This window comes from Bacillus sp. RC252, assembly GCF_044909215.1.
Classification (GTDB): domain Bacteria; phylum Bacillota; class Bacilli; order Bacillales; family Bacillaceae_G; genus Bacillus_A; species Bacillus_A mycoides.
Window position 1 is genome coordinate 57,672 of sequence record NZ_JBIYDV010000004.1, and the last position, 56,591, is coordinate 114,262.

General features: G+C 34.8%; 66 protein-coding genes and 1 pseudogene (1 of these 67 only partly in view). 49 read left to right on the top strand and 18 right to left on the bottom strand.

Annotated features, from left to right (window positions below):
- Positions 1–79 precede the first annotated feature (79 nt).
- Complete coding sequence (locus tag ABH960_RS07160; RefSeq protein ID WP_002128564.1) at positions 80–835, top strand: sulfite exporter TauE/SafE family protein; 756 nt, start codon at positions 80–82, stop codon at positions 833–835.
- Positions 836–1,155: 320 nt separating this feature from the next.
- Here the strand turns inward: ABH960_RS07160 and ABH960_RS07165 are convergent, their stop codons facing one another.
- Positions 1,156–1,356 (bottom strand): DUF3903 domain-containing protein, encoded by a 201-nt coding sequence (locus ABH960_RS07165; RefSeq protein WP_113936933.1) that lies wholly within the window; start codon positions 1,354–1,356, stop codon positions 1,156–1,158.
- Between the two features lie 141 nt (positions 1,357–1,497).
- Here ABH960_RS07165 and ABH960_RS07170 point away from each other — a divergent pair, with 141 nt between their 5' ends.
- Positions 1,498–1,911: an NUDIX hydrolase gene (locus ABH960_RS07170; protein WP_242248016.1), complete on the top strand. Its 414-nt coding sequence runs from the start codon at positions 1,498–1,500 to the stop codon at positions 1,909–1,911.
- 12 nt (positions 1,912–1,923) lie between these two features.
- Here the strand turns inward: ABH960_RS07170 and ABH960_RS07175 are convergent, their stop codons facing one another.
- Together ABH960_RS07175 and ABH960_RS07180 are read right to left on the bottom strand one after the other, a co-directional pair.
- Positions 1,924–2,601 carry an LrgB family protein gene (locus ABH960_RS07175; protein WP_404443929.1) on the bottom strand — a complete coding sequence of 226 codons (678 nt, stop codon included), beginning with the start codon at positions 2,599–2,601 and terminating at the stop codon, positions 1,924–1,926.
- Complete coding sequence (locus ABH960_RS07180; protein ID WP_000872360.1) at positions 2,598–2,963, bottom strand: CidA/LrgA family holin-like protein; 366 nt, start codon at positions 2,961–2,963, stop codon at positions 2,598–2,600. The genes ABH960_RS07175 and ABH960_RS07180 overlap by 4 nt, the downstream gene beginning before the upstream one ends.
- A gap of 150 nt (positions 2,964–3,113) precedes the next feature.
- On the opposite strand from ABH960_RS07180, the gene alsR reads away from it, so the two are divergent.
- Positions 3,114–4,022 (top strand): acetoin biosynthesis transcriptional regulator AlsR, encoded by a 909-nt coding sequence (gene alsR / locus ABH960_RS07185; protein WP_002066566.1) that lies wholly within the window; start codon positions 3,114–3,116, stop codon positions 4,020–4,022.
- A gap of 92 nt (positions 4,023–4,114) precedes the next feature.
- Here the strand turns inward: alsR and ABH960_RS07190 are convergent, their stop codons facing one another.
- Positions 4,115–4,714, bottom strand: a complete 600-nt coding sequence (locus ABH960_RS07190; RefSeq protein ID WP_404443932.1) for a histidine kinase — start codon at positions 4,712–4,714, stop codon at positions 4,115–4,117.
- A gap of 176 nt (positions 4,715–4,890) precedes the next feature.
- Between ABH960_RS07190 and ABH960_RS07195 the strand changes: the two genes are divergently transcribed.
- From ABH960_RS07195 to ABH960_RS07205, 3 genes are all read left to right on the top strand, one after another.
- A complete protein-coding gene (locus tag ABH960_RS07195) occupies positions 4,891–5,466 on the top strand; it encodes an FtsX-like permease family protein (protein WP_404443934.1) in 576 nt (191 codons plus the stop codon).
- 94 nt (positions 5,467–5,560) lie between these two features.
- Positions 5,561–6,472, top strand: coding sequence for an ABC transporter ATP-binding protein (locus ABH960_RS07200; protein ID WP_002014392.1), 912 nt, complete (start codon positions 5,561–5,563; stop codon positions 6,470–6,472).
- The gene (locus tag ABH960_RS07205) at positions 6,465–7,412 is read left to right on the top strand and encodes an ABC transporter permease (RefSeq protein ID WP_201064784.1); all 948 of its coding nucleotides are present in this window, start codon (positions 6,465–6,467) and stop codon (positions 7,410–7,412) included. Before ABH960_RS07200 ends, ABH960_RS07205 begins: the two co-directional genes overlap by 8 nt.
- A 21-nt stretch (positions 7,413–7,433) precedes the next feature.
- Here ABH960_RS07205 and ABH960_RS07210 read toward each other — a convergent pair whose 3' ends face one another.
- Together ABH960_RS07210 and ABH960_RS07215 are read right to left on the bottom strand one after the other, a co-directional pair.
- Entirely contained in the window at positions 7,434–8,594 is a 1,161-nt protein-coding gene (locus tag ABH960_RS07210; RefSeq protein ID WP_002014221.1) for a M20 peptidase aminoacylase family protein, read from the bottom strand.
- An 88-nt stretch (positions 8,595–8,682) separates the two neighbouring features.
- Complete coding sequence (locus tag ABH960_RS07215) at positions 8,683–9,591, bottom strand: EamA family transporter (protein ID WP_002033502.1); 909 nt, start codon at positions 9,589–9,591, stop codon at positions 8,683–8,685.
- A gap of 487 nt (positions 9,592–10,078) precedes the next feature.
- Here ABH960_RS07215 and ccdA point away from each other — a divergent pair, with 487 nt between their 5' ends.
- Positions 10,079–10,786: a cytochrome c-type biogenesis protein CcdA gene (ccdA, locus tag ABH960_RS07220; RefSeq protein WP_404443938.1), complete on the top strand. Its 708-nt coding sequence runs from the start codon at positions 10,079–10,081 to the stop codon at positions 10,784–10,786.
- 90 nt (positions 10,787–10,876) lie between these two features.
- Positions 10,877–11,383 carry a CcdC family protein gene (locus ABH960_RS07225; RefSeq protein WP_002014224.1) on the top strand — a complete coding sequence of 169 codons (507 nt, stop codon included), beginning with the start codon at positions 10,877–10,879 and terminating at the stop codon, positions 11,381–11,383.
- Positions 11,384–11,938: 555 nt separating this feature from the next.
- On the opposite strand, the gene ABH960_RS07230 is transcribed toward ABH960_RS07225, so the two are convergent.
- Positions 11,939–12,370, bottom strand: a complete 432-nt coding sequence (locus ABH960_RS07230) for a DUF2621 domain-containing protein (protein WP_404443941.1) — start codon at positions 12,368–12,370, stop codon at positions 11,939–11,941.
- Between the two features lie 103 nt (positions 12,371–12,473).
- Complete coding sequence (locus ABH960_RS07235; RefSeq protein ID WP_002014228.1) at positions 12,474–12,770, bottom strand: hypothetical protein; 297 nt, start codon at positions 12,768–12,770, stop codon at positions 12,474–12,476.
- A gap of 254 nt (positions 12,771–13,024) precedes the next feature.
- Here ABH960_RS07235 and ABH960_RS07240 point away from each other — a divergent pair, with 254 nt between their 5' ends.
- Entirely contained in the window at positions 13,025–13,600 is a 576-nt protein-coding gene (locus ABH960_RS07240; RefSeq protein WP_002137753.1) for an AAA family ATPase, read from the top strand.
- Positions 13,597–14,169, top strand: coding sequence for a DJ-1/PfpI family protein (locus ABH960_RS07245; RefSeq protein WP_002137752.1), 573 nt, complete (start codon positions 13,597–13,599; stop codon positions 14,167–14,169). Before ABH960_RS07240 ends, ABH960_RS07245 begins: the two co-directional genes overlap by 4 nt.
- Positions 14,170–14,182: 13 nt before the next feature.
- Here the strand turns inward: ABH960_RS07245 and ABH960_RS07250 are convergent, their stop codons facing one another.
- On the bottom strand, positions 14,183–15,130 hold the full coding sequence (locus ABH960_RS07250; RefSeq protein WP_404443945.1) for a class I SAM-dependent methyltransferase: 948 nt from the start codon (positions 15,128–15,130) through the stop codon (positions 14,183–14,185).
- Positions 15,131–15,332: 202 nt separating this feature from the next.
- Here ABH960_RS07250 and hutP point away from each other — a divergent pair, with 202 nt between their 5' ends.
- The 11 genes from hutP to ABH960_RS07305 all read left to right on the top strand — a co-directional run bounded on the left by hutP (position 15,333) and on the right by ABH960_RS07305 (position 28,433).
- Complete coding sequence (hutP, locus tag ABH960_RS07255; RefSeq protein WP_000926519.1) at positions 15,333–15,773, top strand: histidine utilization transcription antiterminator HutP; 441 nt, start codon at positions 15,333–15,335, stop codon at positions 15,771–15,773.
- Positions 15,774–15,875: 102 nt separating this feature from the next.
- The gene (gene hutH, locus ABH960_RS07260; protein ID WP_063219752.1) at positions 15,876–17,393 is read left to right on the top strand and encodes a histidine ammonia-lyase; all 1,518 of its coding nucleotides are present in this window, start codon (positions 15,876–15,878) and stop codon (positions 17,391–17,393) included.
- Between the two features lie 23 nt (positions 17,394–17,416).
- Entirely contained in the window at positions 17,417–19,075 is a 1,659-nt protein-coding gene (gene hutU / locus ABH960_RS07265; protein WP_404443950.1) for a urocanate hydratase, read from the top strand.
- A gap of 12 nt (positions 19,076–19,087) precedes the next feature.
- Positions 19,088–20,359, top strand: a complete 1,272-nt coding sequence (hutI, locus tag ABH960_RS07270; RefSeq protein WP_000887529.1) for an imidazolonepropionase — start codon at positions 19,088–19,090, stop codon at positions 20,357–20,359.
- Positions 20,338–21,309, top strand: coding sequence for a formimidoylglutamase (gene hutG / locus ABH960_RS07275; protein ID WP_404443953.1), 972 nt, complete (start codon positions 20,338–20,340; stop codon positions 21,307–21,309). The genes hutI and hutG overlap by 22 nt, the downstream gene beginning before the upstream one ends.
- A 291-nt stretch (positions 21,310–21,600) precedes the next feature.
- The gene (locus ABH960_RS07280; RefSeq protein ID WP_170935206.1) at positions 21,601–22,062 is read left to right on the top strand and encodes a CarD family transcriptional regulator; all 462 of its coding nucleotides are present in this window, start codon (positions 21,601–21,603) and stop codon (positions 22,060–22,062) included.
- Positions 22,063–22,663: 601 nt separating this feature from the next.
- Positions 22,664–23,791 carry an alkene reductase gene (locus tag ABH960_RS07285; protein WP_404443956.1) on the top strand — a complete coding sequence of 376 codons (1,128 nt, stop codon included), beginning with the start codon at positions 22,664–22,666 and terminating at the stop codon, positions 23,789–23,791.
- 71 nt (positions 23,792–23,862) lie between these two features.
- On the top strand, positions 23,863–25,437 hold the full coding sequence (locus ABH960_RS07290; RefSeq protein WP_002185146.1) for an FMN-binding glutamate synthase family protein: 1,575 nt from the start codon (positions 23,863–23,865) through the stop codon (positions 25,435–25,437).
- Positions 25,438–25,920: 483 nt separating this feature from the next.
- Positions 25,921–26,859, top strand: a complete 939-nt coding sequence (locus ABH960_RS07295; protein WP_404443959.1) for a ring-cleaving dioxygenase — start codon at positions 25,921–25,923, stop codon at positions 26,857–26,859.
- Between the two features lie 27 nt (positions 26,860–26,886).
- Positions 26,887–27,501 (top strand): alpha/beta hydrolase, encoded by a 615-nt coding sequence (locus ABH960_RS07300; RefSeq protein WP_404444321.1) that lies wholly within the window; start codon positions 26,887–26,889, stop codon positions 27,499–27,501.
- Between the two features lie 137 nt (positions 27,502–27,638).
- Positions 27,639–28,433: a phosphotransferase gene (locus tag ABH960_RS07305; protein WP_219303316.1), complete on the top strand. Its 795-nt coding sequence runs from the start codon at positions 27,639–27,641 to the stop codon at positions 28,431–28,433.
- A gap of 114 nt (positions 28,434–28,547) precedes the next feature.
- Here the strand turns inward: ABH960_RS07305 and ABH960_RS07310 are convergent, their stop codons facing one another.
- Positions 28,548–30,080, bottom strand: a complete 1,533-nt coding sequence (locus ABH960_RS07310; RefSeq protein ID WP_098167683.1) for a BA3702 family sensor histidine kinase — start codon at positions 30,078–30,080, stop codon at positions 28,548–28,550.
- Between the two features lie 236 nt (positions 30,081–30,316).
- On the opposite strand from ABH960_RS07310, the gene ABH960_RS07315 reads away from it, so the two are divergent.
- Positions 30,317–30,688, top strand: coding sequence for a VOC family protein (locus ABH960_RS07315; protein ID WP_002087825.1), 372 nt, complete (start codon positions 30,317–30,319; stop codon positions 30,686–30,688).
- Between the two features lie 20 nt (positions 30,689–30,708).
- On the opposite strand, the gene ABH960_RS07320 is transcribed toward ABH960_RS07315, so the two are convergent.
- On the bottom strand, positions 30,709–31,518 hold the full coding sequence (locus ABH960_RS07320) for a YitT family protein (protein WP_000251329.1): 810 nt from the start codon (positions 31,516–31,518) through the stop codon (positions 30,709–30,711).
- A 143-nt stretch (positions 31,519–31,661) separates the two neighbouring features.
- On the opposite strand from ABH960_RS07320, the gene ABH960_RS07325 reads away from it, so the two are divergent.
- The 12 genes from ABH960_RS07325 (at position 31,662) to ABH960_RS07380 (ending at position 39,926) form a co-directional block, all read left to right on the top strand.
- Positions 31,662–32,465 carry a protein phosphatase 2C domain-containing protein gene (locus ABH960_RS07325; RefSeq protein WP_404443964.1) on the top strand — a complete coding sequence of 268 codons (804 nt, stop codon included), beginning with the start codon at positions 31,662–31,664 and terminating at the stop codon, positions 32,463–32,465.
- Positions 32,466–32,480: 15 nt separating this feature from the next.
- Entirely contained in the window at positions 32,481–32,933 is a 453-nt protein-coding gene (locus ABH960_RS07330; RefSeq protein WP_404443967.1) for a peptidoglycan recognition protein family protein, read from the top strand.
- 17 nt (positions 32,934–32,950) lie between these two features.
- Positions 32,951–33,202, top strand: a complete 252-nt coding sequence (locus tag ABH960_RS07335) for a DUF2164 domain-containing protein (RefSeq protein ID WP_002033529.1) — start codon at positions 32,951–32,953, stop codon at positions 33,200–33,202.
- 139 nt (positions 33,203–33,341) lie between these two features.
- Positions 33,342–33,644: an urease subunit gamma gene (locus tag ABH960_RS07340; RefSeq protein ID WP_001241327.1), complete on the top strand. Its 303-nt coding sequence runs from the start codon at positions 33,342–33,344 to the stop codon at positions 33,642–33,644.
- A 14-nt stretch (positions 33,645–33,658) separates the two neighbouring features.
- Positions 33,659–33,988, top strand: coding sequence for an urease subunit beta (locus ABH960_RS07345; RefSeq protein ID WP_098167684.1), 330 nt, complete (start codon positions 33,659–33,661; stop codon positions 33,986–33,988).
- 1 nt (position 33,989) lies between these two features.
- Positions 33,990–35,702, top strand: coding sequence for an urease subunit alpha (gene ureC, locus ABH960_RS07350; RefSeq protein ID WP_002128526.1), 1,713 nt, complete (start codon positions 33,990–33,992; stop codon positions 35,700–35,702).
- An 18-nt stretch (positions 35,703–35,720) separates the two neighbouring features.
- Positions 35,721–36,176 carry an urease accessory protein UreE gene (locus ABH960_RS07355; protein ID WP_000582803.1) on the top strand — a complete coding sequence of 152 codons (456 nt, stop codon included), beginning with the start codon at positions 35,721–35,723 and terminating at the stop codon, positions 36,174–36,176.
- The gene (locus tag ABH960_RS07360) at positions 36,154–36,852 is read left to right on the top strand and encodes an urease accessory protein UreF (protein WP_404443973.1); all 699 of its coding nucleotides are present in this window, start codon (positions 36,154–36,156) and stop codon (positions 36,850–36,852) included. Before ABH960_RS07355 ends, ABH960_RS07360 begins: the two co-directional genes overlap by 23 nt.
- 14 nt (positions 36,853–36,866) lie before the next feature.
- The gene (ureG, locus tag ABH960_RS07365) at positions 36,867–37,484 is read left to right on the top strand and encodes an urease accessory protein UreG (protein ID WP_000594929.1); all 618 of its coding nucleotides are present in this window, start codon (positions 36,867–36,869) and stop codon (positions 37,482–37,484) included.
- Complete coding sequence (locus ABH960_RS07370; protein WP_404444324.1) at positions 37,481–38,302, top strand: urease accessory protein UreD; 822 nt, start codon at positions 37,481–37,483, stop codon at positions 38,300–38,302. Before ureG ends, ABH960_RS07370 begins: the two co-directional genes overlap by 4 nt.
- A gap of 18 nt (positions 38,303–38,320) precedes the next feature.
- Complete coding sequence (locus ABH960_RS07375; RefSeq protein WP_113936088.1) at positions 38,321–38,953, top strand: AmiS/UreI family transporter; 633 nt, start codon at positions 38,321–38,323, stop codon at positions 38,951–38,953.
- A complete protein-coding gene (locus tag ABH960_RS07380) occupies positions 38,940–39,926 on the top strand; it encodes a HoxN/HupN/NixA family nickel/cobalt transporter (RefSeq protein WP_002128522.1) in 987 nt (328 codons plus the stop codon). The genes ABH960_RS07375 and ABH960_RS07380 overlap by 14 nt, the downstream gene beginning before the upstream one ends.
- Positions 39,927–40,013: 87 nt before the next feature.
- Here the strand turns inward: ABH960_RS07380 and ABH960_RS07385 are convergent, their stop codons facing one another.
- A complete protein-coding gene (locus tag ABH960_RS07385) occupies positions 40,014–40,217 on the bottom strand; it encodes a CsbD family protein (RefSeq protein WP_002137730.1) in 204 nt (67 codons plus the stop codon).
- Positions 40,218–40,388: 171 nt separating this feature from the next.
- On the bottom strand, positions 40,389–41,201 hold the full coding sequence (locus tag ABH960_RS07390) for a GNAT family N-acetyltransferase (RefSeq protein WP_404443978.1): 813 nt from the start codon (positions 41,199–41,201) through the stop codon (positions 40,389–40,391).
- Positions 41,202–41,353: 152 nt separating this feature from the next.
- On the opposite strand from ABH960_RS07390, the gene ABH960_RS07395 reads away from it, so the two are divergent.
- The 9 genes and pseudogenes from ABH960_RS07395 to ABH960_RS07435 all read left to right on the top strand — a co-directional run bounded on the left by ABH960_RS07395 (position 41,354) and on the right by ABH960_RS07435 (position 49,796).
- Entirely contained in the window at positions 41,354–41,557 is a 204-nt protein-coding gene (locus ABH960_RS07395; RefSeq protein WP_002146302.1) for a hypothetical protein, read from the top strand.
- Positions 41,554–42,114: pseudogene (locus ABH960_RS07400) on the top strand (GNAT family N-acetyltransferase). Before ABH960_RS07395 ends, ABH960_RS07400 begins: the two are co-directional and overlap by 4 nt.
- 264 nt (positions 42,115–42,378) lie before the next feature.
- Positions 42,379–43,167, top strand: coding sequence for a helix-turn-helix domain-containing protein (locus ABH960_RS07405; RefSeq protein WP_002146304.1), 789 nt, complete (start codon positions 42,379–42,381; stop codon positions 43,165–43,167).
- A 58-nt stretch (positions 43,168–43,225) separates the two neighbouring features.
- On the top strand, positions 43,226–44,077 hold the full coding sequence (locus tag ABH960_RS07410; RefSeq protein ID WP_098167687.1) for an ABC transporter ATP-binding protein: 852 nt from the start codon (positions 43,226–43,228) through the stop codon (positions 44,075–44,077).
- A complete protein-coding gene (locus ABH960_RS07415) occupies positions 44,078–44,728 on the top strand; it encodes an ABC-2 transporter permease (RefSeq protein WP_002146309.1) in 651 nt (216 codons plus the stop codon).
- 136 nt (positions 44,729–44,864) lie between these two features.
- Positions 44,865–46,478, top strand: coding sequence for a long-chain fatty acid--CoA ligase (locus ABH960_RS07420; RefSeq protein ID WP_404443983.1), 1,614 nt, complete (start codon positions 44,865–44,867; stop codon positions 46,476–46,478).
- Positions 46,479–46,601: 123 nt separating this feature from the next.
- Entirely contained in the window at positions 46,602–47,177 is a 576-nt protein-coding gene (locus tag ABH960_RS07425; protein ID WP_404443986.1) for a biotin transporter BioY, read from the top strand.
- 65 nt (positions 47,178–47,242) lie between these two features.
- Positions 47,243–48,706 (top strand): acyl-CoA synthetase, encoded by a 1,464-nt coding sequence (locus ABH960_RS07430; RefSeq protein ID WP_404443989.1) that lies wholly within the window; start codon positions 47,243–47,245, stop codon positions 48,704–48,706.
- Complete coding sequence (locus tag ABH960_RS07435) at positions 48,699–49,796, top strand: acetyl-CoA C-acyltransferase (RefSeq protein ID WP_404443992.1); 1,098 nt, start codon at positions 48,699–48,701, stop codon at positions 49,794–49,796. Before ABH960_RS07430 ends, ABH960_RS07435 begins: the two co-directional genes overlap by 8 nt.
- A gap of 8 nt (positions 49,797–49,804) precedes the next feature.
- On the opposite strand, the gene ABH960_RS07440 is transcribed toward ABH960_RS07435, so the two are convergent.
- The gene (locus ABH960_RS07440; RefSeq protein WP_404443995.1) at positions 49,805–50,386 is read right to left on the bottom strand and encodes a DUF6434 domain-containing protein; all 582 of its coding nucleotides are present in this window, start codon (positions 50,384–50,386) and stop codon (positions 49,805–49,807) included.
- A gap of 104 nt (positions 50,387–50,490) precedes the next feature.
- Between ABH960_RS07440 and ABH960_RS07445 the strand changes: the two genes are divergently transcribed.
- Positions 50,491–50,934: an NUDIX hydrolase gene (locus ABH960_RS07445; protein WP_404443998.1), complete on the top strand. Its 444-nt coding sequence runs from the start codon at positions 50,491–50,493 to the stop codon at positions 50,932–50,934.
- Between the two features lie 193 nt (positions 50,935–51,127).
- Here ABH960_RS07445 and ABH960_RS07450 read toward each other — a convergent pair whose 3' ends face one another.
- Positions 51,128–52,330, bottom strand: coding sequence for an alanyl-tRNA editing protein (locus tag ABH960_RS07450; protein WP_404444001.1), 1,203 nt, complete (start codon positions 52,328–52,330; stop codon positions 51,128–51,130).
- Between the two features lie 132 nt (positions 52,331–52,462).
- Here ABH960_RS07450 and ABH960_RS07455 point away from each other — a divergent pair, with 132 nt between their 5' ends.
- Positions 52,463–52,855 (top strand): hypothetical protein, encoded by a 393-nt coding sequence (locus tag ABH960_RS07455; RefSeq protein ID WP_002137716.1) that lies wholly within the window; start codon positions 52,463–52,465, stop codon positions 52,853–52,855.
- 84 nt (positions 52,856–52,939) lie between these two features.
- Positions 52,940–54,178, top strand: coding sequence for an MDR family MFS transporter (locus ABH960_RS07460; RefSeq protein ID WP_404444004.1), 1,239 nt, complete (start codon positions 52,940–52,942; stop codon positions 54,176–54,178).
- A gap of 58 nt (positions 54,179–54,236) precedes the next feature.
- On the opposite strand, the gene ABH960_RS07465 is transcribed toward ABH960_RS07460, so the two are convergent.
- On the bottom strand, positions 54,237–54,617 hold the full coding sequence (locus ABH960_RS07465) for an Hsp20/alpha crystallin family protein (protein ID WP_002014278.1): 381 nt from the start codon (positions 54,615–54,617) through the stop codon (positions 54,237–54,239).
- Positions 54,618–54,742: 125 nt separating this feature from the next.
- On the bottom strand, positions 54,743–54,886 hold the full coding sequence (locus tag ABH960_RS07470) for a small acid-soluble spore protein P (RefSeq protein ID WP_002014281.1): 144 nt from the start codon (positions 54,884–54,886) through the stop codon (positions 54,743–54,745).
- A gap of 121 nt (positions 54,887–55,007) precedes the next feature.
- On the opposite strand from ABH960_RS07470, the gene ABH960_RS07475 reads away from it, so the two are divergent.
- Together ABH960_RS07475 and pdaB are read left to right on the top strand one after the other, a co-directional pair.
- Positions 55,008–55,271, top strand: coding sequence for a hypothetical protein (locus ABH960_RS07475; protein ID WP_002014282.1), 264 nt, complete (start codon positions 55,008–55,010; stop codon positions 55,269–55,271).
- 45 nt (positions 55,272–55,316) lie between these two features.
- Positions 55,317–56,042, top strand: coding sequence for a polysaccharide deacetylase family sporulation protein PdaB (gene pdaB / locus ABH960_RS07480; RefSeq protein ID WP_002066634.1), 726 nt, complete (start codon positions 55,317–55,319; stop codon positions 56,040–56,042).
- Between the two features lie 37 nt (positions 56,043–56,079).
- Here the strand turns inward: pdaB and sspO are convergent, their stop codons facing one another.
- On the bottom strand, positions 56,080–56,229 hold the full coding sequence (sspO, locus tag ABH960_RS07485; protein ID WP_000518057.1) for an acid-soluble spore protein SspO: 150 nt from the start codon (positions 56,227–56,229) through the stop codon (positions 56,080–56,082).
- A gap of 279 nt (positions 56,230–56,508) precedes the next feature.
- Here sspO and acnA point away from each other — a divergent pair, with 279 nt between their 5' ends.
- Positions 56,509–56,591 carry the beginning of an aconitate hydratase AcnA gene (gene acnA, locus ABH960_RS07490; RefSeq protein ID WP_002014285.1) on the top strand. Its footprint extends 2,641 nt past the window's final position, so the window shows 83 of its 2,724 coding nt (coding positions 1–83); the start codon lies at positions 56,509–56,511; its stop codon lies off the right edge, out of view.

Sequence of the window (56,591 nt, forward strand, 5' to 3'; positions counted from 1 at the left end):
AGAGCATCCGCTTAGGGTGCTTTTTGTTTGTATAGAAGTGTGTATATGATAGATAATTGGGATATTGGAGGGGAATTATGTGGCAATTATTATAACAATGTTATTAATGGGAGTTTTATTAGGATTTGTCGGAGCAGGGGGAGCAGGATTTATCATCGCGATACTCACTCTAGTATTCCATATCCCTATTCATGTTGCTCTTGCAACATCTTTAACTGCGATGGCATTTACGACATTATCTGGAGTAGTAAGTCATTACCGAGAAGGGAATGTTGTGCTTGTAATAGGCGGAGTTGTTGGGGGATTTGGCGCGTTTGGATCCTATATTGGTTCAAAGTTTGGTTCGTTAATACCAGCACATCTGTTGCATTGGTTTACAGCTGGTATGTTATTTTTATCGGCAATTTTTATGTTTATTCGGTTGATTATGTTTCAAAAAAGATCACAGTCATCTTTAAAAGGGCATAAAGAACTTTCGAAAGATAACGTGATTAAATGTATATTCCTCGGATTGGTGACTGGAATTTTAGCAGGTGCATTTGGTATTGGCTCAGCACCTTTTATCCAACTCGGATTAATGGTTCTATTAGGTTTAACAATCCGTCAATCTGTAGGGACGACAATGCTCGTTATATTACCAATCGCAATTGGAGGTGGGTTTGGATATAGTTCGGAAGGGTATTTAGATTATGTATTATTAGTACAAGTTTTAATCGGGACAATGTTAGGAGCATATATAGGAGCTAAGTTTACAAATTATGCACCTCGCATGCTTCTAAGGTTTTCGATGATTATGACACCAATATTAGCTGGATGTATGTTGTTAGTAGATTAAAGAGAATATATAGAAAACTATTAATATATTTTACGAATGAATTATATAAGTAATTCATATTTCCCATATAAAAGGATTTGCTTTAATATAATGAGTGTAAAGTTCGAGTATTCGAAGTATTACTTGAATTATATCCCTATCCCTTTTCTAAAAATGCGAACAAGTTTTGCCCTATTCTATTCAATAGTTTATTGTATAGAAATATATTGTTCGATGACCATTATGGAACGCACATAATGGGTAAATCCCGATCCTTAAAGAGGATGCCCCTAATCTTCATGTGAAAATATGATCGGATAAGAAAGCTGGCCAATTTATGGTCAGCTTTCTTTTTGTTCAATGAGTAAGACTTCTTTAATTTCTGTTTGCAATAATAAAGTTTTTCCGAAGCGACGTTTACATTCAGCTCGTACTTTTTGAATGGCTAGTAGCTGAGAAGTAGCAGGCACTGTGACAATGGCTTGCCGAGGTTTTCGGTTTTCTTCACAAAAAACACATTCCACAACATATTTAGAAATCATAATTTCATCCTTCCGGTTTGAATTTCTAAGAAGGGACTGCTCATGAAGTTGATGTAAACTTTCGGCATCTTTTTACTTATTTCCTCTTTTTTCAAAGGGGAAATAAAAAAGAAGACGAATTTTAGTAGGGGAGGGATGTATATGGAGAGATGGATAGGTACGGCAGCTATTTGTATGAATGAAAGAAATGAAATTTTAATGGTATTGCAAGGAAAAGAAGGGGAAGAAAAAAGGTGGTCTGTCCCAAGTGGAGGACTTGAAAAGGGAGAAACACTAGAAGAATGTTGTATCAGGGAAGTTTGGGAGGAAACAGGCTACAATGTGGAGGTTGTAAATAAAATATACGAAAAAGAAGGTATTACATACGGGATTCCGGTGTATGTTCATTATTACTTTGTTAAAAAAATAGGCGGTAATATGAAAATCCAAGATCCGGATGAGTTAATACATGAGATTGATTGGAAAGGGATACATGAAGTTGGAAAATTAGCATTAGCTTTTCCGGAGGATTACGAGCTAATATACCGATATATAAATAAAAAAGCAAGTGTGTAAATACTTGCTTTTTTAGTGTATCCAAGATAAGAAAAGTGGAACGATAACTAAACTAGCTCCAGCTGTTAAAAGCATTGATAAACTTGCAATTGTACCTTCTACAGGACCGATTTCAAATGCTTTTGATGTTCCAGTCCCATTCGCGCTAGTACCTAGCATTATACCTTTTGCGAGCGCTGTTTTAATACGGCATATGCGTATGAGTGTAGGACCGAATAAAGCTCCAGTTAAGGCAGTTAATACAACGAAAACTGCTGTTAATTGTGACATGCCGCCAATCATTTCTGAAATAGCCATTGCAATAGGTGTTGTTACAATGTGCGGTGCTAAACTGTGTTCTATTGTAGAGTCAATTTGAAAAAAATTAGCTAGTAGTGCGGAAGTAATAACAGATAGAAAAGAACCGACAATGACATTAATTAAAATAGCAGTGCCGTGTTTTTTTAATAGATCAAAATGTTTATAGATTGGCCATGCGAAAGCAACTGTTGCAGGTTTTAATAATTCTGTTAGCCAATGACTACCAGATTCGTAGATTTCGTATGGTGTATCTAATCCAAGTAATAAAGCGATTAAAATGATTGGGCATACAAGAAGGGGAGAAAGCAAACTCCAATTCCAGCGTTGATACATTTTTTTAGATACCCAATATGTGAATAGTGTTAATAGTAAACAAAGAAAGCCGATCATTGTGTTGATCCTTTCCGCTTTAATAGCAATTCTGTTAAAAGTCCTGTTACGAGAGTGACACAAAGTGTACTAATCACGATAATTAAAATGAGATCGATTCCATACTGTGATAATGTATCTTTGTAACGAATGACAGCGACTGCAGAAGGGATGAAAAATAAAATAAGTTCTTTTAATAAAAAGTCTGCACCGTCTTGTATCCATTCTTTTTTCACTATATTAAATTTTAATGAGATTAACAATAAAAAAATACCGATTATACTTCCTGGAACTGGGAGGTGTGCCTGTTTTGCAATCCATTCACCTGTCCAAGCGAAACAAAATAATAATAAAATTTGTCCGCTTAACTTCCACCATTTCATACAGTAACCACCTCTTTGTTTTTTACATAAAAATTGTAAAAAGAATTAACAATTTCTACTATACGTTCATTCGAAATATTTGTCTAATATATAAATTATATGTTATTAATATATTAGATGTATTAATCGAAAGTGAAAAGGGTGTCCAAAATGGAATTACGGCATTTGCAGTATTTTGTTGTAGTGGCAGAGGAATTACACTTTGGACGAGCAGCTGCTCGTTTACAAATGACACAACCACCGCTTAGTCAACAAATTCAGCAATTAGAAAAAGAAATGGGAGTTATGTTATTTTCAAGAACGAAGAGAAAGGTTGAATTAACAGAAGCAGGAGAAATGTTTTTAAAAGAAGTAAAAAAAGCGTTTGAACAAATTGAAAAAGCAGTAGAAGTTGCACAAAGTGCTCAAAGGGGAGAAGTTGGATCACTTTCAATTGGTTTTGTAGGTGCGGCGATATATGATATTTTACCGTCAATCGTCAGAGAGTATAGAAAGAAATTTCCGAGAGTGTCTGTAGCATTACATGAATTGTCCACACCGGATCAGGTGCATGCACTTCATGATAATCGAATTGATATTGGATTTTTACGTCCGCCAATTCCAACGCAATTACTTGAGTTAGAACCAATTCAAAAACTTTCATGTACGTTATGTTTACCGAAGGCACATCCTCTTGCTGAAAAGGACGAAATACATATCGAAGATTTAAGGGATGAACCGTTCGTATTTATTACGAGACCAGTATGGCCAGCGTTATATGATACAATTTTATCGCTTTGCCGTGATGTAGGTTTTAGTCCGCACATTGTACAAGAAGCAACGGAGTATCAAACTGTTATGGGGCTTGTAGCGGCAGGTATTGGAATTACGGTAATACCTGTATCCGCAAATAAATTGTATAAAACAGAAGTTGTATATAAAGAGTTATGTGATTCTAATTTTGTTGCAGAAATGTCAGTGGCTTATAAAAAAATGAATAACAATCCAGAGTTGTTAGAGTTTTTGAAAATTGCAAGAGAGAAAAAACGAATAGAAATAGGAGATGAGAAGGACGAGTAGTAATCGTGACGAAAAAGCGATTTAATTTATATATATAAAAGTACACCTTATTAAACAATAAAGCGGAAATGCATTTGAGTTGCCTTTCCACTTTATTGTTCTTTTTTTAGCTCGATACTAAATAGATAAACGTGTTCGTTTTCTTTTAAGAGTAACTCAATGCTTGGTTCTTCATCAATTGTAGGGACGATTACAGTATCTTTACTTGTTTTTATTACAGCAGCTAAAATTGTTTTTTGATTGTATTTTACGTTTTTAGTAGATTGAATTGTAGTAGTTACAGAACTATTTACGTTTGGAGGAGCCTCTTCCGAAACAAGTGTTGAACCACCTTCGATATTAATATACCATTGACCTTTTTCTAGTACATCTTTATCAAATTGGAAATGTGGTGCTATGAAAGAAAGCCTTATTTTCTTTTCTAAAAAATGTGATGAGGCTATGTTAGCAATCTCTTTCATTTTTGTACCATTTTGATAATATTCAATCACAGCGTTTAGTTCATCTTTATTGTTTTTGATTGTAACATCATAAAACATTCTATTTCCTTCACCTATAGGAGTCATTTGTAAAATATCAGATTGCTCTTTTGTTAATTTATAAGGTTTAACAGTGGCACCTTCATTGTTTTTTAGTGGGCTACAACTAGTGAGAAGTAGTAAGGATAAGGTAAATAGCAATTTTATACGCATATAATGCTCCTTTCTTTTTTTACAATCATATTATAAATATCCTTTAATTACCATTTTGTGTTCTAGGACTAAAGGCTTAGTAAAGATTCCGATTGAAGTGCGATGTTTAAAATGTCATATTTTTATACACTAGTAGTATAGAATGCGTATGTTATGAAGCAAGGTAGGGGGAAATTATGTCTTTATTTCGGTTAGCGAGAAAAAATATACAAACATTTGCTGCCCAAAGGTTAAAACAATTTATGTGGATTGCTATGAATACAATGCTTTGTTTTTTTATGATATCATTCCGATTTAATGAAGCTGTAATAAGTAAAGCGGAATATACACCTATGTTTGTAAAGTGGTTTTATGCTATGTTTCTATTTATAGTTTTTGTGTGTATTTTCATTACATATAAAATGACAGCTTCTCTTTTACAGATAAGAAAAGAGGAGTTTACATCGAATGAAGTGATGCATATGACAGGAAAAGAAATGTTATGTTTATTATGTCAGGAGCAATTATTAACTTACGGAGGAGCTTTTGTTTTCGGATTAATTCATGGTATGTTATTTTTGAAATTATTTATTATTATTTTTATGAAAGCAGTAGGAATCCAAGGGATAACCAATGCACCGATTACGATGTATGCGGTAGTGATAACAGCAGTTGTTATGATAACCGTCATTATAATATCAATGTGGCAATGTTGTAGGTTTACACAAAGGTTAAAGGGTGAAAAGTCATATGAAACGAGGAGAAAGGCATGAGAAATCATGGCTTTTTCTTCATTTTACACATGTTATTAATCATGATACAGTGGGAAGAACTGAAAAAAAGAGTTAAGAAGAAAGGTTGTATGGAATGATAAATGAGCAAGCGATCGTAAAAGTTGATCGATTAACAAAGCGAATTGGTTCAAAGACGTTAGTAGAAAATATTAGTTTTGAAGTGAAAAAAGGTGAAGTAGTTGGCTTATTAGGACCAAATGGTGCTGGAAAAACGACATTAATGCGAATGATGGTCGGAATGATCCGTATGACAGAAGGGGAAGTATGGATTGATGGTCAATCTGTAAAACAGCAATTTGAAAAAACTGCTGCGAAAATTGGTGCTGTAATTGAGACACCAGAATTTTATCCTTTCTTAAGCGGCTATGAAAATTTAACATATTTCGGACGAATGAATGGGAATGTGACTGAAGAGCGTATCGATGAAGTAGTGCAATTGTTAGGAATGGGACAAGTAATTGACCGTAAAGTAAAAGCATATTCACTCGGTATGAGACAGCGTTTAGGAATTGCTCAGGCACTTATACATAATCCAGATGTATTAATACTAGACGAACCGACGAACGGATTAGATCCTAGTGGTATACATGAAATGCGGATGTACATAAAGAAAATTGCGCATGAACAAGGAAAAGCTGTTCTTGTTTCTAGTCACTTACTCTCAGAAGTTGAATTAATGTGTGACAGGGTTATTATTATTCAGCATGGAGAATATGTCGCAACACAAAATATTCAAAGTGATAAAAAGGAAGAAACAGAAGAAATACATATACGTGTAGATGATGCGAATAAAGCGGCAGAGGTTTTAGAATACGATGTTTTAGTAAAAGAAAACGAATTAATTATAAACGTGAAAGATGAAGAAGTTCCAAATATTCTTCGTACATTGATGGAGAAAAACATTCAAGTTTATCGTGTATATGAAGAAAGAAAAACGCTAGAAGAGCAGTTTTTAGAATTAACAGGAGGAAAAGATATTGTTTAATTTAGTTTATAACGAGCTGTATAAAATATTTAAGCGAAAGCGAACGATTATTCCTTTTGCAGTTATTGCGGTATTAATTATTGGATTAGGATGGGTTACGGTAAAATATTTAGAGCCAGAAACAAAAGGGTGGAAAGCGGATTATACAGAACGCACTGTAGAAATTGAGAAAAAGCTCGGCATGAAAAAAGCGGATATTTTAACAGAAAAGTCAGGAGACGAGCTTGTAAAGGAATACCAGCTTAAAATGAAGCATTTAGATACGAATACAGCGCCAGCAAGTAGTTCTCCGCTTTCATTTATGAGAGATACAGGTTTTATCGTATTTCCAATTTTACTTCCGTTTATTCTCGTATATGCGAGTACGATTTTTGCGAATGAATATAGCTGGGGAACATATAAATTTTTAACAATTCGTCCAGCGAGCCGATTTAAAATTTTAACATCTAAGTTTTTGGCAATCGTTATATTTGCGGCATTATTATTTATATTTAATATGATTTTTTCCGTATTATGCGGGTTGATTATTTATAAATTCCAACAACCAGCTTGGGCTGAATTTGTCGTTCAAAATGGAAATATAATAAAACAAAATATTTTCGTAGAAGCAAGTAAATATTATATTTTATCTTGGTTACCAACTCTTGTGTATGCTGCATTTGCCTTTATGATTTCCGTTTTAACGAGATCGAGCGGAGGTGCAATCGGGATTTCTTTATTTCTTGCATTATCAGGGGGAATAGCGCTAATTCCGGCAGCAAGATATGAATGGGCGAAATATTTATTACCAGCGAATACAGATTTATATGGGCTTTTAAAGGGTGGAAGCTTTATTGATGGAGTAACATTCCCATTTGCTTCTTGTATGCTTCTTCTATACTTAGCTGTATTTTTAGGGGTTTCCTATACTGTATTTATAAAACGAGATTTAACAGCATAAGCAAAAGCCGTTAAGGGTAACTTAACGGCTTTTTGTTTGTAATAATTGATGAATAGCTTCTTCGGCTAATAGTGCGAAATACTCTGCGCTAATAGGCAATGCTTTTTCATCTACTGTAAAAGCTGGATGATGCCATTCATGTGTACCACTTGTTCCCATAAAGACGAATGAGCCTGGTATTTCTTGTTGGTAAAAAGAAAAGTCTTCTCCTGCCATTGATGGTGTAGGAGAGATAACGTTTAGATTCATTTTCTCTGCAATATGAATAGAAAAATCAGTGAGTACTTTATCGTTTTGAACAGCAGGAGGACCTGGGTAAAATCGAAATTCTGTTTTTACACCTAGTGCATCAGAAACGCCTTTAATGATACGTTTCATTAATGCCGGAATCTTTTCACGTGTTTCAGCTTGGAATGTACGGACAGTTCCTTCTAATATTGCTTTTTCGGGAATAACGTTCCACGTATTCCCTGAATGAATGTTTGTTACACTTACGACAGCGTTATGAGAAGAACTAATATTTCGGCTTACAATCGTTTGAAGTGCCATAACGATTTGAGATGATGCAACGATAGGATCGACGCCGGCATCAGGCACAGCTGCATGTGTACCAACACCATGGATTTCAATTTCAAATCGATCAACTCCGGCCATTAGTGGCCCATCTTTAATACCGATTGTACCTACTGGTAAATCAGGTTTATTATGCATACCGAAAATAGCTTGCACGCCACGTAAATGCCCAGCTTCAATAACTTTGCAAGCACCATTACTACTTTCTTCAGCTGGCTGGAATATAAGGCGGACAGTTCCATTAAGAGAAGCTTCTTTTTCTTTTAATAAGTAAGCCGCACCCAATACAGCAGCTGTATGAAAATCATGCCCACAAGCATGCATTTTACCTTGTATTTTTGAAGTGTATGGAAGGTCTGTTTCTTCCTGAATAGGAAGGGCATCGATATCAGCACGAAGCGCTACAACCGGTCCTTTTTTATTACCAGAAATTTCAGCGATAACTCCTGTTTCTAAATTGGAATCAATAATAGTGATATTGGCCTCGTCTAACCAATTTTTTATCGCTTTTGTCGTTTCAAATTCTTCGTATGATAGTTCTGGATTTTCATGTAAATACCGACGAATGGAAATAAGTTTTTCTGTTAATTGATCAGGAATAGATGCCACTTATTATGCCCTCTTTCTTAAGTGAAGTATTTGTATTAATTATACAATAATAAAAGAGAGGATTCTCAAATGAAAATCCTCTCTCGTTTTATGCTGCAACTTTTTTATGAGTATGCTGTTTTTTATAACGTCCACGCATTGCGTATGCAATTTGCGGAATTGCGATACCGATTAAAATAAGTGATACACCGATCCATTGTGACGATAGTACAGCTTCTTTTAAAACGAATACAGACATAATTGTTGTAACTGGCAGTTCTGCTGCACCAAGAATAGTTGCTAAGCCAGAACCGATTTTTGGAATGCCAATTGTAAAGGCAATGGACGGAATAACGATACTAAATATTCCTAATCCTAAGCCGTATTTCCAAAGGCCTTGAGAGATCGCCCCGTTAAAAATAAATGTTGGCGGGAATACGATCATGACTAAAGTTAAAGCGCCAGCCATTAAAAGGACACCGCGTGTTAATGAAGGTACTTCAACGGCAACTTTCCCACTTACGAAAATGTATGTTGCAAATGTAACAGCAGATAATAAACCTAAAATGATTCCAGTCGTATCGAAATCACCAGCTGATGTTTCTAATAACCCACTTGATAAAAATGTACCTGCAAGTAAGAAGATTACTGAAATAACTTTTTCTCTGGAAGGTAATGTTTTTGTTGCGACTGCTTCAATGATAATCCCAACCCAAACGAACTGGAATAAAAGTATAATTGCAATAGAAGCTGGTACAGTTTTTAAAGAAGCGTAATAAAAAATTCCAGTAAAACTTGCAGACGTTCCTGCGACGAATAAAATTAACATTTGTTTTAGTGGAACACGATGTCTAGAAAATAGAAGTGTAATAGCAAGTAAAATAATCCAACCGAACAAATACTGGCTACCAATTACCTCTCCAAGTGAAAACCCTTCTGCATATGCAAGTTTAACAAAAATAGCTAAAACCCCATAACTACACGCTCCTAATAAAACTAAAAGAGAATAACGAAGCATGAAAAATTCCTCCCATCTATATGAACTTGTTCCGTAACGGACATATATAACTAGATGGAAGTATACAAAATTAAAAATGAAGGGTCAAATGAAAGAAAAGTGCAAAATTTTATAGAATAATAATAAAAGTATGATATTTATGCATAATCTTGAAATTAATAATAATTAAAGTATTGTAAAATCAGCTTTATGTTGTATAAAGAAAGCATTTGAAAAAAAATTTTAAGGCCAATAGGTGTGAAGTCAATTGTAATGTGCTAATCATTTGAGAAACTGTGGAACCTTTGTTATGTTAGTAACAATTAGAAAGAGTTTCATAATTCAATTGAGATTTTTCTATATAATAGAAGGGAATGAAAACGTTTTATTAGAAAGTGTGTGAAAGGGTAGTTTTTCTTATTGTCATGTTGGAAAAGTGAATTCATGAAATGTCCATAGTATTTTCAATTGTTTTTGCTACAATATTGAAGAGGAGAGGAGTGGAATAATGCAAGATATTAGTATTTTTTTAGCGTTTGGAGCTGGGTTCTTATCGTTTATATCCCCATGTTGCTTACCGCTTTATCCGGCATTTTTATCATACATAACAGGTATGTCGGTTTCTGAATTGAAAGAAGAAAATGCAATGCTTCGCAAAAGAAGTATGATACATACAGCGTTTTTCTTACTTGGTTTTTCAATTATTTTTATTGCAATTGGATTTGGTACAAGTTTTATTGGAGGCATCTTTACAAATTATAAAGATTTAATTAGACAGTTAGGTGGTATATTTATCATCGTGTTCGGTCTTGTTATTGTCGGTGTGTTTAAACCGAAGTTTTTAATGCAAGACCGTAAATTTACGTTTAAAAATCGTCCGAGTGGTTATTTTGGTTCAGTTTTAATTGGATTGGCATTTGCTGCTGGATGGACACCTTGTACTGGGCCTATATTAGTGTCTGTAATTGGATTAGCTGCAACAAATCCAGAATCGGCAATGATTTATATGATTGCTTACATACTTGGATTTGCTATCCCGTTTTTCGTACTTTCATTCTTTATTACGAAAATGTCTTGGATTAAAAGAAATAGTATGAAATTCATGAAGATTGGAGGATACGTTATGATTGTCATGGGTATCTTCCTATATTTTAACTGGATGACGAAAATTATCGTATATTTCTCAAGTTTATTTGGTGGTTTTACCGGTTTTTAGTATTATTCTGTGAAAATGTTGGAAATACTAACGGAAAAGCATATAATAAAATTATATTTTGCATATAGCCACAAAAAAGGATGAGAAAATATGAACATAGTTCTGTTATCAAGTATCGTTGCTGTTTGTATGGCTGTCGGTGCGATGTTTATTCGTTTAAAAGCAGCTAAGAAACCTGCAACATTGAAAAAAATTATACTTCCCCCATTTTTTATGAGCACGGGAGCGTTGATGTTTGTTTTTCCTGAATTTCGATTAACTCCAGCAGAAATGTTAGAAGCAATTGGCGTCGGTTTGTTTTTCTCTATTTTTCTTATTAAAACATCTAAATTTGAAATTAGAGGACAAGAGATTTATTTGAAGCGTTCAAAAGCATTTGTTTTTATACTAATTGGATTACTTGTCGTGCGGATTGTATTTAAAACATACTTAAGCCAGTCTCTTGATTTAGGACAACTTAGTGGCATGTTCTTCTTACTTGCGTTTGCAATGATCGTTTCATGGAGAATTGCAATGTACCGTTCCTTTACGAAATTACAGAAGGAAATGGAAAAAGAAGATGGTTTTTATAATGAAAAAGATATGAAGTTAACGTAAAGAGTGTTATATGTATAAAGAAACAACGTCTGATTAGACGTTGTTTTTTGTTAATCACTGAAAGGTAACTTCCTCAATTCTAGTTGTGATGTATAAATTGTCGACCATCGAAGAAGCAATTTAAGTTTGACGTTACGAATGGACCGATATAAGGAATACTATTTGGTTTGAAGTTTTATCATCGGTAATTGGTGGCTAAGTTAGATTAGGTTGGATCGTATAGGAGACGTTCCTTCATTAACAATTACTCCACTTGATGGTACTGATACAACATGAAAGTGGAGTAATTGTTAATGACGAAATTTCGCTTAGCTTAAGTGTCTTGAGCCGAATCTAATATTGCAAATATAAATGCAACAGGATCAATTGCTGCGAATACAACATATACCTCTGTAAATATTACAGGTACTGGTGATACGATTTATACGAGTGCTGTAGGGTTACAGATAGATTTAGCGAAAGCGAGATTAATTGCTACAAAATCAGTAACTGTAAGTTGAGCTTATAAAAAAGATTGCTATAAAATAGCAATCTTTTTTATAAGGAATAATGGGCTTACTTTGCAAGTAAAGTTTTATAGTTAGAATAATCAATCTCTTTTTCTTGTAGTTTCTTAATTAAAAATTTATGATCGCGCTTCGGTGTGGCAACGATATATCCTTGTATGATTAAATCTTGTGTAATTTTTGGAGCGTTTTCCTTTATTGCAAGTTCCCCAATTTTACCGGCAATTTTTGATTTGGCAACATCACGAAATAGTTCAGGAACGGGACTTACTAGTTCTTCTAACAATTTTTTTTGTTCGTCAGCCCATAAATGTCTCGTTTTATTTATGTAATGCTCTTCCCAATCTAAAATGGACATACCGTCTTCTTTCGGTAATCGTTTTAAAAATTTTCTGAACATAAAGTATCCACCGATAGACATAAGTCCTAATAAAATAACAGTCCATAATACAATAAACCAACTGAACCATCCTTCGAGCAAGTGTATCCCCCCTTAATGATTGCGGTTTTCTTTTATTCATATTATAAACAGTGAGATTCATAGAAAGCAAGAACGCTTGGTCAATTTGACCAAGCGTTGTAGTTTAAACGAAGTATAGTTGTTCAACACATAAAATATCATTGTCATTTTCTACATATTCAATGATGAGTGTGCCAACTTTACGATCTTTATCTTCAGTTGTGAAAATAGAGTAAGAAGTAAAACGTGCTGTTGATAGGCCGCTTATATGTGTAGGTAAAGGAATGTAGTCGTTATCGCGGAAGAATTCCATTAGTTCAATATCTTCAAATTCTTTTCGGTCAACTTGTTTGTTTGTATAGCGGCGTTGAAGTTGTTTTAAAGATGCATTCCAAGAAATTGCTTTTGTGTCGTATACCATTGTTCTATCTCCTTACTGTATGTAATTATTAAGAACATACGTTCTAATCTAGTATACTCTTTTTATAAGAAAAGGGAAAGCAAAAAATAATGTAAGCTTGGATTTCCAAGCTTACATTATTGATGCGTCCGTCATAATCTCTATTTTTTATTATAAGTTAGATAAGAATAAGAAACAAGATGATATATATCTTGTTGATAGTTTTCAAAATTCTGTTTATTATTTATGTATTACAGTACAAGGGAATGAGAGAGATGACATACGTAATTTCACTCCAAGGACCGATGGCAAGTGGAAAAACAACATTGGCCAAAAGCTTAGAGCGATGTGGGCTTTCAGTTATATATGAAAACCCTTATCCAATTGTAGAAAAGCGGAAAGAATTAAATTTGGATATTTACACAAAAGAGGGGTTTATTACAAATCAAAAAATGTTTATTGAAGCAAAAATAAAAGAGTTTCAAAATGTGAAATCAGTCATGATTTTTGACCGCGGACCAGAAGATATTGAATTTTATACACTCTTTTATCCGAAGATGATAGGGAAAGAGTGGGATATAGAAACAGAATTAAAAGATGAATTGTATAAATTAAGAGAATGCCGTTCGGATGCAATTTTTTATTTAGATGTTTCGAAAGAGAGTTTGTATGATAGGAGAAATAATGATAGGACAAGAAATCGAAGTACATTTGAGGAACAATTTAAATTAGTAGAAGTTGAAAAAGAATGGTATAAACAATTTCCCGTAACTTATGTGGACACTAATATATTATCAGTGGACGAATTAGAGGCATATTTTATAGGGTGGCTAAGGGAGAAAAGGCTATGAAAAAAATATTATTATTCGTATACCCGACATTTGCAGAGTTTGAAATAACGGTAGCAACAGCATTGCTGAAAAAGAAATATGAAATCATTACAGCGGGTTTAACAAAAGAAATGATTATAAGTGAAACAGGCTTACAAGTACAGCCGCATATAGAATTAAGTGAAGTGCGTGTAGAAGAATATGAGGGGATTATCATTCCGGGCGGAGATGAAATACATATGAAAGAGGCGAAACCGCTTTTTTCAGTTATTCGTCAATTTTCTGAGCAAGGAAAATTAGTGGCAGCGATTTGTGCTGGACCGTATGCGTTAGCAAGAGCAGGTTTATTTAAAGAAATCTCTTATACAGTGACTATAGATTATCAAAAATTAGATTGTTTTCCAGTAGAAAATTTTGTGTATACAGAAGTTGTACAGCACGCAAATATTATTACAGCACAAGGACATGCATTTGTGCCATTTGGACTAGCGATTGCCTCCTATTTTGGAGTAGTGAATGAACATAATACAAATTTTTATAGTGGAAAGGGCAATATAATGATGGAGAATCTTTTACCGGAAAACGTGTAAAAGCTAGCGAATGCTAGCTCTTTTCTTTTTTACATCGATAAATCACTAACGTTTTCGGATCGCGCCATATACCGTTGTGAAGTGATAAATCATTTTCTATTTCTTCTTTTAGCCATTCCTTCATTTCGGTGTGAAGGGACATATTATCAGGTATATTCAGCGACGGGAACATGCTAGAAATATAGTTAACGATTGGAGTGGCATGATGAAAAACGAGTGCATTATGAATAATTGTTTCTTCAACAGTTGAAAAAATAGATTGTAGTATCTCTTTACCATTTTCTAAACAAAATGGAGCTACAGCTGGTGATGTTTTCGGTAAGTCAAATGCGTCTAGCATACTGTTACACATTTCAACTATACGAGGCATTGAAACTTTAGAATTTGTTGTAGCTAAAAGGGCGCCACCGGGACAAATTACTTTATGGAATCCTTGAATTGTTTTTTCGACATCTTTCATGTGGTATAACATATGCCTTGCGATTATCAGGTCATAACAATTAGCTTCGAAAGGAAGTTTACTAGCATCACCGAGTTTCCATTCAATCGTATTATTCGTTATAGCGGCTTCAGAAATCATGGTTTTCGATTGATCAAAGCCGGTTAACTGGCCTTTATGACCATTAGTTTGCAAAAGGGAAAGAAATTTTCCGTTAGCACACCCGACCTCTAATATTTTTTCTTCCCCTTGGAGTTGTAAATGTTCAATGACGACTTCATCTACATTCACTTGTTTTTCTTCGTAATGTTTATGCGTATCGATACGTGTTTGTAAATGGTCACTAACGTTGTATTGACGTTTTACATCATTCATTTTTTCACATTCCACCTTTATGCAAAATTGCTGAATCGCATGTGTTAATACGTCTGTTTTATTTAAACCTTCGTAATGGAGTACGTCTTCAAACCTTGTAAGTAATTTTTCTTCAATTCGAAAATGAATATCTTTTCGCTTCGCCACTGAAATTTCGCCCCTTTGTATCTGTTAGTGAGACTATAGCACGTCTGAAAAAAATCTGTAAATAAATTGTGTACACAAGTACAAGTATGAGAGGGATAAAAAATTGCTTGAATAATATTTTAAACTATTGACGATTTAACCGTTTTCATATATTCTTAAATTAAGTAATATTCAAATAATTCAAAAGAAATGAGAGAGTCACATGCTTCTTCAAGGAACACATCGAATTGGTCGTATGGCCATGCTGTTGGCACTTGCGGATGAGAATGAAAGTCCCGTATTATCTATTCCGAAAGGTTGGAAATATTGTACTGGGAAAGTTGGTTCTATGAATTCGCAAAAAGTAGTAGCAGCAATGGAAACAGCGGCTAAGAGCAACCGAGTTATTGAAACAGATGTTTACAGAGAAACACATGCACTTTATCATGCAATTATGGAAGCTTTGTACGGAGTGACGAGAGGTCAAATTCAGTTAGCAGACGTTCTTCGTACAGTAGGACTTCGCTTTGCGATTGTGCGCGGTACACCATACGACGGAAAAAAAGAAGGCGAATGGGTTGCTGTTGCGCTTTATGGAACGATTGGTGCACCTGTAAAAGGATCTGAGCATGAGGCGATTGGTTTAGGAATTAATCACATATGATTTGCCCATAGTCTATTAGTTAGAAGGGGGCCTTATTTTTTAGGACAGGAGTCTGTCTTAAAAAGATAAGGTCCCCTTTTGCCTTTATAAGGAGGAAAAAGAATGATTACGCTAACAGGACACACATTGACAGTTGAAGAAATGAAGAGGTTGTTACTTGAAGGTGAAGGTGTAACAGCTTGTCCAAATAGTATGCAACAGGTAGCAGAGTGCCGCGAAGTAGTTGAGAAAATCGTAGAGGACGGAAAAGTCGTTTACGGTATTACAACTGGATTTGGAAAGTTTAGTGATGTGCTTATTCAAAAAGATGATGTAAAAGCACTTCAGCACAACTTAATTCAGTCACATGCGTGCGGAATAGGCGATCCATTCCCTGAAGAAGTATCACGCGGTATGTTGATTTTACGAGCTAATACGATGTTAAAAGGAGTATCGGGTGTTAGACCACTTGTTGTAAACATGCTTCTTGAGTTTGTAAATCGTAAAATTCATCCAGTCGTTCCGCAACAAGGATCACTTGGTGCGAGTGGCGATTTAGCACCTTTATCTCATCTTGCTCTCGTTTTATTAGGTGAAGGTGAAGTGTTCTACAAAGGAAAACGAGTTCATGCGATGGTTGCTCTTACAGAAGAAGGACTTGAACCTATTGAACTTGAAGCAAAAGAAGGTCTTGCGTTAATCAATGGTACGCAGGCAATGACAGCGCAAGGGGTTCTTTCTTATATAGAAGCTGAAGCAAGTGCTTATCAATCAGAATTAATTGCATCGATGACAATGGAAGGATTACGCGGCATTATTGATGCATTCGATGAAAATGTTCATAAAGCGCGTGGTTATAAAGAGCAAGTCGAAGTGGCAAGCAGAATTCGTGATATTCTTCATGATAGTAAACTTGTGACAAAACAAGGAGAACTTCGTGTACAAGATGCATATTCACTTCGTTGTATCCCGCAAGTTCACGGTGCTTCTTGGCAAGTTTTAAATTATGTGAAAGAAAAATTAGAAATTGAAATGAATGCAGCAACAGATAATCCACTTATTTTTGATGGCGGTGAAAAAGTAATCTCTGGTGGTAATTTCCACGGACAACCAATTGCATTTGCAATGGACTTCTTAAAAGTAGGGATGGCGGAGCTTGCAAATATTTCAGAGCGCCGTATTGAACGCCTAGTAAATCCGCAATTAAATGACTTACCACCATTTTTAAGTCCAGAACCAGGACTTCAATCAGGTGCCATGATTATGCAATATGCAGCGGCTTCACTCGTTTCAGAAAATAAAACGTTAGCTCATCCAGCGAGTGTAGATTCAATTCCGTCTTCAGCTAACCAAGAAGATCACGTAAGTATGGGAACAATCGCTTCACGTCATGCGCATCAAATTATTCAAAATGCAAGACGCGTTCTTGCAATTGAGATGATCTGTGCGATGCAAGCAGCAGAATATCGCGGAATTGAAAACATGAGTACAGTTACAAAAACGTTCTATCATCAAGGTCGTCAGCAAGTGCCATCTATTACAAATGACCGTATATTCTCAACGGATATTGAAAATATCGCGCATTGGTTAAAAACGAATTATTCAATAAAGGAAAGATTGGATGTAAATGCAGCACTATAAAACGAGAAAAGGGAGAGATTGAAATGGAAAAAGTACAACAAACAATTCGTGCGGCAAGAGGTACTGAGTTACAAACGAAAGGATGGGTTCAAGAAGCTGCACTTCGAATGTTAATGAACAATTTAGACCCTGAAGTAGCTGAAAAACCAGAAGAATTAGTTGTATACGGCGGAATTGGCCGTGCAGCTCGTAACTGGGAAAGCTACCATGCAATTGTTGATTCATTAAAAACGTTAGAAAACGATGAAACGTTACTTGTTCAATCAGGAAAACCAGTTGCAATTTTTAAATCACATGAAGATGCGCCTCGCGTTCTTTTAGCGAACTCAAACTTAGTACCGAAGTGGGCGAACTGGGATCACTTCCGTGAATTAGAGAAAAAAGGTCTTATGATGTACGGACAAATGACAGCGGGTAGCTGGATTTACATTGGGACACAAGGGATTTTACAAGGAACATATGAAACATTTGGTGAAGCGGCACGTCAACATTTCGAGGGTTCATTAAAAGGTACTGTAACGATTACTGCTGGTTTAGGTGGCATGGGTGGCGCACAACCGCTTGCTGTAACGATGAACGGCGGTGTTGTAATTGCTATTGATGTAGATAAGCGTAGTATCGATCGTCGTATTGAAAAGAGATATTGTGATAAGTATACAGAATCATTAGAAGAAGCGTTAACTATTGCAAACGAATATAAAGAGAAGAAAGAGCCTATTTCAATTGGATTATTAGGTAATGCAGCAGAAATTTTACCTGAGTTAGTAAACCGTAATATTATCCCTGACTTAGTTACGGATCAAACTTCTGCCCATGATCCATTAAACGGTTATATTCCAGTAGGTTACACAGTAGAAGAAGCAGCGAAGCTTCGTGAAGAAGATCCAGAACGTTACGTACAATTATCAAAAGAAAGTATGAAAAAACATGTAGAAGCAATGCTTGCAATGCAAGAAAAAGGCGCGATTACATTTGATTACGGAAATAACATTCGCCAAGTTGCTTTCGATGAAGGATTAAAAAATGCTTTCGATTTCCCGGGATTCGTTCCAGCATTTATCCGTCCATTATTCTGTGAAGGAAAAGGACCATTCCGCTGGGTAGCACTTTCTGGTGATCCAGAAGATATTTATAAAACAGACGAAGTTATTTTACGCGAGTTCGCGGATAATGAGCATTTATGTAATTGGATTCGTATGGCACGTCAGCAAGTTGAGTTCCAAGGTCTTCCATCACGTATTTGTTGGCTTGGTTATGGCGAGCGTGCAAAATTTGGCCGCATTATTAATGAAATGGTGGCTAATGGTGAATTATCAGCACCAATCGTTATCGGCCGTGACCATTTAGATTGTGGATCAGTAGCATCTCCAAACCGTGAAACAGAATCTATGAAAGACGGTAGTGATGCAGTAGCAGACTGGCCAATTTTAAATGCATTAATTAACAGTGTAAACGGTGCAAGCTGGGTGTCTGTTCATCACGGTGGAGGCGTTGGTATGGGTTATTCACTTCACGCTGGAATGGTTATCGTTGCAGATGGAACAGAAGCAGCGGCAAAACGTATTGAACGCGTATTAACTTCTGACCCTGGTATGGGTGTTGTTCGTCACGTTGATGCTGGCTATGACTTAGCGGTTCAAACTGCGAAAGAAAAAGGCGTTAACATCCCAATGATGAAATAAGGAGGCAGAAACATGCTGGACACTTTACTAATAAATATCGGTCAATTACTAACAATGGATCAAGAAGATGGCTTGTTAAGACGGGAAGCGATGAATACGCTTCCTGTTATTGAAAATGGTGCGGTTGGAATTGAAAATGGTGTAATTACTTTTGTTGGAACAGCGGAAGAAGCTAAAGGATTACAAGCGAAAGAGGTTATTGATTGCGGCGGGAAAATGGTGTCTCCTGGTCTTGTTGATCCGCATACTCATCTTGTATTTGGTGGATCTCGTGAAAATGAAATCGCGCTAAAACTACAAGGAGTTCCGTACTTGGAAATTTTAGAACAAGGTGGAGGTATTCTTTCAACTGTAAATGCAACGAAACAAGCGTCGAAAGAAGAACTTGTTCAAAAAGCTAAATTCCATTTAGACCGTATGCTATCTTTCGGAGTTACAACTGTAGAAGCGAAGAGTGGTTACGGATTGGATGATGAGACAGAATGGAAACAATTAGAGGCAACTGCACAATTACAAAAAGAGCATCCAATTGATTTAGTTTCAACATTTTTAGGTGCTCATGCAGTTCCGAAAGAGTATAAAGGAAGATCGAAAGAATTTTTACAATGGATGCTAGATCTATTACCAGAAATGAAAGAGAAGCAATTAGCTGAGTTCGTTGATATTTTCTGTGAAACAGGTGTGTTCTCTGTAGAAGAATCAAAAGAATTTTTATTAAAAGCGAAAGAGCTTGGCTTTGATGTGAAAATTCATGCAGATGAAATCGACCCTCTTGGTGGTGCGGAAGCAGCGGCTGAAATTGGTGCAGCATCAGCGGACCATTTAGTTGGCGCTTCTGACAAAGGAATTGAAATGCTTGCGAATTCTAATACAGTAGCAACTTTATTACCAGGAACAACTTTCTATTTAAATAAAGAAAGCTTCGCACGCGGCCGCAAAATGATTGATGAAGGTGTTGCAGTTGCTTTAGCTACAGATTTTAACCCAGGTAGCTGTCCAACTGAAAACATTCAGCTTATTATGAGCATTGCGATGCTGAAACTGAAAATGACACCAGAAGAAGTTTGGAATGCGGTAACAGTGAACTCATCTTATGCCATTAATCGAGGCGATGTAGCTGGGAAAATTAGAGTTGGTCGTAAGGCGGATTTAGTTTTATGGGATGCTTATAATTACGCTTACGTACCGTACCATTACGGCGTAAGTCATGTAAATACAGTATGGAAGAATGGGAATATCGCATATACAAGAGGTGAACAATCGTGGAGCACGGCCACTATTTAAAGAAAAATGCAAAGTTTATCGATCGGGAAGTGACGAAATGGAGCGAAATGATTAAAGATTGGGAGGAAGGCGTAGAAATATTCGGTGCTGCCTTAATTGGAGCACCCCTTTCTAAACCATCTATTAGTCATTCAGGAGCATGTTTTGCACCAAAAACAATTCGTTCAATGTTGGATGCATATAGCACGTACGCAATTACAGAAGAACACGATATGAAAGAAAGTGTTCTTCATGATTGTGGTGATATTACGATGCATGTGACAGATATAAAAGAGAGTCATAACCGAATTGCGAAAACAGTTGGTCACTTGACGAAAGTAAATCCGAAAATGATACCAATCGTTCTTGGTGGTGACCACTCGATTAGTTTTCCGAGTATAACTGGTTTTGCAAATAGTAAAGGGAAGGTGGGTATTATTCAATTTGATGCCCATCATGATTTACGTAATTTAGATGATGGTGGTCCATCAAATGGTACACCGTTCCGTAGTTTGCTAGAAAATGATGTGATTACAGGAAAACAACTCGTTCAAATTGGGATTCGTAATTTTTCAAATGCACGAGCGTACCATGAATATGCAAAAGAGCATGGCGTGACAGTGTATACAATGAAAGATGTAAGAGAGCGAAAAATAAAAGATCTTATTTCAGAAAGTATTGAAGTATTAAGAAAACAAGATGTGACTTCTATTTATATTTCTCTTGATATGGACGTACTAGACCAAGCGTTTGCGCCAGGCTGTCCAGCAATTGGCCCTGGTGGGATGGATAGTACAACTTTACTTGATGCAATTGAATTCCTTGGTAAAGAGCCACTCGTTCGAGGGATGGATATAGTAGAAATTGATCCAACTCTTGATTTTAGGGATATGACGAGTAGAGTAGCTGCGCAAGTGATTATGAGTTTTCTTTTAGCGCGAGAAACGATTAGTAAACAGGTTAGTATATAAGCGAAGGATCGTGTGTGAAGTTTTGAAGCAACCGTTTTTGTCATTATATAAAAATACATCGCTACTTATATGTAGTGATGTGTTTTTTTGTTTTACAAGGTATATAAAATTGGAGAAAATGGGTGTAGAAATGTAACAAAATCGCGGGTTTTTTAGTGTTTCTGTACAGCTTGAATTTTTATGTGTAAATAAATTGACATAGAAAATAATTTTGTGATATTATAAAAATTTTGCTAAAAAAATAAATGTGTGTTAAGATTGAGAAGGTTACCATATATGGAGGTGGATTATTTGTTTCAAATTGGCGATAACATCGTTTATCCAATGCACGGAGCAGGTATAATTAAAGCCATAGAAGAAAAGGAAATCTCAGGAGAAAAAAGACAGTATTATGTTATAAAAATGTCGGCTAGTAATATGGAAGTAATGATTCCTATGGGGAAAATATTGAGTTCAAATATACGACCAGTTACAGATATAAAGGCATTAACAAACATAATAGATATTTTTCAGCATGGGGAATCAGATAGATTACTTACGTGGAAACAAAGGTATAAATTGAACACTGATAAAATAAAAACGGGTAAAATACAAGAAGGTGCTGAAGTTGTACGTGATTTATTACGTATGCAGAAAGAAAAAGCACTTAATGCAAGCGAAAAGAAAATGTTAGATAACGCACATGAATTTTTGATTAGTGAGCTGGGATTAATTGAAGGTATCACAGAAAATCAAATAAAAAGCTTTTGTTAAGATTCATTGTAGATAATGTATTACATCCCAAAAAAGATCTTGAATTTTTTGGGAATATAATTATAGAAAATCAATCATTTCAAAGACATTCAACTCTTTCAAACCACTTTTAGAGCATTAACCTCTTTTGTTATTACTACAATTTAATCCATTTTTATTTTTTAATTTCTTTTACGAATGTTCGAAGTTTAATTAAATAACTCGATAAAATAGTTACTTGATTTTTGCAATCCTGATTCACACTGGCACGGACGAGGAGCCGTAAGGATGAAAGAGAGGTAGGGCTTTCATTGTTTTAGGTATATAAGTTATTATTTTTAGAAGAATACTGAACCACTCCCACTTCTATTGTTAAGAGATTTTCCATATGTGAGGAGATAATAATTGTTTATTTTCTTTATTTAAAAGAGATAAACGAATTGTTAGCCTTATATGGTCAACTAAAAAAGGTTTCCTACTTAGGAAACCTTTTTAATTTTTGTTTTTATCATTCTATTTGTTTAATATTCGAATCTTTAATGGTAAAGACGTATAAATTGACGTTACTATCTAAAAGTAAGTATGATGCGATTATAGTTAGATTTTTTTAGGGGGAAGAAAAATGACAAGTTCAAATAATAAAGCGGCAAGTATTTATGAAGGAACAAATATAAACGCTTGGGGGTCTTTTGAAAATATTGAAGAAACGAAGTTATTTCATCCGATTCAAATTGGATCTTGGTCTCTTCGTAATCGCATAGCGATGGCACCGATGACGAGATGTTTTGCAAATAATGAGACTGGAGTCGTTGGTGCTGACGTAGTCGAATATTACCGAAAACGTGCTGCTGATGGGATTGGATTAATTATTACAGAAGGAATTGTCATTAGCCCGAGAGCAAAAGGGAATCCAGGAGTACCAGGTATTTATACACAAGCGCAAGTCGATTCTTGGAAACCTGTTACAGAGGCAGTACATAAAGAAGGCGGAACGATTATTGCTCAAATATGGCATGTTGGACGTATGAGTCATCACGAAATAATTGGTGATCAAATGCCGCAAGCACCTTCTGCTATTGCTGCGGAGGGGAATGTTCCGCGTTTTCGTAAACCATTTGATACACCAGAAGCAATGACAATAGAAGAAATAAAAGAAGTTATCGGTCAATATGCACAAGCCGCAAAGAATGCGATAGAAGCTGGATTTGATGGTGTAGAAATTCACGGTGCACACGGATATTTAATTGACCAATTTACTTATGAATTTGCGAATAAGCGTACTGATAAATACGGCGGTGACTTAAAACAAAGGTTAACGTTTATGAAAGAAGTTGTTCAGGCTGTAATTGAAGCAGTTGGAGCTGATAAAACGCTTCTTCGCTTCTCTGCCTTTAAAGGTGATAATCCTACTTATATGTGGGAACATCCTGAACTTGCAATTGAAACGTTTGTAAATATGTTTAAAGAAGTTGGATTAACGATGATTCACCCTTCAACGATGAATTATACGCAAGTTATTGCTGACGGCAAGAATTTTCATCAATTAGTAAGAAAGTATTGGGATAGTACTATCGTAGGAGTAGGTAATTTGAATCCGAAAGAGGCAGAAGAAGCACTGCAAGAAGGAACAATTGATGTAGCGGCGTTCGGAAGACCATTAATCGCTAATCCAGATTTTGTTCAGCGAATTAAAAATGCTGAAAGTTTGGTTGAATATGACGCGAAAGAGCATCTTGCTACGTTAGTGTGAATAAGGATAAAAAGAGAACACATGGAGTGTTCTCTTTTTATTATGGAATTTTATATATAGGGGGAAGCGGAATGAGTGAAGCGCTACTCATTATTATTAGTATATTGCTCTTTTTGATGCTACTTTTAATTGTCTTTTTTATCATTACATTTTTTATTAAAAAACGGACGCATCATTCTATATTAAAACTGCATCCATACTTAGGTAGAATGCGCTATTTGCTCGAAAAAATAGGCCCGGAATTTCGGCAATATTGGTTTGATCATGATACTGACGGAAAGCCCTTTTCGCGCTATGATTTTCAAAGTGTTATGTTTCTAGCAAAATACCGTTCTGAAATACTTGGTTTTGGATCAAAACGAGATTTTGAGGAATCTGGCTATTATATTGCTAATACATTATTCCCCACATTAACAGATGAATTAAGTGTGAATCTCACGCAAGAACGTGAGGGGAAAAAATATATGATTCATAAAGAAGGGTTATTTTCAAGAAGAGAAAAATTGACAGCGGATACAACAAATCTTTGGTTGTATGAAGAAGATGATGCAATTATAGTCGGCGAAAATCGTAAATATCCATGGAAACTGTATGGGATGTTTGGAGCGTCAGCGACATCTTACGGTGCGATTGGAGAAAATTATATTTTATCAGCTGGGTTTGGTGCAAAAATGGCAGGTGGTTCGTGGATTAATACTGGGGAAGGGGGTGTCATTCCAGAACATTTACATACGGGTGCAAATATCATTGCCCAAATTGGTCCGGGATTATTTGGATACCGTGACGAGGACGGGAATTTTTCGATGAAGGAATTTATGGAGAAGGCGAAAGAAAGTAATATTAAAGCGTTTGAATTGAAATTTGGGCAAGGAGCAAAAATACGTGGTGGTCATTTAGAAGGACAGAAGGTAAATGAGAAAATCGCTTCCGTTCGGAAAGTACGAGAAGGAGAAACGATTAATTCGCCAAATCGTTTTTCATTTATTAGTAGTGCCGCAGAGGCTTTATATTTTATTCAAGATTTACAAGAAAACGGTGGTAAACCAGTGGGTATGAAAATTGTAATTGGTCAACAGAAGCCTTTGGAAGATTTATTAAAAGCAATGAAAGAATTAAACATCTATCCAGATTTTATTACAATCGACGGTTCAGAAGGTGGATCAGGGGCAACATATAAATCGATGGCAGATAGTATGGGGCTTCCGCTTATACCGGCACTACTTACATTTATTGATACAGCAAATCATTACGGTGTCAGGGATAAATTAAAGGTGTTTGCCTCCGGGAAATTAATCACGCCAGATAAAGTAGCGATTGCTTTAGCTATCGGTGCAGATGCCGTAAATTCAGCACGTGGATTCATGATGGCAAGTGGTTGTATTATGGCACTTCAATGTAATTCAGGGCAATGCCCATCGGGGGTTGCAACTACGAATCCACACTACCAAAAAGCATTAGATCCGTATGAGAAAAAATGGCGAGTAATGAACTATGTTATTAGTATGAGATATAGTTTGTTTTCATTAGCGGCAGCAGCAGGGGTAAAGAGCCCACGCCACTTAACGAGAGAGCATATTGTGTTTAAAGATGAGATGGGGAAAGTAGTTCCACTTTCGGAATTGTTTCCTTCCGTAATTGGGAAGTAAATATGTAGCTGAACAAAAAAATCAAAAAAGTCATACATTTGTATGGCTTTTTTGGTTATGGGAAAAGTAGAAATTTATTACATGAATGTTCCCGCTTTTCGGTTGCTCTTTTTCAAACAAATTATTTGATGGAGATGAGTTGTCAGAATATTGTTTTTGATGAAAAAATGAAATGATATCCGCATTGACAATAAAAACTAATTAGACTATAATAAATCTCGAATTCAAGATATTTTTTGAAGGATAGTCAAAATCATAAAATCAATATTTAAAATATAATCATAAGAACTGTAGTTTTTTTGTAAAATATCTCGAATCCGAGATATTTTTTGAACTAAATGAAATGTGTTAGTTTTTTAGAGAAATACCTCAATTTTGAAAAAGATAGTATTGCGGATTGAACTTTATCATATGGACAAAATGAATAATGAATTTTAGCGAATAAACGTTTTTTGTAATGAAATAAAAAAAGGGGTGGAGAAAGTGGAAAAGAAAACGATGGGAATTCATCACATTACAGCAATCGTAGGTCACCCACAAGAAAATGTAGATTTTTATGCAGGTGTATTAGGATTGCGTTTAGTAAAACAAACAGTGAATTTTGATGATCCAGGTACGTATCATCTTTACTTTGGTAATGTAGGAGGAAAGCCTGGAACAATTATTACGTTTTTCCCATGGGCAGGTGCTCGTCAAGGTATTATTGGGGACGGTCAAGTAGGCATTACGTCTTATGTCGTACCAAAAGGCACAATGGAGTTTTGGGAAAATAGATTAGAAAAATTCGACGTACCGTATACAAAAATGACTCGGTTTGGAGAACAGTATATAGAATTTGATGATCCACATGGTTTGCATATAGAATTAGTTGAAAGAGAAGAGGGCGAATTAAATAATTGGACTTTTGGGGAAGTTACGCCAGAAGTAGCAATTAAAGGATTTGGCGGTGCTGTTCTTTTATCTGCACAACCTCAAAAAACTGCTGAATTGCTAGAGCGTGTTATGGGTCTTGAGAAAGTAGGAGAAGAGGGAGAGTTTATGCGGTTCCGTTCTTCTGCTGATATTGGAAATATTATCGATTTGAGATTATCAACAATTGGACGTGGGCAAATGGGTGTTGGTACAGTTCATCATATTGCTTGGAGAGCGAATGATGATGCTGATCAATTAGACTGGAAAGAGCATGTGTCTCGCTTTGGATATGGTGTAACCCCTGTACAAGATCGAAACTATTTTAACGCAATTTATTTTAGAGAACACGGCGAAATCTTATTTGAAATTGCAACAGACCCTCCTGGTTTTGCCCATGACGAATCTTTAGAGACGATGGGTGAGGAGTTAAAATTACCGGATCGATATGAACAACATAGAAAACAAATTGAACAGACACTCTTACCATTTGAAGTGAGAAATCTAGATTAAAGTGATTGAAAGGGGAAAAGGAATATGATGAAACATGTTTTTCAAAAAGGAAAAGATACGTCAAAACCAGTGTTGTTATTGCTTCATGGTACAGGAGGAAATGAATTAGATTTATTACCGCTTGCAGAAAGAATTGATCGGGAAGCTTCTGTATTAAGTGTTCGTGGAAATGTATTAGAAAATGGGATGCCTCGTTTCTTCCGCCGATTAGCAGAAGGTATTTTTGATGAAGAGGATCTTGTTTTCCGTACGAAGGAATTAAATGAATTTTTAAATGAAGCAGCAAAAACATATGAATTTGATAGAGATAATATCGTAGCTGTTGGGTATTCAAATGGAGCAAATATTGCGGCGAGCTTATTATTCCATTACAAAAATGCATTAAAAGGTGCAGTCCTTCATCACCCCATGGTGCCTAGAAGAGGAATAGAATTACCTAATTTAGCAGAGAAATTCGTATTTATCGCTGCTGGAACAAATGATCCAATTTGTTCACCTTCTGAGTCAGAGGAATTGAAGATGCTATTAGAAAATGTAGATGCTAATGTAACAATGCATTGGGAAAATAGAGGACATCAATTAACGATGAATGAAGTAGAGAAGGCAACAGAATGGTATGAAAAAATATTTTCACATGTATAAATAGTAGACTAAATCGAGTGTAAAATCATAAAGATTTTATACTCGATTTTTTTGTTGCAATTTAAGGGGTTAAAAGAGAATAGGAAAGTTATGTTAAAATATAAAGAAAATGTAGAATAATGGAGGGGAAGTATTAGATGTCAAACTACGAAAAGGAAGAAATGCTAACGGGAGGGAATGTCTCAAACGTATATCGTTCGGAAGATACTGTTCGACGAGAATTAAAGCAAGGCAGTACCAAAATTCATAAGCTATTAAATCATTTGGAAAACAAAGGTTTTAGTTATGCACCAAAGTTTTTAGGTATTGATGATAAAGATAGAGAGATATTATCATTTATTGAAGGAGAAGCTGGTAATTATCCTTTAAAAAAGTATATGTGGTCTAATGATGTTTTAAAAGAAATAGCGAAGATGCTCCGTCTTTATCATGATGCTGTGAGTGATTTCCCGTTATCAGATGATTGGAAACCGATGGATAATACTCCAAATAAAATAGAGGTTGTATGCCATAATGATTTTGCAATATACAACATTATTTTTAATAACGAAAAGCCAGTAGGTATTATCGATTTTGATGTTGCTGGTCCTGGACCAAGACTTTGGGACATAGCCTATACTCTTTACACTTGTGTCCCATTAAGTAGAGTTTATTATAAGGAAACAGGTGAGGCAGTTTATTATAGTTCATTACAGCATGCAGACCGCATAAAGCAAAGAGTTAAATTGTTTTTTGAGTCCTATAAAAGTGATGGCATCGCCGAGGATTATTTGGAGATGGTACTTCTACGATTAGAAGGATTATGTAAATACATGAAAAGAAAAGCACTAGAAGGCGATATGAACTTCCAAAAGATGATAGATGAAGGGCATCTTGAACATTATGAAAATGATATTCAGTTTATTCGTAAACATGGAAAAGAGTGGATTTAATAAAATAAATCGTATACAAAAATAAAGCTCAGAGTCATATAGGGACTTTGAGCTTTTTAGTGTAGATGTTTTCCACAATAACTGAACTACTTATAATATCTTGTAGATGTATAGTTAAGAGTTTGTTACAGGATGAGCTGTAGCAATCGGTAATTGGATATCGACAGTTGTTCCTATGTTTAATTCACTGGAAATGAATAATTTCCCGTGATGCTCTTGAATGATTTTATAGCACATCATTAAGCCAAGGCCAGTTCCTTTTTCTTTCAAGCTATAAAAAGGTTCGCCAAGACGAGCCATGCGCTCTTCAGGAATCCCACAACCTTCATCCATAATGCGTATTGAAACAAAATCATTTTCTAACGAAGTTGTTTGAATGAAAATGTTACCACCATCAGGCATCGCCTCGATTGCATTTTTTAATATGTTAATCAAAACTTGTTTTAATTGATTACTGTCACATTGAATGTCAGAAATATAATCGAAATGATCCATGATGATATGAACGCTATGCATAATTGCTGTTGGTAAAATAAAAGTTACAACTTCTTCAATTAATGTTTGTACGTTGCATGTATGAATAGATAACACTTGTGGTTTAGACATCGCCATAAATTGGCTTGTTATAGATTCCATTTGTGAAATTTCACTCAACATAACGTCCACATACCATTTATTTTCCTCATTTATTTCTGGATGTAATAACGTTAAAAATCCTTTTAATGAAGTGAGCGGGTTTCTAATTTCATGGGCAATTCCAGCTGTCAGTTGTCCTACTACTGCAAGTTTTTCGGATTTCCGTAATAACTTTTCAGTTTCTTTTAGTTCGGTAACGTCTCTTCCCATCACTATAAGACCTTTGCGTGAGCCATCAGGATGGAAGAGTGGGACTTTTGAAATGCTTAAAACTAGGTCGAAATCATTTCTATGTATAATAAATTCCTCTCCGTGAAGAATTTGTCCTTTTTGCCATGTTAGTTCATCGACTTCTTCACAATGCAAAAAAGATTCGCGGTATGCTTCGTTATATTGAATGAGTTCATTATCTCTTTTTCCATGATAAGGAACGTTATGGAAATTGAAACAAGAAAGCGCATAGTCATTCGCTTCAAGCCAGCGTCCTTCATGATCCTTAAAAATAACAAATGCAGGCATTGAATTCATTAATGTGCGTAATCGTTTCTCACTCTCTTGTAATGCTTTCTCAATTCTTTCTGATTTTTCAAGGGGTTTCATAATGGCGTATACACCTGTTAAACGGTTTTTAACAAAAATAGGAACTAATTTTGTTACGACATCTAGTAAATATCCGTCTTTATGATAAATAGAGACTATATACTCTTTTTGATTGTCAGCTGCAGCATTTTTTATGTATTGTAGCACTTGATCAGAAATATGTGCTTCTAAAATAGAAGTGATTGTTTTCCGCTCTAATTCGTTAGAAGTATAACCTAATATTCTTTCCGCAGAGGGGTTAATATGTAAAATAACTCCTTCTAAATTCAATGAAATAATACTATCAGGGTTATGTTCAAAAAGAGATGCATACATTTCTGCTAAAGAACGATTTTGTATATGGTTTCGCAAGCGCTCCGATACGTTTGGGTGACGCTTTTTTTGAGTAGATGAATGTTTTTTACGACTCATAATATTTCCTCCGTACAACTAGCATCTAAAAAAGATGAATCTAGTACTAACTATAATATAGGTGCAATGTGTATTTCTATAAAAAATGGAAATTATATAATAAATTTTCTTTTTTATTTTTAGTGGAAGGTAAAAAAAGGTAGTAATAAGAGAATCTTATATTGCTTTATTAATATTTTCTAAGTTACATGAATGTATTTTCGTTATAACATTAGAATAGAAGAGGGGGAAGGAATATGAAAAATTATATTCAAGGAATTGATCATGTACAAGTAGCGGCGCCAGTAGGATGTGAAGAAGAAGCACGAGAATTTTATGGTAATAAAATTGGTATGGAGGAAATTCCAAAGCCGGAGGAATTAAAGAAGCGTGGTGGGTGTTGGTTTAAGTGTGGAAATCAAGAGATTCATATCGGAGTTGAGCAAAACTTTAATCCAGCTAAAAAAGCGCATCCAGCTTTTTATGTTTTGAAAATTAATGAATTTAAACAAGGGTTAATAAAGCAAGGTATTGAAGTAATAGATGATCATGCGCGACCAGATGTAATCAGATTTTACGTGTCAGATCCGTTTGGAAATCGAATTGAATTTATGGAAAATAAAAACTAGGTGGAGATCCATCTAGTTTTTTACACTTTTCTAAACAATCCTAATACTTCAACAGTCTCCGTAATATTAACGAATGCATGAGGATCAATTTCCGAAATCGTTAGTTTCATACTTGCTAATTCTTCACGTGAAACGACTGTCATAAGTACACGTTTTTTCTCGTTTGAATAAGCACCTTCACCATCAAGTAACGTAATTCCACGTACTACAGTTGAAAGAAGCTTTTTTTTCATTTCTTCCGCTTGATTTGTTACAATCATAAGTGTAACTTTACGATGTTTCGTATGAACGGCATCAATTACTTTACCAGTTACATAAATTGAAAGTAAGCTTGTAAGGGCAACATCCCAAGTGAAGAAAAATCCTGCAATGACAACAACAACAGTATTTAATGCAATAAGGAATCCACCAAGTTTAATATCTCGCTTACGAGATAACAACATACCGATAATATCAAATCCACCAGTCGAACCATGGCAGTTAAAGACAAGACCGATACCAGCTCCGGCGATGACACCGCCAAATACAGATGATAAAAGTGGATCTGTTGCTACGACTTTTACTGGAACATAGTATAATGCAACAGATAATACAATTACAGAAACAACCGTGTTAAAAATTACTTTTTTTCCAAGACCTATGTATCCTAAAATAAGGATAGGTAAGTTCAATACAAAGTTAATAATACCTGTGTTTACAGGGGTTACAATCCCTAAAATAATAGCAATTCCGCCAATTCCACTACTTAAAATTTTATGGGGGATAAGGAAAAGATTAAAGGCAATTGCGATAATAATAGAACCAAAAATAACACCAAGAAATCTGACCATCTCTTTCCCGTCCTTCACTAAATAATCATATTATTTCAAGATTATATATGAAATTGAAAGTTTTTGGGGAAAACAGTTTATTTCGGAAAATTAGATTAATCTAAATAGTTAGAGTGTTTGATAAATTGGGAGGGGATACAGATATGCAGATAACGACGTATCAACAGAAGAGTCCTTTAAAACAAGAGTGTGAGGATTCATTTTTTTGTAATGAAGATAAAATGATTTACGGTGTATGCGATGGAGCAACACCGTTAGTTCCATTTTGTGATGAAGAAGGACATAATGGAGCATACATCGCTTCACATTTATTTGCAAGTCATTTTACTTCGCTACGAGAGATCAATAGTTTACAAGATGAAGTTGCAAAGGCGAATGAATTATTGCAAAACAAGATGCTAGAGTACAAGGTTGATACGAGAAAAAAAGACCATCTGTGGTGTACATGTATTGCAGCAGTTCAAATAGAAGGCGATAAGCTTGAATATGCACAATTAGGTGATTGTATGATCGTTGCAATATTTCAGGATGGAGCGATAAGAGTATTAACGAAAGATACAGTTAAGGGAATTAGTAAACGCGCAAAAAAGAAGAGAGAAGAGGATCGTAAAAAAGGATTACCAGTCCCGGAAGAACATGTTTTTCAAGATGTTCGGGAGCAGTTGAAATACAACCGCTATCTTGCGAATGTGCCAAACGGTTACGCAGTTGCAAATGGGATGAAAGAAGCGATGACTTATTTACAACATGGGGAATTACATGTAGCTGATGTAAGTGGGATCTTTATTTGTTCGGACGGATTGTTCCATCCGGAGTGGTCGTTAGAACAAATTGTGATATATATAAGAAAGAATAGTATAAAAGAATATGTAGCAATCATTGAAAGGCTAGAAGGAGAAAATAGAATAAGACCGGATGATAAAACAATTATTATAATTGATTTTTAAGGGGAGGAAGTTCAAATGGAAATTAAATGTGTAAATTTAACATTTCAAAATGAATTAGTTCCTTTAGAGAAAGTAAATAAACTGATTGTCCACCATACGTCAGAAGATGGATGGGATGTGTATAAAACTCACGAATTTCATCAAAAGGTAAGAGGATGGAGCGGGATTGGTTACAATTATTTTATTGAAGAAGATGGAACTGTAGTCGAAGGGCGAGGTTTACATATTGGAGCACATGCGAAAGATAATAATAGTGACACAATTGGAATATGTATGACGGGAAATTTTGATAAATATGATCCAAATACTGCACAAATGAATTCATTATATTCTTTATGTAAAATGTTTATGAAGCAGTTTGCCATAGAGAAAGGAAATATACTCGGCCATAGGGAGTTAGAAGGGGTTACAAAAACTTGTCCAGGAAATCGCTTTTCTATGGTAGAGTTAAGAAAAGTATTATCTTAAATATAGAGGAGTAACGAATGATGATGAACATAAAAATAACGAATGATAAAAAAGAAGAGCTTGTAGCACAAATTCAGCAATTTTTCGTTGAAGAAGATTTAGATGAAATTGGACGCTTCCAAGCAGAACGTTTAATAGAAGAAATGATAAAGTTAGTAGGACCATTTGCATACAATCAAGCAATTGGAGATGCAAGAAAACTTGTAAGTGAGAAATTAACAAATATTGAAGAAGATTTGTATGTGTTAGAGAAGAATGAAGGGAAATAAAAAAAGACTAGAAATTCTAGTCTTTTTTTATTTGATTAGCAGAAAAAAACATGGAGAAAACACGGAAAGGACATTGGAAGTACATCTTTTATTTTTAGAATATTCTTAGTTTTAAAATACTTTAGAAAGGAAGATTGTAATGAGATTAACTCCAAGAGAAATTGATAAACTGCTGGTAGTTGTTGCTGCTGATTTAGCGTATCGACGAAAGGAGAGAGGGCTTAAGTTAAACTATCCAGAAAGTATCGCTATTATTACGTATGAAATTTTGGAAGGAGCAAGAGATGGTAAAAATGTAGCGGAATTAATGGAGCTTGGAAAAAATATTTTAAGTGCTGAAGATGTTATGGATGGTATTGCAGACATGATATCAGATATTCAAGTTGAGGCAACTTTTCCTGATGGAACAAAATTAGTAACTATTCATCAACCAATTCATTAAAGGAAGTGAATGTTATGATTCCAGGGCAATATATCCTTGCGAAAGAAGACATAGTATGTAATGGAAATAAAAAAGCAACGAAAGTTAAGGTGTTAAATCAGGGAGATAGGCCGATTCAAATTGGATCTCATTACCACTTTTATGAAGTGAATGAGGCGTTAAGGTTCAATCGTAGTGTAGCAATTGGACAACATTTAAATATTCCAGCGGGTACAGCGGTAAGATTCGAGCCTGGGGATGAAAAAACGATTGAATTAGTTCCATACTCAGGGAAGCAAGAAGTATATGGATTTAAAAATAAAGTGGATGGCGATATTCAATCTTACAAAAAAAGAGGGAGATAGCATGAGTTTTAAGATGTCACGTAAACAATATGCTGATTTATATGGTCCAACTACAGGAGATTCTATTCGTTTAGCGGATACACAATTATTCGCACATATTGATCGAAATTACACGGTATATGGTGATGAAGCTGTCTTTGGTGGAGGAAAATCAATTAGGGATGGTATGGGACAAAATTCGCAACTTACAAGGGAACAGGGTGTTGTGGATGTTGTTATTACGAATGCAATTATTATTGATTATACAGGAGTATATAAAGCGGATATTGGTATAAAAGATGGAAAGATTTCAGCAATTGGTAAGAGTGGTAATCCTTCAGTTATGGATAATATTGATATCATCATTGGAACATCAACGGAAGTAATTTCTGGTGAACGAAAAATCGTTACAGCTGGAGGTATTGATACACACGTGCATTTCATATCCCCACAACAAATTGATACAGCATTAGCTTCAGGTATAACAACTTTAATTGGGGGAGGAACAGGACCGGCAGAGGGTACTAAGGCAACTACAATAACGCCTGGATCTTGGAATTTAAGAAAAATGCTAGAGGCAGCAGAAGCTTTTCCTATAAATATTGGGTTTTTAGGGAAAGGAAATAGTTCAAGTTTACCTGCCCTGGAAGAACAAATATTTGCAGGAGCTATTGGATTAAAAATTCATGAAGATTGGGGAGCGACTTCTTCAGCAATTAATCACTCGTTACAGATTGCTGATAAATATGATATTCAAGTTGCTATTCATACTGATACGTTAAATGAATGTGGTTTTGTGGAAGAAACGATAAAGGCTATTGATAATCGTGTTATTCATACGTACCACACTGAAGGGGCTGGTGGTGGGCATGCACCAGATATTATAAAGATTGCTGCACTGAATAATATTTTACCTTCTTCAACGAACCCGACCTTGCCATATACAGTGAATACGTTGGATGAACATTTAGATATGCTCATGGTATGTCATCATTTAAAAGCAAATATTCCAGAAGATGTAATGTTTGCGGATTCAAGGATTCGAAAAGAAACAATTGCGGCAGAGGATATTTTGCAAGATTTAGGGGTTTTCAGCATGATTAGCTCTGACTCGCAGGCGATGGGAAGGGTTGGAGAGGTTATTATTCGCAATTGGCAAACCGCCGATAAAATGAAAAAGCAGATTGGTAGTTTAGAGGGAGATAAAGAGTATAACGATAATAATAGAATTCAACGCTATATAGCTAAGTATACAATTAATCCAGCTATTACACATGGGATTTCAGAATATGTCGGCTCTATTGAAGCTGGGAAATATGCAGACCTTGTAATATGGGATCCACAATTTTTCGGTGTTAAGCCAGATATGGTTTTGAAAAACGGGATGGTAGTGATGGCATTAATGGGAGACGAGAATGCTTCGATCCCCACACCACAACCATATTATGAAAAAAAGATGTTTGGTGCATATGGAAAAGCGGTACAGTCAAGTTCGATTACATTTGTATCTAAAGTAGCTTATGAGAATAATATTAAAGAAAAATTAGGTTTAAATAAAGTTGTATTACCTGTTAGAAATACGAGAGAGATTTCTAAGCAAGATATGAAGCTGAATAATGCAACACCAGAAATTGAAGTAGATCCGCAGACATATGAAGTTAAAGTTGATGGACAAGTTATTACGTGTGAAGCAGTAGATGTATTACCTATGGCTCAAAGATATTTTTTATTTTGATATAACGGAGGAGATAAAATGATTATTGAAAAAATTAATAACAACGTATGCAATATGAATGATTTTGCAAATACAAAAAAGCATCTTGATAGAATATTGATTTCTAGTGAGCTTTTACTAAAGAGGGTTCAGAAATTATATTCAGAATCTGGTTTTGAAATTGGGGTGTCTTTAGATAATGGAGAAACATTAAAGAACGGTGATATTTTATATGAAGATGAACATCGTATTGTATATATTGAAGTGTTACCAGAAGAGGTAATTGTAATTACTCCAACGTCAATAAAAGAAATGGGAATTATTGCGCATAACTTAGGAAATAGACATTTGCCAGCACAATTCGATGAAGGGTGTATGATTTTGGCGAACGACTACTTAGTAGAAGATTTACTCAAAAAGGAAGGTGTTCCTTATCAAAAAGAAAATAGAGTATTACCCAAACCGTTCAAGCATGCTTCACACAAACATATTTAACCTACTTAACCTACTCCAAATTAGTGATTCGAACTTCCCAACAGGAAGTTTTAGTCACTCTTTTGGATTAGAAACATTTATTCAAGAGGGACAAGTTACAAATAAAGGAGAATTTTTCAAATGGATTAATCGATATGTAAAAGTGCAATTAACACACACGGACGGCTTAATTTGCAAATATACTTACGAAGCCACTAAGAATAATGATGGAAAACAAATTACATTTTTAGATGATTTAATAACAGCACAAACATTGCCTTTTGAATGTAGAAGAGCAAATAGAATGATTAGTAAAAGTACTTCTAAACTATTGTGTGAACTGTTCTCATTTGCAAATTTAAATATATACAAAGAAGATGTTATGGGTAATAAATTACAAGGTCATCCGAGTATCGTATACGGAATATTAGGGGCGGAATTGAAAATGACAATAGAAGAAACGCTCTTAGTTTTCTTATATTCAAGTGTTGGAAGCATAATTCAAAATGGTGTGAGGGCCATTCCTCTTGGACAAACAGATGGTCAAAAACTATTACAAGAATGCCATGAATTGATCTGTGAATCTATTAATAGAATTCAAATACTTTCATTAGAGAATTTTGGATTGAATGATCCTGAATTCGAAATAAATCAAATGCAACATGAAGATGTAAATGTAAGAGTCTTCATGTCATAGGGAGGAAAAATAAAATGATAAAACCTATTAAAATTGGTATTGGTGGCCCCGTAGGTGCTGGGAAAACAATGTTAGTTGAAAAGTTAACAAAATATTTAAATACAGATTATGAAATTGCAGCAATTACAAACGATATTTATACGAAAGAAGATGCAAAGATTTTATTGAAAACGGGTGTTTTACCGGAAGATAGAATTATTGGTGTAGAGACAGGAGGGTGTCCACATACAGCAATTCGAGAGGATGCTTCTATGAATTTTGAAGCAATTGAAGAGCTCATGATTAGACATAGTAATTTAGATATTATTTTTATTGAAAGTGGGGGTGATAATTTAGCTGCCACATTTAGTCCAGAGCTAGTGGATTTTTCAATTTATATTATTGATGTAGCACAAGGAGAAAAGATTCCTCGTAAAGGTGGACAAGGAATGATCAAATCTGATGTATTTGTGATTAATAAAACGGATTTGGCACCTTATGTAGGGGCTGATCTTGGAGTTATGGAGCAGGATACGAAAAATTACCGACATAATAAACCATATTTTTTTACAAATTTGAAGGATGAGGAAGGCTTACAGGGATTAATAAATTGGATGCGACAAAACATCATGTTAGAAGGATTGAAGAAATGAAAGCCCCTACAGGTGTCTTAAACATTGATGTGATGGAAAAGAGACATAAAACGGTACCTATTAAGGTTTATCATAAAGATGCCTTAAAAGTAACGCAGCCAATATATTTGGACGATTATGGTAGAGCATATTACTATATCATGAATTCTGGTGGAGGTTATTTAAAAGGAGACTTTTATTCTATAAATATAAATGTTCATGAAGATGCGAAAACATATATAACAAGCCAATCAGCAACGAAAGTTTACAAGACTTCAAATAGTTATGCTTTGCAAGAATTGAATGTTTATATTGGTGAAAATGCTGTTATGGAGTATTTACCAGATCCGTTGATTATGTACAAGGATGCAGCATATAAACAAAAAACAAATATATATATGCAAAATAATTCTACATTGATTTTATGCGATTCAGTTACGCCTGGTTGGTCTCCAAATATGGAGAAGTTCACATACCAGTATTTTGATTCGCTAACAAAAGTATATATGGAAAACAAACTTGTAGTTTACGATCATCTATTGTTAAACCCTTTCAAAGAGTCGTTAGATCAAATGGGAATATTAAATCAATATTCCCATTATGGTACTTTCATGGTTATTAATGAGAACATTACAAATGATTTAATTGTAGCATTAAAAACTTCGCTTTCTAACACTAACAATATGAAGATTGGAATATCTTCTATGCCATGTAAAGGCTTTGTCATACGCATACTTAGTCATAATACAGAGGATATGGAGTCTATATTTTTTCAGTGTCATCGTTTTGTTAGAAAGAATTGTCTGCATGAAGAATTAACATCCTATCGAAAATATTAAGTAGGAGAAGGGGATACTATGACTAATGTGGGATTATTATTTGTCGGTGCAGTTCTATTTATGAATGCACTAGCAGCTTTTAAACTCATTGATAGCAAAAGTGTAGGGTACTTCAATTTATTTGTAGGGGCATTACAAACTTTGACACCACTATATTTATTATTTACAGGAAGTCAATCTAATGAGTGGACTATCCTATCTAATGGAACTATTTTTTTATTTGGTTTTACTTATTTATATGTTGGCCTTACGAATATATTAGAACTTGATTCTTCAGGTGTAGGCTACTATTCTCTTTGGGTTGCTATTATTGCAACGGTTATGGGAATAGCGAATCAATTACATGAGAGTGGAAGTCTACAAAGTACAATAATTTGGTTCTTTTGGGCGTTCCTTTGGTTTTTATTTTTCTTGCAAGATGGGTTGAAAAAGAAGATTCATATTTATGTAGGGATTGTTTGCTTCATTGAATCTTGGATTACTGCAACGATACCAGCCCTGTTAACACTTACAAATAATACAGGCATGTTAAATGATTTTGTAATTATTTTAGTGACTATTATAACGATTGTAGTTTTTATTATGGCACTTTTCTTTTTCAAGAGTATTCAATCTAAAGTAGAAAGGGTTAGTAACTATGTGGAAAAGTGAACTGAAAAAAGCAACTAATTTTTTTGTTATTATTATATTTCTTCATGTGCTTGGAATTCTCTTATTATTACCTGCACTGTATAAAGGCAATAGCATAATTGGAATGGCTATTATTGCATATTCTTTAGGATTGCGTCATGCGTTTGATAGTGATCATATTGTCGCAATTGATAATACTGTTCGGAAATTAATTGAAAAAGGTAAAAACTCACAGGGGGTGGGGTTTTACTTCTCATTAGGACACTCTACTGTAGTATTTGTGATGATCGTATTAATTGCTTTAATTGGAAAAACAGCAAAACATGGAATGGAGAGTTTTTCTACTATAGGCGGTATTATCGGCACAATTGTTTCTAGTACATTTCTTATTATTATTGGGCTTACCAATCTGTTGTACCTTATTAAAGTGTTACGAAGCCAAGAGGATAAGCAACCAGAAAACTTAGGATTTATATATCGTTTCACGCAGCGCTTATTTAGGTTTATTGATAGTCAAAAGCAATTGTATATGATCGGTTTTTTATTTGGGCTTGGTTTTGATACAGCAAGTGAAATCGGATTAATTGCTCTTTCTACAGTAACTGCAACAAGTCAATCTATCCCGCTTGTAAGTATATTTGCTTTTCCCATTTTGTTTGCTGCAGGAATGTCGTTGATGGATACATTAGATAGTACATTCATGAATACGAATTATAAGTGGGCAATGGAAAATAGTCGAATTAGAAATTCATATAACGTATTAATTACCTCAATATCTGTTATAACGGCTTTTTTAATAGGGGGTTATCAACTATTATCTTTACTTATTGAAAGCTATAATTTACAGGGACCGTTTTGGAATCTCATTCAGGTAGTTAATTTTGATTATTTGGGTATATGTCTTGTTGTATTCTTTATTATTTCTCTTATTGTTTTCGCTGTATGGAATAGAAATGCATTTAAAGAACCACTTACAAAGAGTATAGAGAAATAAAAATATACCGTATGATATTTGGTTAATTATGTATATAAGCTGAACTAAAAAACACGTCAGATGAAAATGCATCTAACGTGTTTTTTATTATTTATGTTCCTTATATTCATGTGCTTTTTCTTTTATATTACCAACCGTATCTTTAGCAGTGCCTTTCACCTTATCCCATTTTCCCTCGGCTTGTAATTTTTTATTGTCAGTTACTTTCCCGACAACTTCCTTTACTTCACCCTTTACCTTATCAATGGCACCTTCTACTTTTTCTTTTAAACCATGATCATGTTTAGTCATACATTTCTCCTCCTTGTAGTTTGAGTAGAATTCTCTTTTCATATTGCAAGTTGAATGATGTATCTGGTAATAGCGTAACAAATTTAGTTTGAATATTCAAACGAGTAACAGGATAGAAAGGTAATTGTCATAAAATGTATACATTCGTAATGGAAAGAAAAAGAAAGTTAATTATATGTCTTTCGCAGTCCATATTGATTTTGTATAAGCAATTTTCATATGCGCACGTTCCATATTATTTTGACTGCCGCTACCGAATCTTGCTTGTCCAACTATTAAATTACAATTGGATTCAAGAGCGGTCTCAATTCGTTTTTGAATTAATACGGTATGACAACCTTTACGTTGAAATTCTGGCAAAGTAGCAGAAGCAGCTAATGAAGCAACACCTTTATTTATATAAAGTACCCCTATACTAGCAGGAGTGTTTTGAACTTCGGCTATGAAAAAATGCCATCCTGGTTTATTGTAAAGAATTTCATTATTTTGACGAACACCATTTTTTGTAAAGGACGGCATATTAAATCTACGTATATAAATATCTGCAAAAGTATGAAACTCATTTTCTTTCAGTTTGCGTACTGAAATGTTAGAAGGGGGAAGCGGAAAATCTTGTCCCGGTATACTATATAAAGCGGTATGGAAGCTAGATTGATAAAAACCTTTTTTAGATAAGTATTGAAATAGTTCATCTGTACCTTGCGCTGGTGTAATTTCAAAACGACAAGGGATTTGTAGCGATTCATAATAAGAGATGATTTCATCTATCGCATCTGTATTTGTATATGTAATGCCTTTTACCGTATTAAAAGCAGGACCAGCAATTACTTTTGATGAAAAGGCAGTAGCACTCCCGAATTTTTTCATTTGTATTTGCATTGGATTTCCGCTCATCGCTTGCAGTGCCGCTAATCTAGAAGAGAGCATATCTATTTCTGCGTTTTCAATTTCTTGTGCTGCATTGAATGTCATAATAGTACTCATAAGATTCCTCCGTCAATTAATATAGTTCATAGTACATATACGATTTTTGTTCTGAGATTCCTGTTGAAATGTAAGAGAATAAGAGGTTTTTTGGAAGGGAAATGGAAGTGAACTGTCGAAGGGAGTAGAAACAGATTAAAGGTGGTGCTCTCATGAAACAGAAAGACGTGCAGACATGCTCTCATTGCGGTTCTCATAACATAGGAGAAGGTGAGTTTATCGGTTATGCACAAATACGGAAAAAGGAGACGATGTTCACATCTTCACCAGTGGATGCTTATATTTGTACAGATTGCGGGAATATCCTTTTATTAAAGGTACGGAATTATGAAAAGTTTAAACAGAAGCCGTTATGATTGTTGAGAAGTGGTCATATCCAGCGTTGTATACGAAACGTCTTATATTAAGGGAAATTAATATGAGTGATATTTTACATATATCCGAGTATGCTTCGGATAATAAATTAACAACTTATACTGTATGAGATGAACATCGATCGTTAAATGGTACGAAAAAGTTTATTTATGAAATCATGGAACGATATGAGAAAGAAAAAGTCGCTCCTCTTGGAATAGTATTAAAAGAGAAGCAGAAACTCATAGGGACATGTGGATTTATAAGTTATGATTCAACTATACATAAATCGGAAATTGCATACACCTTGTCGCGAAAATATTGGGGGAAAGGACTAGCTACCGAAGCGGCGTTAGCTTTTTTTAGTTATGGATTTAATGAGTTACATCTTAATAGCATCGAAGCGGGATGTAATTCAGAAAATGAAGCAACTGAAAGACTAATGAAACGTTTAAATATGGAGTATGAGTGTACGATTCAAAATGATTTGTTTGTAAAAGGTAAATATCGTGATACGAAAAGGTATTGTATATCCCGAGAAAGATATAGGAATAAATGAAATATGTCATAACGAAAACTCCTTTAAATGAATAAGGGAGTTTTTTATTTCTATAACAATAATTACCTTTAATCGTTATAATTGGTTATTGAGAGGGGTTGTTTTATTAACGCCATAATCATAGAAGAAAAACAGCTAAAACGTATACAAAACCGCCATATAACATAATCGCAACCGTAAGTTGACAAAGTGCAACCGCAGGAAGATAGAGATAGGGGCAATGTTTACATACAATTTAGTTAAGAAAACAAGGGGGACACACATATGGGATTTGGTGAGAAACTTTTTAAATTAAGAAAGGAAAAAGGCCTTTCTCAAGAAGCATTAGCTGAGAAATTAAACACGACAAGGCAAGCGGTTAGTAAATGGGAAAACGGTCAAGGTTTTCCAGAAACTGAAAAGCTAATAATGATTGGAAATGTATTTGAAGTATCGCTTGATTACTTATTAAAAGAAACTGCTGAGCAAAGTAATGAAAAGGAACATGGTTATTATGTAAGTAAGGAAATGGCAGAAGGGTATATAGTATATGGGCAAAAAATTTCTAAATATATCGCATTAGGGTTTAGTTTGCTTATTTTATCTACAATACCGTATTTATTATTCAAAGAAGATCCAACAATGTCTACATTCCTTATCATTATTATTGCTGTCCTTGGAATTGGAGCGATTATGGTACCTGTAACGATAGAAGAGAGTCGATACAATGTATTGAAAAAGGAAGAACTACTATTTGATCCAAACTTTTTAAAAGAATTGACAAAAAGATATGCGACTATTAAAAAGAAATATGCTGCAGTAGTAATTGTTGGACTTTGTTTCATAGCAGCGGGTGCAATACCATTTTTGTTTGAGAAAAAGCATATCACTTCAGGAGAGTTAGTACAGTATTATCCTTACTGTGTGGTTCTTATTGCAATTGGTTTTTATCTTTTTGTTAGTGTTTTAGGAGTGTTAGAAACGTACAGAATTTTAGCGGAAAATAAAGAATATAGCAATCGTTTTATCTTTAAACTAAAAAAGAAAGTGAGAGAAAAAGTGGATAATTTTTAATAGGAGAAAACGTGTTTTAATTCGTTTTTTTATTAAAAGCTAAGATAGGAGTGGAATGATGTCAAACCTTTTAGAAATTGAAAATTTGAGTAAATCATTTGGAAACAAAGTTGTTTTAAGAGATGTATCATTCAGTGTGCCGTCTGGATCAATTGTTGGATTTATTGGTGATAATGGAGCAGGTAAATCAACAACATTTAAAACAGTACTACAATTAATTTCTAAAGATAGCGGTACAGTAAAAATATTTGGTGAAGAAAATATAAATAAACATGCCAAGATTAAGGAAAAGATTGGAGTCGTATTTGATGCTATGAATCTACCGGCTCATCTTACAATAAAACAACTAAATAAGGTTTTTGAAAAGATGTTTGAATCTTGGGACATAGAAAATTTTTATCGATTAGTTCATTCTTTCTCTTTACCTACTGATGAAAAAGTAGGTGAATTCTCACGTGGGATGTCAATGAAACTATCCATAGCTGTTGCATTGTCGCATAATGCAAAATTATTAATCCTAGATGAAGCGACGGGAGGTCTTGATCCTTCATCTAGGGAGGGCGTGTTAGAGGAATTAAAAAGTTTTGTGAGTAAAAGTAATGGTGGTATATTACTTTCTTCTCATATTATGAGTGATGTAGAAAAAATAGCTAGCCACCTTATCATTATAAAAGATGGAGAAATTTTATTGAATGAAGAAAAAGATAAGGTTTTGGACAGTTACGCCATTGTAGATGTTGATGTGGAACAACTAACTTTAATCAACAAAGATATAGTTGTGGCAAAGAGGAACCATGGTTCTTATTTCAATGTACTCGTATCAGATGTATATAAATTACCAAGTGGGATTGCTCATAGAACCATCTCGATAGAAGAAATGAGTGTCTTATTAACGAGGAGTGAAAAATAAATGAGAGGTTTATTATTGACAAACTATTACCTAGTGTATCGAACTTTCTTTATGTTCATGGGAATAGCGATATTGGGAGCGGGATTCGTGTTTTATTTTGGTGATGCTTCAATGTACCGTTTAATTGCTACGTTCATTATCTTATTTGCTGCGATTCCTGCACTTGAAGTTATTAAATATGAGAGTAAGTCGGGTTATGAAAAGTATGTACTTACTTTACCGGTTACTAGAAGTAATATTGTGCAAAGTCACTATTTTTTCTATTTTTTAGTTGTAATTATTGGTACCTTATTATCTTATGGCGTATTTTATGTATATGGTTTAGTTTCAGATACACCAATTGATGATGGTATATTCAAGAGTGTTTCTTTAGGGACTTTCATCATTCTTAATGCCGGAGCAATAGCCTATCCACTCCTCTATATTTTTGGAGCAGAAAAATCTGATGCTATTACAATTGGAGGCGCATGCGGGGGACTTGTTACTTATTTTGGATTACAAAGTGTAATTGGCTATCTAATAGAACAATTTCCAATATCAAATTTAAATTCATCTGTATACATTTCAATTCTATATACAATATTTGGCGTTATCCTATATATCTTTTCTTTTTTTATTTCGGTATTTATATATCGTAAGAAGGAATTTTAATAGATTCTCTCCTAGTATTTTCTGAATTATTTCCAAAGAAATAATTCAGAAAATACAGAAAAAATATCGTAATTTTTTGTAGAAGTCTGTTATAATGAACGAAATGAAAACGCTTTAAAGGGAGGATGTAAACAATATGATGATGAATGTACCTCTAACGATTAGTTCTATGATGGAAAGGGCAGAAAAACTATTCCCAAAGAAAGAAATCATTTCACGGACGCATGATACAGTTACGACCTTAACGTATAAGCAGCTAGGGGAAAGGACACGAAGGCTTTCCAGTGCGTTAAAAAAGCTTGGGATTAAAGAAGGCGAGCGCATAGGAACGTTAGCATGGAATCATCATCGACATGTGGAAGCATATTTTGCTATTCCAGGTATTGCTTCCGTTTTACACACAATTAATATTCGTTTATCTCCTCAACATATTTCATACATTATTCAACATGCAGAAGATCGAATTTTACTTATTGATGAAGATCTCGTACCACTTGTTGAAAATATTCAATCACAATTATCAACCGTACAAGCCTACATTATTATGACTGATAAAGACGAACTTCCAAAAACTACACTGCAGCCTGTATATCATTATGAAAAGCTATTAGAAGAAGGCGATTCCAATTTCCAATTTGTAAAAGATATTGATGAAAATACACCTGCTGGTATGTGTTATACGTCAGCGACTACAGGGAATCCAAAAGGTGTTGTTTATACACATCGTAGTACAGTTCTGCACTGTATGGCACTTGGTTTAGCAGATACGACAGCTTTATCAGAAAGTGATGCGGCAATGGCTATTGTACCAATGTTTCATGTGAATGCTTGGGGACTTCCTTTTGCAGCCACTTGGTTTGGAACTAAACAAGTTCTTCCAGGACCGATGTTTACTCCGAAAATTTTATTAGAAATGATTCAAGCTGAAAAAGTAACGATAGCAGCAGGTGTGCCGACAATTTGGCTCGGTGTATTACAAGAGTTAGAAAATAATAGTTACGATTTATCTAGTATAACGAGAATATTATGCGGTGGTGCTGCTGCACCGAAAAGCGTTATTAAAGCATTTGAGCAAAAATATAATGTTCCTTTCGTACATGCATATGGTATGACTGAAACAAGCCCGCTCGTAACACTTGCACGTTTAAAAAGTTATGAAACAGAATTATCATATGAAGAGCAATTAGAAATCCGCTCAAAACAAGGATATCTTGTCCCTGGTGTAGAGATGAAAGTAGTCGGTACAAACGGTGAAGTGAAGTGGGATGGTACTGAGATGGGAGAGTTATGTTTAAGAGCACCTTGGATCGCTGAAAGCTATTATAACGATGATCGTACTGTCGAAGGATTCCGAGACGGTTGGTTATATACTGGTGATGTTGTTACAGTTGATGAGGAAGGCTGCGTGAAAATTGTTGATCGTACGAAAGATGTTATTAAAAGCGGAGGAGAATGGATTTCTTCAGTGGATCTTGAAAATGCTTTAATGGCACATGATGCTATATTTGAAGCGGCTGTCGTTGCAATTCCACACCCGCAGTGGCAAGAGCGTCCAGTTGCCTGCGTTGTTCAAAAGAAAAATAGTACTGTTACAAAAGAAGAACTATATGAATTTTTAAAACCACAGTTTGCGAAGTGGTGGTTACCAGACGATATTGTATTTATGGAAGAAATACCGAAAACATCTGTTGGGAAGTTTTTAAAACAGGCACTTCGAAAAGAACTTGAGCATTTGCATAAAGAGAAATAACCGAATTTTTATTTGTAAACTTATTTTTAATCACGGTTGACAAACTTCGAAGGGAAAGATAATATAACTCCTATAATATGTTATCTAAAATCTAATTTAAGTTTACAAATAGGAGAAGCAAATATGAATACAAAAAACTTAGTTTTCGTCGCTTTATTTAGTTCTATTATGGGAGTGTTAGGGTTAATACCTCCAATTGCTCTTGCTATTACACCAGTTCCAATTACATTACAATCACTCGGTGTTATGCTTGCTGGTGGGTTGTTAGGCTCACGGCTCGGTGCGTTAAGTCAGCTTATTTTCTTACTTATAGTTGGAGTTGGAGCACCATTACTTGCAGGTGGACGCGGGGGGCCTGGCGTATTTGTTGGGCCAAGTGCAGGATATTTACTTGGTTATATTGCAGGAGCATTTGTAATTGGTTATTTAATTGAACGTTTACGTGAAGTTTCTATTATAAAAGTATTATGTATTAATATAATTGGTGGTATTTTCGTAGTTTATGTATTTGGTATCATTGTACAAGCTTTCGTAATGGGTATTTCCGTATGGGAAACGATGAAAGTGAGTGTTGTATTTTTACCAGGTGATTGCATAAAAGCGATTATAGCAGCAGTTCTCGTGACAAGATTACATCGCTCATTGAAACATATTATTACGCCTGCTTTGAAGAATAAAAAAATTACAAATGTAGGATAAGAAAAAGGAGAAACACGTTACGTGCGTGTTTCTTTTTATTATTTTGTAAAGAAAGGATGTCTAATATGGGGATTACAAAAGAATACAAAAAATATGCCTCTTTACAACCGAATAAAATAGCGATTAAAGAAAATGATAGAGTGTTAACCTATAAAGATTGGTACGATTCAGTTTGTAAAGTAGCAAACTGGTTGAATGAAAAAGAATCGAAGAATAAAACAGTAGTAATTGTATTAGAAAATTGTACTGAGTTTTTACAAATATTTGCGGGTTCCGCAATGGCTGGATGGGTTTGTGTGCCGCTAGATATAAAATGGAAACGAGATGAACTTAAAGAAAGAATAGCGATTAGTAAACCGGATATTATTGTGGCGGAGCAGTATAGGCTTAGTGATATATCCTGCGAAGAAGGAAGGGTTATTGAGATTGAAGAATGGAAAGAAATGATTGAGAACTATCTTCCTACATATCATCCTGTAGAAAATGTACAAAACGCTTCTTTTTATATGGGATTTACATCAGGATCGACTGGAAAAGCAAAAGCATTTTTACGTGCTCAACAGTCATGGGTACATAGTTTTGATTGCAATGTACATGATTTTTATATGAAAAATACAGATTCTATTTTAATAGCTGGGACGCTTGTTCATTCTTTATTCTTATATGGAGCAATAAGTGCCTTATATTTGGGACAAACGGTACATATAATGAGAAAGTTTGTACCAGTTCAAGTGCTATCTAGTATAAAGATAGAGAATATTTCTGTAATGTATACAGTCCCTACAATGCTTGAGTCATTGTATAAAGAAAATAAAGTAATTGAAAGTGAAATGAAAATTATTTCATCAGGAGCGAAATGGGAAGCTGAAGCAAAAGAAAAGATGAAAAATGTGTTTCCTTATGCAAAAAGATATGAGTTTTATGGTGCGTCTGAGCTAAGCTTTGTAACGGCATTGGTCGATGCAGAGAGTGAAAGGAAACCGAATTCAGTAGGGAAACCTTGTCATAATGTACAAGTTCGAATATATAATGAAGCAGGAGAAGGAGTACAAGCAGGCGAGGTAGGAACTGTTTATGTAAAAAGTGATCAGTTTTTTATGGGCTATGTATCGAATGGAGCTATAATCCCGCAATTGTCCAAGGGTGGTTGGATGACAGTGCAGGATGTGGGCTACCAAGATGAAGAAGGCTTTATATATATTGTTGGTAGAGAGAAGAACATGATTTTATTTGGAGGAATCAATATTTATCCAGAAGAGATAGAAAGTTTGCTATATACGCATCCAGCTGTTGAAGAAATTGTTGTTGTCGGTATAAAAGATAGTTATTGGGGTGAAAAACCTGTCGCTATCGTAAAAGGAAGTGCTACGAAGCAACAATTAAAGAGCTTTTGCCTACAACAATTATCCTCTTTTAAAATACCGAAAGAATGGCATTTTGTAGATGACATCCCTTATACAAGTAGCGGGAAAATAGCTCGCAATGCAGCAAAAAGTATCATTGGAAATCAGGAGAAGATATATGAATAGAGCGGTTATTGTAGAAGCGAAAAGAACGCCTATTGGCAAGAAGAATGGGATGTTGAAAGATTATGAAGTTCAGCAATTACTAGCGCCGCTTCTTATGTTTCTAAGTAAAGGGATTGAGAGAGAAATAGATGATGTCATCTTAGGAAATGTCGTTGGACCAGGAGGGAATATCGCAAGGTTGTCTGCTTTAGAAGCAGGGCTCAGTTATCATATACCTGGTGTAACGATTGATCGGCAATGCGGTGCTGGATTAGAAGCAATTCGCACTGCATGTCATCTTATTCAAGGTGGGGCTGGCAATTGCTATATCGCTGGGGGAGTAGAGAGTACAAGTACGTCACCTTTTCAAAATAGAGCGCGGTTTTCGCCTGAAACAATTGGGGATCCGGATATGGGATTAGCGGCTGAGTATGTTGCAGAGCAGTATAACATAACGAAAGAGATGCAAGATGAATATGCTTGTCTTAGCTATAAAAGAACGCTGCAAGCATTAAAAAAAGGATATATACAAGAAGAGATATTACCTCATTATTTTAATGGATTATTAGATGAATCTATTAAGCGAGAAATGAATTATGAAAGAATGATTAAGAGAACGAAACCTGTATTTTTACAAAATGGAACGGTAACAGCAGGGAATTCGTGTAGTGTAAATGACGGGGCATGTGCTGTTCTTGTAATGGAAGAGGCGCAAGCCCAAAAATTAGGATACAAGCCTGTTCTTCGTTTCGTTCGTAGTGCTGTAGTTGGAGTGGATCCGAATCTTCCGGGAACTGGTCCGATATTTGCCGTGCAAAAACTACTTAGAGAAATGGATTTAGTGATAGAAGATATTGATTGTATTGAGATGAATGAAGCGTTCGCTGCTAAAGTTGTTGCATGTGCGCAAACGTTACAAATCCCGTATGAAAAATTAAATGTAAATGGCGGTGCAATTGCACTTGGTCATCCGTACGGTGCGTCTGGAGCTATGCTTGTAACGCGCTTGTTTTATCAGGCGCAAAGAGAACGTATGAAACATGGAATTGTGACATTAGGAATTGGTGGGGGAATTGGGCTTGCTCTATTATTTGAGAAAGTAGAAAACTAGCAAGATAACTAGTTTTCTATTTTTTCAGAAATATAGGCGTTGTTACCAGGTTTTGCTTTTATTTTGTTCCAAGCAGCGATAGCATCAGCTTTTGATTTTCCTTTGTTATTTGGATCTTCGAAAAAGTCGCGAGTAAAGCGATTGTATTCAAACTGTGTACCGATAGTTGTTTTATAGGATGGTTCTTTTTTACGTTCGTTTTCTTCGTACCAAAACGTTATCGCGTCTTCATATGTTTTTCCAATATTCTCTTTAAAAAACTTTTGAAGAGCTACTGTAAAGCGAAAGTTTGCTCCAATTTTTTCTTTGAAAAAAGCACGCACATCTTCACTACAGCGTTGATTTTCAGTAATAATTGTTTGAAGAGAAAGATCTTTATAAGAGAGGGAAGCTTTACTTACCTTTTGATGAGAACAGTTTTTTAATATTTTACCTGTAGTTAAATAATGTGAGATACGCCCGCTTATTTCAATCTTAGAGCCACTAGCTGGTAAATCATGCTCACGACAAAATGTTTGCAGTTCTGTTTTTAACCAATAATAGTTTTGGAAATCTTCAAGAGATATAGACTTTGTTAAAGGTGGGCGCATGCATATAACAACTTCTTTCTTCCATAATTTTCTTTAATTATAAAACATACGTTCTTTTTGTGGAAGGATTAATTTATAAATTTAATGGGAAGAGGAGATTACATATGGAAAATGTAATGCAAGTTCGTGTTACTGGAATTTTAATTGAAGATGAAAAAGTATTGTTAGTAAAACAAAGAGTCGCTAATCGGAATTGGTCTTTACCTGGAGGAAGAGTAGAGAATGGTGAAACGTTAGAAGAAGCGATGATTCGAGAAATGAGAGAAGAAACCGGATTAGAAGTTAAGATTAAGAGACTACTCTATGTTTGTGATAAACCAGATGCTATCCCAGCTTTATTGCATATTACATTTCTGCTTGAAAGGATTGCAGGTGAAATCAAGCTTCCGTCTAATGAATTTGATCTTAATCCAATTCATGATGTACAAATGGTAGCGATAGAAGAATTGAGTAGATATGGTTTTTCTGAGAAGTTCATTAAACTTGCATCTGAAAAGTTCTTGAACGCAGGAAGTTATCAAGGGTTAAAACAAAATATTGGTTTGTAAACATAAGAGGAGGCTGTTATTTTAGAACAGCCTCCTCTTACTCTATAAGTTGTGTTTATTGTCGTATTTTGTTGGGAAATCGATATTTCTTATAGAATCGTTCATATAATTTCATTTACTGTACTACTGTGCACGAAGCAGAAAAGAGAAGTGGATGTCACACAGTTCAATGACATCCACTTCATAAAATAATCTACACTGCTGACTGTAAAGAAGAAACAAGTTGATTTAAAAACTCATCCCCACTCATAATTGCTTTTCCACCGCCGCGAGCATTCTTTTTATTTCCGCCACCTTTTCCTTCAATAGAAGGGAGGGCATCTTTTAAAAGTGTATTCATATCGAGTGTCACTGCTTTACCACAAGCGAGAATACATTGTAATTTGTCCTCATTTTCAATAACGAAATATGTAATTGCGTGTTCTTGTTGTTCCGTAATAATAGCAGACAGTTTTGCAATTTCTTGCATAGGGCGGTTTGTAAATACTTTAGAAATAAGTATTCCACCGTGTATTTCTAAAGGCTGTTGCAGTAGTTCATTTGCTTCTACAAATAATAGTTTTTCATTCATTGCTTGTACTGCCTTTTCGTTTTCTTTTTGAGAGGTAAGAAGTTGTGCCACTTTTACTGGAATATCAGTTTCGCTACTGTTCAATTGCTTAGAAACATCTGTTAATATTTGTTGATGTTGTCCCATTAATTTAAGAGAACGCCAACCAGCAATAAATGTTAAGCGTATACCACCTTTATTGCGCTCCCATCCTAGTACTTGAATAGGGCCTACTTCACCTGTATGTTTCGGGTGTGTTCCACCACAACCGTTGTAGTCATAGTTTTCGATGATAACAACCCGTATATTTTCTGTCATAGTCGGTTCTTTGCGAAGGGGTAATGCTTTGGCCTCTTCTAAGTTCATCCATTTAATACGAATAGGGTGGTTTTCAAAAACAATTTGATTAGCAATTTGTGCGGCCTTCTCAACAGTTTCTGTAGAAAGGTTAACAGTTTCTAAATCAATGGTTATAGTTTCTTTTCCAAGATGGAATCCGATCGTCGGTATGTTAAAATGATCCCAAAAAGCAGCAGATAAAATGTGCTGAGCTGTATGTTGCTGCATATGATCAAAACGGCGCTCCCAATCTATTTTACCCTCTACTTCTTCTGTATGTAATTGTTCTATTATGAAATGACGAATTTCTCCATTTACTTCTTGAACGTTACTTACCGGAATACCATTTAAGGTTCCAGTGTCGTGTGGTTGCCCGCCGCCTGCTGGATAAAATGCAGTTTCATTTAAGACAACATATAAGTTTCCTTCTGTATCATGCTCTTGTTTTATAACTTTAGTTGTAAAGGTTTGCTGATAAGCATCGATGTAATATAATTTTTTCTCCAATTTTCTTTCCCCTTTCGTGTTAGCTAGTTTCATTGTAAAGCAATTGAAATTAGTTTCCTAATATTTCAGAAGAAAGAAACTTTTTTAGAATTTTCTTGCTATAATAAGAAGAAAATGCGGGGGGGAATGAAAATGCCATATGAAAACGGCGTAGATAAATTGCTTAGTTTAAGCAGAAATATTTCCGAATTATATCGAGAATTAAATGAGATGACCCGGATTTTAACGGATTGTAATCGAGAAAGTGTGAAATTTGATCGGTTATATGTAAAGGAGTTACTTTGGAAAAAAGAAGATGTGATAGAGAAGTATGAACAATTACTCGTCCAGCTTTGTATTAATGAATGCTTTGATTTAAAAAGTGTAATTACTGGCGAATATAAGTATACATATGAAGAAGTAGAAAGCATTGTTTTAGAATTTAATGAAAAGTATAACGTAGCTATTTTGATTAAAGATGTTTGTAAAGAACTACAGTTTACATATGGAATTGATATGGAAATAACGAGAACAGCTCGGGTATAAACATCTCAAGTATAGAAAAAGGAAAAAGAAAGCAGATCCTTTGCTTTCTTTTTTTATGTAGGAAAAGGGAGAGTAGGTTTAAAGATGAAGGGGAAGTTACAAAATATTCATCCACTTGGAATGAGTATCATTATAGGGACATTATTTGCTAGGTTTGCAACTTCAATGAGCATTCCTTTTTTAGCGATTTATTTAACGACTGTTAAAGACGTATCGGCTGGAATGACCGGTGCTATCATTGGAACGAGTGCGCTTGTTGGAGTGTTTGCTAGTTTTATTGGGGGCAATTTATCTGATCGATTTGGTCGAAAGATGATTATAATATGGTCCATGATTGTTTGGGTGTTTGTATTTATAGGATTTTCAGTTGCAGAGCATGTTTTGAGTTTCTTTCTATTAAACGCTTTGAATGGCTTATGTCGTTCTTTTTTTGAACCGACATCAAGAGCTTTATTATCAGATTTAACGAAACCAGAGTATCGTTTACTCGTATATAATTTGCGTTACGGTGCAATAAATGTTGGAGTAGCGATGGGTCCACTTGTTGGATTACAGATTGGAAGTGCAAAATCAACGATTCCTTTTTTAGTAGCCGCTGGAGTGTACATTTTATATACAGTTATATTAGCGTTTCAATTTAAGAAATATCCACTTGATAAAAAGAAAGTAGCTACAGAAAATCCGGTCACAATGTTAAGTGCGGTTCGGATTTTGCGAAAAGACATAGTATTTTTAGTTGCTTTAGTCGGAATCATTTTGAGTAATAGTGGTTTTTCACATTTAACGACGACACTATCTCAATATTTTGCAAACGCACATATATTTCAAGATGGAGTAAAGTTGTTCTCATATATGCTAACTTTAAATGCGATTACAGTAGTAGTTATTCAATACCCTGTTATTCAAATGTGTAAAAAGTATACGCCGTTAGCATCTATTATGGTTGGAACGTTATTTGTGAGCGGGGGATTGTTTGGATTTGGACTAGTAGAATCTATGTTAGGGGCTGCTTTATGTACAATTATTTTTACATTCGGAGAAGTATTAATGTTTTCAATGACAGATGTATTTATTGATGAGATAGCTGTTCCACATTTGAAAGGGACATATTTTGGAGCTATGGGATTTTCAGGAATTGGAGTAGTGATTGGTCCTTGGTTTGGCGGGATACTTCTCGATCATTATGGATATCAAAATGGCTTTATAGTATTTTTAATATTAGCTATATTTTCAAGCATAGCGTTCCCAGTTCTTTTAGTGACAAAAGGTTTAATGAAAAAAAGATATATTAGAAATTCTAAAATAGAAATACATGCGAAATAACATGAGCCCGAGCAAACTAAAAGGTTGCTCGGGCTCATGTTTGTGTTTATAGTAATCCTTAATTTGAAAAAAGAACTTTCTTTTCATGTTTATTGGCAACTTCGTTTTTGGAAATATGAATGGCTAAACATCCATTCTCTAAACAGGCTAGCATCTTGTTATAAATGATATTAGTAGGTAAAGGAACAATCCGCTGTAAAGAAGTGTTTTTATAAAGTATACAAATGTTTAGGCCTGTCTCCATCTTTTTAATGAGTACATTTTGTGCAGTTGCATTTGGTACATCTGTTTCCAAAATGTATTCTTGTTCTGTTTCACAAAGGTCAATATGAATTTGATTTGGAAAACTAAAGTTGCTACAAGAATCAGAACAAAATTGATCCATCCATTCTTCGAAACCATCAACATGAAAAAGACAATCCTTCTTTTTCTTGCCCATGAAAGACACCCTCCGTAAAATCTCAATTCATACTATGTTATGCATGAATGAAATAGAGGTGAAGAACAAATAGAAAAATATAAACATTTTATGTGAAAGATACAGTGTGTGTGAATGCTTTTGCTTTACATATCATGATGTGCATGATTTTTTTGACGTGAATGATTACGATTTTTAACTTTGTGAGATCCACTTAAAGGTTCGGGCTGTCCAGAAGATTGCCCTTTTTTCTCGTTTTGACGATTAGATTGATTATTGTTTTTACCCATTGTATTTTACACCTCCTCTCCCTATTTAGAATGAGAGAAGTTTGCGAATTTATACGAGAATGTTTTTTGAGAAACGGGTAAAGATAAGTAGGACTAACTCATATAGGAAGGGGAAAGTGTTATGCCATATCATAAAGATAAGCAACAGGCTTTTCAGGCCGCGCAGCAAGGGGTTGTTCAAGCGGAAAATATATTCAATAATATTGTGAAAAATGACCCGAATTACGGCCATGATTTAAAAGAGTTACGCCAAGAAGTGCAAGAGGCGTACGAACAAATTCAAAATGCACTTGAAGTAGCATCAGAAACGCAGCGTCCACAACTTGAGCAATATGAAAGTAATCTCCAAAATATTATGCGAAATGTAGATCAAATAGAAAAGTGAAAAGGTTGTTGTGAATTCAACAATCTCATTACTTTTAGTGCTACTATGCTGAAAAGAAAAATTATTCTATCAATTTTTTCTTTAATTTGTGCAGTACATATATTTCAAGTGGACAAAGTGGAAGCTAAAATGTTGTTAAGAAAAGAGCTAGAGCCAACTGGCTATGTAACATGGGAAGTACCAAATAATGAAAAAATTATCGCAATTACATTTGATGATGGACCGGACCCAACTTATACACCGCAAGTATTAGAGTTATTACGTCAATATAAAGCGGAAGCGACTTTTTTTATGATTGGCTTTCGAGTTCAGCGTAATCCGTACTTAGTAAAGCAAGTGTTGAAAGAAGGGCATGAAATCGGAAATCATACGATGAATCATTTGTATGCGAGTAATTCATCAGATGAAAAATTAGAACATGATATTTTAAATGGAAAGAAATATTTTGAAAAATGGGTGAAAGAACCTTTATTGTTCCGTCCGCCAGGTGGATATATTAATGATGCTGTATTTACTACGGCAAAAAAAGCTGGGTATCAAATTGTTCTATGGTCATGGCATCAAGACCCTCGTGATTGGGCGAATCCAGGTACAGAATCCATAGTAAATCATGTTGTGAAAAATGCTAAAAGTGGAGATATTGTACTGTTGCACGATGGAGGAAGTGATCGTAGTCAAACAGTGGCGGCATTAGCAAAAATTTTACCTGAGCTGAAAAAGCAGGGTTATCGATTTGTAACAGTTTCGGAGTTGTTACGTTATAAACATTAGAGAAAATCCCAAAAGGTATACCTTTTGGGATTTTTCGTTACTGATTCTTTTTTCGTTTTTTATTATTTTGTCGCTCTGCCGGAGTTAAAGGTTCATTTGCGAACTCTTCGTTATAACCAGTTCCTTGTCCTTGTGCGGATGCAGCATTCATTCCTGAAATAGTATGATTTGCTTTTCGTTTACCCATTTTTTCTCACCTCTATAATATTTTTTATAGATGAATCATGAGTTGTTCATAACATATATGAACGTAAAGTAGAGTGCTTTACTTTACAATAATAGTATTTATAAGGAGCATGGACACTATTCAAATTTAGAAAGATAAAGAAAACTTATTATAATCCATAAGTTTCTTATTATTTACTTATTTAGAAAGTTGTAATAAGATATTATCGTAAGGTATTGAAAAGTTTGTCTACATTTTATATTCAGACAAATTAGTCACGTTTAACAGGGGGGAAACATAATGGTCAAACATAATCCATTTCAATCACGTGCAACTTTTGAACTAGATGGAAAGACGTATCATTATTATCAATTGAAAGCGCT

Bases quoted from the DNA above. Each gene is read 5' to 3' on its own strand.
- ABH960_RS07425 (WP_404443986.1), top strand. From the start codon at position 46,602: ATGAATACAAAAAACTTAGTTTTCGTCGCTTTATTTAGTTCTATTATG.
- ABH960_RS07355 (WP_000582803.1), top strand. From the start codon at position 35,721: ATGATTATTGAAAAAATTAATAACAACGTATGCAATATGAATGATTTT.
- alsR (WP_002066566.1), top strand. From the start codon at position 3,114: ATGGAATTACGGCATTTGCAGTATTTTGTTGTAGTGGCAGAGGAATTA.
- ABH960_RS07225 (WP_002014224.1), top strand. From the start codon at position 10,877: ATGAACATAGTTCTGTTATCAAGTATCGTTGCTGTTTGTATGGCTGTC.
- hutU (WP_404443950.1), top strand. From the start codon at position 17,417: ATGGAAAAAGTACAACAAACAATTCGTGCGGCAAGAGGTACTGAGTTA.
- ABH960_RS07470 (WP_002014281.1), bottom strand. From the start codon at position 54,886: ATGGGTAAAAACAATAATCAATCTAATCGTCAAAACGAGAAAAAAGGG.
- ABH960_RS07235 (WP_002014228.1), bottom strand. From the start codon at position 12,770: ATGGTATACGACACAAAAGCAATTTCTTGGAATGCATCTTTAAAACAA.
- ABH960_RS07375 (WP_113936088.1), top strand. From the start codon at position 38,321: ATGACTAATGTGGGATTATTATTTGTCGGTGCAGTTCTATTTATGAAT.
- ABH960_RS07180 (WP_000872360.1), bottom strand. From the start codon at position 2,963: ATGAAATGGTGGAAGTTAAGCGGACAAATTTTATTATTATTTTGTTTC.
- ABH960_RS07190 (WP_404443932.1), bottom strand. From the start codon at position 4,714: ATGCGTATAAAATTGCTATTTACCTTATCCTTACTACTTCTCACTAGT.
- ABH960_RS07310 (WP_098167683.1), bottom strand. From the start codon at position 30,080: ATGAGTCGTAAAAAACATTCATCTACTCAAAAAAAGCGTCACCCAAAC.
- ABH960_RS07300 (WP_404444321.1), top strand. From the start codon at position 26,887: ATGAAACATGTTTTTCAAAAAGGAAAAGATACGTCAAAACCAGTGTTG.
- ABH960_RS07285 (WP_404443956.1), top strand. From the start codon at position 22,664: ATGACAAGTTCAAATAATAAAGCGGCAAGTATTTATGAAGGAACAAAT.
- ABH960_RS07315 (WP_002087825.1), top strand. From the start codon at position 30,317: ATGAAAAATTATATTCAAGGAATTGATCATGTACAAGTAGCGGCGCCA.
- ABH960_RS07325 (WP_404443964.1), top strand. From the start codon at position 31,662: ATGCAGATAACGACGTATCAACAGAAGAGTCCTTTAAAACAAGAGTGT.
- ABH960_RS07435 (WP_404443992.1), top strand. From the start codon at position 48,699: ATGAATAGAGCGGTTATTGTAGAAGCGAAAAGAACGCCTATTGGCAAG.
- ABH960_RS07200 (WP_002014392.1), top strand. From the start codon at position 5,561: ATGATAAATGAGCAAGCGATCGTAAAAGTTGATCGATTAACAAAGCGA.
- ABH960_RS07305 (WP_219303316.1), top strand. From the start codon at position 27,639: ATGTCAAACTACGAAAAGGAAGAAATGCTAACGGGAGGGAATGTCTCA.
- ABH960_RS07330 (WP_404443967.1), top strand. From the start codon at position 32,481: ATGGAAATTAAATGTGTAAATTTAACATTTCAAAATGAATTAGTTCCT.
- ABH960_RS07420 (WP_404443983.1), top strand. From the start codon at position 44,865: ATGATGATGAATGTACCTCTAACGATTAGTTCTATGATGGAAAGGGCA.
- ABH960_RS07455 (WP_002137716.1), top strand. From the start codon at position 52,463: ATGCCATATGAAAACGGCGTAGATAAATTGCTTAGTTTAAGCAGAAAT.
- ureC (WP_002128526.1), top strand. From the start codon at position 33,990: ATGAGTTTTAAGATGTCACGTAAACAATATGCTGATTTATATGGTCCA.
- ABH960_RS07170 (WP_242248016.1), top strand. From the start codon at position 1,498: ATGGAGAGATGGATAGGTACGGCAGCTATTTGTATGAATGAAAGAAAT.
- ABH960_RS07385 (WP_002137730.1), bottom strand. From the start codon at position 40,217: ATGACTAAACATGATCATGGTTTAAAAGAAAAAGTAGAAGGTGCCATT.
- ABH960_RS07245 (WP_002137752.1), top strand. From the start codon at position 13,597: ATGAAAAAAATATTATTATTCGTATACCCGACATTTGCAGAGTTTGAA.
- ABH960_RS07165 (WP_113936933.1), bottom strand. From the start codon at position 1,356: ATGATTTCTAAATATGTTGTGGAATGTGTTTTTTGTGAAGAAAACCGA.
- ABH960_RS07465 (WP_002014278.1), bottom strand. From the start codon at position 54,617: ATGGGCAAGAAAAAGAAGGATTGTCTTTTTCATGTTGATGGTTTCGAA.
- ABH960_RS07290 (WP_002185146.1), top strand. From the start codon at position 23,863: ATGAGTGAAGCGCTACTCATTATTATTAGTATATTGCTCTTTTTGATG.
- ABH960_RS07430 (WP_404443989.1), top strand. From the start codon at position 47,243: ATGGGGATTACAAAAGAATACAAAAAATATGCCTCTTTACAACCGAAT.
- ccdA (WP_404443938.1), top strand. From the start codon at position 10,079: ATGCAAGATATTAGTATTTTTTTAGCGTTTGGAGCTGGGTTCTTATCG.
- pdaB (WP_002066634.1), top strand. From the start codon at position 55,317: ATGCTGAAAAGAAAAATTATTCTATCAATTTTTTCTTTAATTTGTGCA.
- ABH960_RS07440 (WP_404443995.1), bottom strand. From the start codon at position 50,386: ATGCGCCCACCTTTAACAAAGTCTATATCTCTTGAAGATTTCCAAAAC.
- ABH960_RS07370 (WP_404444324.1), top strand. From the start codon at position 37,481: ATGAAAGCCCCTACAGGTGTCTTAAACATTGATGTGATGGAAAAGAGA.
- ABH960_RS07215 (WP_002033502.1), bottom strand. From the start codon at position 9,591: ATGCTTCGTTATTCTCTTTTAGTTTTATTAGGAGCGTGTAGTTATGGG.
- ABH960_RS07340 (WP_001241327.1), top strand. From the start codon at position 33,342: ATGAGATTAACTCCAAGAGAAATTGATAAACTGCTGGTAGTTGTTGCT.
- ABH960_RS07410 (WP_098167687.1), top strand. From the start codon at position 43,226: ATGTCAAACCTTTTAGAAATTGAAAATTTGAGTAAATCATTTGGAAAC.
- ABH960_RS07360 (WP_404443973.1), top strand. From the start codon at position 36,154: ATGCTTCACACAAACATATTTAACCTACTTAACCTACTCCAAATTAGT.
- sspO (WP_000518057.1), bottom strand. From the start codon at position 56,229: ATGGGTAAACGAAAAGCAAATCATACTATTTCAGGAATGAATGCTGCA.
- ABH960_RS07320 (WP_000251329.1), bottom strand. From the start codon at position 31,518: ATGGTCAGATTTCTTGGTGTTATTTTTGGTTCTATTATTATCGCAATT.
- ABH960_RS07390 (WP_404443978.1), bottom strand. From the start codon at position 41,201: ATGAGTACTATTATGACATTCAATGCAGCACAAGAAATTGAAAACGCA.
- ABH960_RS07195 (WP_404443934.1), top strand. From the start codon at position 4,891: ATGTCTTTATTTCGGTTAGCGAGAAAAAATATACAAACATTTGCTGCC.
- hutI (WP_000887529.1), top strand. From the start codon at position 19,088: ATGCTGGACACTTTACTAATAAATATCGGTCAATTACTAACAATGGAT.
- ABH960_RS07345 (WP_098167684.1), top strand. From the start codon at position 33,659: ATGATTCCAGGGCAATATATCCTTGCGAAAGAAGACATAGTATGTAAT.
- ABH960_RS07335 (WP_002033529.1), top strand. From the start codon at position 32,951: ATGATGATGAACATAAAAATAACGAATGATAAAAAAGAAGAGCTTGTA.
- hutP (WP_000926519.1), top strand. From the start codon at position 15,333: ATGCTTCTTCAAGGAACACATCGAATTGGTCGTATGGCCATGCTGTTG.
- ABH960_RS07240 (WP_002137753.1), top strand. From the start codon at position 13,025: ATGACATACGTAATTTCACTCCAAGGACCGATGGCAAGTGGAAAAACA.
- ABH960_RS07415 (WP_002146309.1), top strand. From the start codon at position 44,078: ATGAGAGGTTTATTATTGACAAACTATTACCTAGTGTATCGAACTTTC.
- hutH (WP_063219752.1), top strand. From the start codon at position 15,876: ATGATTACGCTAACAGGACACACATTGACAGTTGAAGAAATGAAGAGG.
- ABH960_RS07175 (WP_404443929.1), bottom strand. From the start codon at position 2,601: ATGATCGGCTTTCTTTGTTTACTATTAACACTATTCACATATTGGGTA.
- ABH960_RS07475 (WP_002014282.1), top strand. From the start codon at position 55,008: ATGCCATATCATAAAGATAAGCAACAGGCTTTTCAGGCCGCGCAGCAA.
- ABH960_RS07445 (WP_404443998.1), top strand. From the start codon at position 50,491: ATGGAAAATGTAATGCAAGTTCGTGTTACTGGAATTTTAATTGAAGAT.
- ureG (WP_000594929.1), top strand. From the start codon at position 36,867: ATGATAAAACCTATTAAAATTGGTATTGGTGGCCCCGTAGGTGCTGGG.
- ABH960_RS07405 (WP_002146304.1), top strand. From the start codon at position 42,379: ATGGGATTTGGTGAGAAACTTTTTAAATTAAGAAAGGAAAAAGGCCTT.
- ABH960_RS07380 (WP_002128522.1), top strand. From the start codon at position 38,940: ATGTGGAAAAGTGAACTGAAAAAAGCAACTAATTTTTTTGTTATTATT.
- ABH960_RS07460 (WP_404444004.1), top strand. From the start codon at position 52,940: ATGAAGGGGAAGTTACAAAATATTCATCCACTTGGAATGAGTATCATT.
- ABH960_RS07395 (WP_002146302.1), top strand. From the start codon at position 41,354: ATGAAACAGAAAGACGTGCAGACATGCTCTCATTGCGGTTCTCATAAC.